The sequence below is a fragment of the Jiangella anatolica genome (assembly GCF_003236295.1).
In the GTDB taxonomy this organism is placed as follows: Bacteria; Actinomycetota; Actinomycetes; order Jiangellales; family Jiangellaceae; genus Jiangella; species Jiangella anatolica.
Map to the genome: position 1 here is coordinate 1 of NZ_POTW01000057.1, position 43,844 is coordinate 43,844.

The 43,844-nt window shown below is 73.1% G+C and carries 37 protein-coding genes and 1 pseudogene; 15 read left to right on the top strand and 23 right to left on the bottom strand.

Features of this window, described 5'->3' with window-relative positions; all coding sequences use genetic code 11:
* Positions 1–47: 47 nt before the first annotated feature.
* Complete coding sequence (locus C1I92_RS20860) at positions 48–740, bottom strand: biliverdin-producing heme oxygenase (protein ID WP_199521435.1); 693 nt, start codon at positions 738–740, stop codon at positions 48–50.
* A gap of 198 nt (positions 741–938) precedes the next feature.
* On the opposite strand from C1I92_RS20860, the gene C1I92_RS20865 reads away from it, so the two are divergent.
* Together C1I92_RS20865 and C1I92_RS20870 are read left to right on the top strand one after the other, a co-directional pair.
* Positions 939–1,616 carry an LPXTG cell wall anchor domain-containing protein gene (locus C1I92_RS20865; RefSeq protein ID WP_199521436.1) on the top strand — a complete coding sequence of 226 codons (678 nt, stop codon included), beginning with the start codon at positions 939–941 and terminating at the stop codon, positions 1,614–1,616.
* Complete coding sequence (locus C1I92_RS20870; RefSeq protein ID WP_111256581.1) at positions 1,613–8,815, top strand: HtaA domain-containing protein; 7,203 nt, start codon at positions 1,613–1,615, stop codon at positions 8,813–8,815. Before C1I92_RS20865 ends, C1I92_RS20870 begins: the two co-directional genes overlap by 4 nt.
* Positions 8,816–8,843: 28 nt before the next feature.
* On the opposite strand, the gene C1I92_RS20875 is transcribed toward C1I92_RS20870, so the two are convergent.
* Positions 8,844–10,274 (bottom strand): MFS transporter, encoded by a 1,431-nt coding sequence (locus C1I92_RS20875; RefSeq protein ID WP_111256614.1) that lies wholly within the window; start codon positions 10,272–10,274, stop codon positions 8,844–8,846.
* Between the two features lie 120 nt (positions 10,275–10,394).
* On the opposite strand from C1I92_RS20875, the gene C1I92_RS20880 reads away from it, so the two are divergent.
* The gene (locus C1I92_RS20880; RefSeq protein WP_111256582.1) at positions 10,395–11,045 is read left to right on the top strand and encodes a LysE family translocator; all 651 of its coding nucleotides are present in this window, start codon (positions 10,395–10,397) and stop codon (positions 11,043–11,045) included.
* A 15-nt stretch (positions 11,046–11,060) separates the two neighbouring features.
* Here the strand turns inward: C1I92_RS20880 and C1I92_RS20885 are convergent, their stop codons facing one another.
* Positions 11,061–11,927, bottom strand: a complete 867-nt coding sequence (locus C1I92_RS20885) for an aminoglycoside phosphotransferase family protein (protein WP_111256583.1) — start codon at positions 11,925–11,927, stop codon at positions 11,061–11,063.
* A gap of 65 nt (positions 11,928–11,992) precedes the next feature.
* Positions 11,993–12,250, bottom strand: coding sequence for a DUF2470 domain-containing protein (locus C1I92_RS20890; protein WP_438940534.1), 258 nt, complete (start codon positions 12,248–12,250; stop codon positions 11,993–11,995).
* 68 nt (positions 12,251–12,318) lie between these two features.
* Here C1I92_RS20890 and C1I92_RS20895 point away from each other — a divergent pair, with 68 nt between their 5' ends.
* Positions 12,319–13,812 (top strand): DUF7059 domain-containing protein, encoded by a 1,494-nt coding sequence (locus C1I92_RS20895; RefSeq protein ID WP_111256585.1) that lies wholly within the window; start codon positions 12,319–12,321, stop codon positions 13,810–13,812.
* Positions 13,813–13,816: 4 nt separating this feature from the next.
* Here the strand turns inward: C1I92_RS20895 and C1I92_RS20900 are convergent, their stop codons facing one another.
* The 9 genes from C1I92_RS20900 to C1I92_RS20940 form a co-directional block, all read right to left on the bottom strand.
* Positions 13,817–14,641, bottom strand: a complete 825-nt coding sequence (locus C1I92_RS20900) for a HoxN/HupN/NixA family nickel/cobalt transporter (protein WP_111256586.1) — start codon at positions 14,639–14,641, stop codon at positions 13,817–13,819.
* Complete coding sequence (locus tag C1I92_RS20905; RefSeq protein WP_111256587.1) at positions 14,638–15,324, bottom strand: hypothetical protein; 687 nt, start codon at positions 15,322–15,324, stop codon at positions 14,638–14,640. Before C1I92_RS20905 ends, C1I92_RS20900 begins: the two co-directional genes overlap by 4 nt.
* Positions 15,325–15,534: 210 nt before the next feature.
* Entirely contained in the window at positions 15,535–15,942 is a 408-nt protein-coding gene (locus tag C1I92_RS20910) for a VOC family protein (protein WP_111256588.1), read from the bottom strand.
* Between the two features lie 5 nt (positions 15,943–15,947).
* The gene (locus C1I92_RS20915) at positions 15,948–18,170 is read right to left on the bottom strand and encodes a glycoside hydrolase family 31 protein (protein ID WP_111256589.1); all 2,223 of its coding nucleotides are present in this window, start codon (positions 18,168–18,170) and stop codon (positions 15,948–15,950) included.
* Complete coding sequence (locus tag C1I92_RS20920) at positions 18,167–19,279, bottom strand: glycoside hydrolase family 15 protein (protein ID WP_111256590.1); 1,113 nt, start codon at positions 19,277–19,279, stop codon at positions 18,167–18,169. Before C1I92_RS20920 ends, C1I92_RS20915 begins: the two co-directional genes overlap by 4 nt.
* Positions 19,276–20,523 (bottom strand): ABC transporter substrate-binding protein, encoded by a 1,248-nt coding sequence (locus tag C1I92_RS20925; protein ID WP_111256591.1) that lies wholly within the window; start codon positions 20,521–20,523, stop codon positions 19,276–19,278. The genes C1I92_RS20920 and C1I92_RS20925 overlap by 4 nt, the downstream gene beginning before the upstream one ends.
* Positions 20,524–20,534: 11 nt before the next feature.
* Positions 20,535–21,335 (bottom strand): carbohydrate ABC transporter permease, encoded by an 801-nt coding sequence (locus C1I92_RS20930; RefSeq protein ID WP_111256592.1) that lies wholly within the window; start codon positions 21,333–21,335, stop codon positions 20,535–20,537.
* Positions 21,328–22,254 carry a carbohydrate ABC transporter permease gene (locus C1I92_RS20935; RefSeq protein ID WP_111256593.1) on the bottom strand — a complete coding sequence of 309 codons (927 nt, stop codon included), beginning with the start codon at positions 22,252–22,254 and terminating at the stop codon, positions 21,328–21,330. The genes C1I92_RS20930 and C1I92_RS20935 overlap by 8 nt, the downstream gene beginning before the upstream one ends.
* Complete coding sequence (locus C1I92_RS20940; protein WP_111256594.1) at positions 22,251–23,426, bottom strand: ROK family transcriptional regulator; 1,176 nt, start codon at positions 23,424–23,426, stop codon at positions 22,251–22,253. Before C1I92_RS20940 ends, C1I92_RS20935 begins: the two co-directional genes overlap by 4 nt.
* A gap of 133 nt (positions 23,427–23,559) precedes the next feature.
* Between C1I92_RS20940 and C1I92_RS20945 the strand changes: the two genes are divergently transcribed.
* Entirely contained in the window at positions 23,560–23,961 is a 402-nt protein-coding gene (locus C1I92_RS20945) for a hypothetical protein (protein WP_111256595.1), read from the top strand.
* A 13-nt stretch (positions 23,962–23,974) separates the two neighbouring features.
* Here C1I92_RS20945 and C1I92_RS20950 read toward each other — a convergent pair whose 3' ends face one another.
* On the bottom strand, positions 23,975–25,543 hold the full coding sequence (locus tag C1I92_RS20950; protein ID WP_199521440.1) for a DEAD/DEAH box helicase: 1,569 nt from the start codon (positions 25,541–25,543) through the stop codon (positions 23,975–23,977).
* Between the two features lie 303 nt (positions 25,544–25,846).
* On the opposite strand from C1I92_RS20950, the gene C1I92_RS20955 reads away from it, so the two are divergent.
* Positions 25,847–26,344, top strand: a complete 498-nt coding sequence (locus C1I92_RS20955; protein ID WP_111256597.1) for a cupin domain-containing protein — start codon at positions 25,847–25,849, stop codon at positions 26,342–26,344.
* Positions 26,345–26,632: 288 nt separating this feature from the next.
* Here C1I92_RS20955 and C1I92_RS20960 read toward each other — a convergent pair whose 3' ends face one another.
* From C1I92_RS20960 to C1I92_RS20970, 3 genes are all read right to left on the bottom strand, one after another.
* Positions 26,633–27,700 (bottom strand): fatty acid desaturase family protein, encoded by a 1,068-nt coding sequence (locus C1I92_RS20960; protein WP_111256598.1) that lies wholly within the window; start codon positions 27,698–27,700, stop codon positions 26,633–26,635.
* A 185-nt stretch (positions 27,701–27,885) separates the two neighbouring features.
* Complete coding sequence (locus C1I92_RS20965) at positions 27,886–29,091, bottom strand: sensor histidine kinase (RefSeq protein WP_111256599.1); 1,206 nt, start codon at positions 29,089–29,091, stop codon at positions 27,886–27,888.
* A complete protein-coding gene (locus C1I92_RS20970) occupies positions 29,088–29,759 on the bottom strand; it encodes a response regulator transcription factor (RefSeq protein ID WP_111256600.1) in 672 nt (223 codons plus the stop codon). The genes C1I92_RS20965 and C1I92_RS20970 overlap by 4 nt, the downstream gene beginning before the upstream one ends.
* 141 nt (positions 29,760–29,900) lie before the next feature.
* Between C1I92_RS20970 and C1I92_RS20975 the strand changes: the two genes are divergently transcribed.
* The 5 genes and pseudogenes from C1I92_RS20975 to C1I92_RS35895 form a co-directional block, all read left to right on the top strand.
* A complete protein-coding gene (locus C1I92_RS20975) occupies positions 29,901–30,590 on the top strand; it encodes a GNAT family N-acetyltransferase (protein WP_158564220.1) in 690 nt (229 codons plus the stop codon).
* Complete coding sequence (locus C1I92_RS20980; RefSeq protein ID WP_111256602.1) at positions 30,587–31,588, top strand: hypothetical protein; 1,002 nt, start codon at positions 30,587–30,589, stop codon at positions 31,586–31,588. Before C1I92_RS20975 ends, C1I92_RS20980 begins: the two co-directional genes overlap by 4 nt.
* A gap of 72 nt (positions 31,589–31,660) precedes the next feature.
* Entirely contained in the window at positions 31,661–32,056 is a 396-nt protein-coding gene (locus C1I92_RS20985; RefSeq protein ID WP_111256603.1) for a GntR family transcriptional regulator, read from the top strand.
* A complete protein-coding gene (locus C1I92_RS20990) occupies positions 32,053–32,940 on the top strand; it encodes an ABC transporter ATP-binding protein (RefSeq protein ID WP_111256604.1) in 888 nt (295 codons plus the stop codon). Before C1I92_RS20985 ends, C1I92_RS20990 begins: the two co-directional genes overlap by 4 nt.
* A gap of 41 nt (positions 32,941–32,981) precedes the next feature.
* Positions 32,982–33,542, top strand: a pseudogene (locus C1I92_RS35895) (ABC-2 membrane transporter-related protein); the annotation flags it as partial.
* Between the two features lie 244 nt (positions 33,543–33,786).
* Here the strand turns inward: C1I92_RS35895 and C1I92_RS20995 are convergent.
* The 3 genes from C1I92_RS20995 to C1I92_RS21005 are packed head-to-tail and all read right to left on the bottom strand — an operon-like array spanning position 33,787 to position 36,133.
* On the bottom strand, positions 33,787–34,623 hold the full coding sequence (locus C1I92_RS20995) for an SMP-30/gluconolactonase/LRE family protein (RefSeq protein WP_199521438.1): 837 nt from the start codon (positions 34,621–34,623) through the stop codon (positions 33,787–33,789).
* Between the two features lie 29 nt (positions 34,624–34,652).
* Positions 34,653–35,240 (bottom strand): YdcF family protein, encoded by a 588-nt coding sequence (locus tag C1I92_RS21000; RefSeq protein ID WP_111256606.1) that lies wholly within the window; start codon positions 35,238–35,240, stop codon positions 34,653–34,655.
* A 59-nt stretch (positions 35,241–35,299) separates the two neighbouring features.
* Positions 35,300–36,133, bottom strand: a complete 834-nt coding sequence (locus C1I92_RS21005; RefSeq protein ID WP_111256607.1) for an alpha/beta fold hydrolase — start codon at positions 36,131–36,133, stop codon at positions 35,300–35,302.
* A gap of 109 nt (positions 36,134–36,242) precedes the next feature.
* On the opposite strand from C1I92_RS21005, the gene C1I92_RS21010 reads away from it, so the two are divergent.
* Complete coding sequence (locus C1I92_RS21010; protein ID WP_111256608.1) at positions 36,243–36,749, top strand: CGNR zinc finger domain-containing protein; 507 nt, start codon at positions 36,243–36,245, stop codon at positions 36,747–36,749.
* 76 nt (positions 36,750–36,825) lie between these two features.
* Here C1I92_RS21010 and C1I92_RS21015 read toward each other — a convergent pair whose 3' ends face one another.
* A complete protein-coding gene (locus tag C1I92_RS21015; RefSeq protein ID WP_111256609.1) occupies positions 36,826–37,236 on the bottom strand; it encodes a VOC family protein in 411 nt (136 codons plus the stop codon).
* An 82-nt stretch (positions 37,237–37,318) separates the two neighbouring features.
* Here C1I92_RS21015 and C1I92_RS21020 point away from each other — a divergent pair, with 82 nt between their 5' ends.
* Both C1I92_RS21020 and C1I92_RS21025 read left to right on the top strand, forming a co-directional pair.
* The gene (locus C1I92_RS21020) at positions 37,319–37,819 is read left to right on the top strand and encodes a gluconokinase (RefSeq protein ID WP_369124124.1); all 501 of its coding nucleotides are present in this window, start codon (positions 37,319–37,321) and stop codon (positions 37,817–37,819) included.
* Between the two features lie 241 nt (positions 37,820–38,060).
* A complete protein-coding gene (locus C1I92_RS21025; protein ID WP_111256611.1) occupies positions 38,061–40,529 on the top strand; it encodes a transglycosylase domain-containing protein in 2,469 nt (822 codons plus the stop codon).
* Here C1I92_RS21025 and C1I92_RS21030 read toward each other — a convergent pair.
* Both C1I92_RS21030 and C1I92_RS21035 read right to left on the bottom strand, forming a co-directional pair.
* Positions 40,510–41,856: an FAD-dependent oxidoreductase gene (locus tag C1I92_RS21030; protein WP_111256612.1), complete on the bottom strand. Its 1,347-nt coding sequence runs from the start codon at positions 41,854–41,856 to the stop codon at positions 40,510–40,512. The two genes, C1I92_RS21025 and C1I92_RS21030, sit on opposite strands and share 20 nt — an antisense overlap.
* 60 nt (positions 41,857–41,916) lie before the next feature.
* Positions 41,917–42,702 (bottom strand): GNAT family N-acetyltransferase, encoded by a 786-nt coding sequence (locus tag C1I92_RS21035; protein ID WP_111256613.1) that lies wholly within the window; start codon positions 42,700–42,702, stop codon positions 41,917–41,919.
* A gap of 176 nt (positions 42,703–42,878) precedes the next feature.
* On the opposite strand from C1I92_RS21035, the gene C1I92_RS21040 reads away from it, so the two are divergent.
* On the top strand, positions 42,879–43,844 hold a 966-nt coding region (locus C1I92_RS21040; protein WP_146605221.1), incomplete at its 3' end, for an MFS transporter.

Here is a 43,844-nt window from a genome sequence, read left to right on the forward strand (position 1 = left end):
AGATGTGTATAAGAGCCAGGCGCCCCCGCCACCCCCACCGCACCACGTCAGCCGGCCGCGGGCGGCGTCGCCGGGTGCGCCGCGCCGAGGTCGAGGAAGATCGCCGTGTTCATCCCGTACGCCGCGACCACCTCGTCGATCACGCGCTCCCGCTCGTCGGGGTTCCACGGCGCCGCGTCGAGGCGGGCCCGGTAGGCGTCCTTGAACGGGCGTGGCTTGGGGATCGCGTCGAACCGGTAGAACCGCACGCCGTCGCCGCCGGCCGGGAAGCCGTACGTCCGCGCCACCAGCGTGCCGACGGCCAGTCCGCCGGAGAGGTCGCCCAGGTACCGGGTGTAGTGATGCGCCACGAAGCCGCCGGGCCACTGCGCCGTCTCGCGGATCCGGTCGGCGTAGCGGCGGGTCGCCGGCAGCGGCTCCAGGTCGTCGATAGCGTCGGCGTCGCCGAGCAGGAACGCGAGGTCGGCCCGCAGCGACGGCCCGCGGGTGAGGTCGTCGGTGACGAACGGCCCGGCGACCGGGTCGTCACGCATGCCGGCGGCGACGGACTCCAGCGCCTCGTAGACGAAGTGGTGCTGCGTGACGAGCGCGGTGTAGCCCTCGCGGCTGATCCGCCCCTCCATCAGCGCGTTGATGAACTCCGCGCCGTTGGCGACGTCGTGCAGGGGCCAGCTGCGCTCGCGCAGGGCCTGGGAGAACGTTCGGGGCTCGGCCTCGGCCGGCGTACGGGTGGTCGGCACGGATTCTCCTCCGGGTCGGCACTGCGGATGAGACAAGTATTGCATCTTAGGTTTGCCTACCCCAATGTAGGTATGCCTTACCTATACCGATATCGTGCCTCATTGATCCGCAGAACCTGACATCAGGTTGAAGGGTGGGACATGTCGAACGTTTCCCGACGGCGCTCGCATCGCCGTCGACTCGTCACGGCCGTAGGGGTGGTGATCCTGGCGACGGGGGGCTTTGCCGGCACCGCGGCAGCCGCGTCCGGAACCGGGCCGGAGGGCCAGACGATCACCGTCTCGAAGGTCGACGGACTCGACCCGGCCGGCGAGACGATCACCGTCCACGGCGAGGGCTACGACCTCACCAAGGGCATCTACGTCGTCGTCTGCGTCAACAACGGCGCAGGTCAGCAGCCCACGCCGTGCCTGGGTGGCGCGGACATGGAGGGCGGCGGCGGTGCGTCGGCGTGGATCTCGTCCAACCCGCCGTCCTACGGCGAGGGCCTGGCGACGCCGTTCGAGGAGGTCGGCGGCAAGGGCTCGTTCGACGTCCAGCTGAGCGTCGCCGCGAGCGACGAGTTCACCGACTGCCTCGACCCCGCGCAGGCGCCCAACGGCTGCGTCGTCGGCACCCGCGCCGACCACACCCGCACCGCCGACCGCAGCGCCGACGTGCTGATCCCGATCACGTTCGCGAGCACCGGGACCGGCGGCGAGGGCGGCTCGACGCCGGGCCCCTCCAGCACCACAGCGGCCGGCGGCGGGTCGAACCTCGCCCAGACCGGCGCCTCGATCATCCCGGCCGCGCTGGCCGGCCTGGCCCTGCTCGGCGGCGGAGTGGCGGCCGTCGCCGTCCGCCGTCGTCGTACCGAGGAGACGAACCGACCGTGAGGACCACATCGTTCAGACGGACCGTGGCGACGCTGCTCGCCGCGGCGCTCGGTGCCGGCACGCTGGTCGCGGGCGCCGCGCCCGTCGCGTCGGCCGAGCCCACGGACACGACCGGCGGCACGCTCGACTGGGGTGTCAAGGCGTCGTTCCGCAACTACATCACCGGCCCGATCGCGCACGGCTCGATCGAGGTCCGCGACCCGGCGACGCGCAACGCCGACGGCACGTTCCGCTTCGCCGGGGCGACGGAGGGGACCGGCACCGCTGACCCCGACGCCGGCACCGCCGAGCTGTCCTTCGCCGGCGAGGTCTACTTCGCCGGCCACGACATGGGCGCCGGCCCGCTGCTGGAGCTCACCGTCACCGACCCGCGCGTCACGGTCACGTCCGCGACCGATGGCGTGCTGGTCGCCGACGTGGTCAGCAAGTCGCTGGACTCCGGCCAGCTGGTCACCTACGACGACGTCGAGCTGGCCGACCTCGACCTCACCGACCACCCGCTGACGTTCGACGGTGACACGGTGTCTGCGACGGGAGTCCCGGCCACGCTGACCGCCGCGGGCGTGCCGGCGTTCGCGAACTTCTACGCCGCGGGCACCGCGCTGGACCCGCTCACGTTCACCGCGACGCTGGAGGAGCAGCAGCCGATCTTCGAGCCGTCGATCGAGGTGTTCGCCGCGGACGGCAGCACCCCGGCCGCCGAGGCCGAGCTGACCTACGGCGACACGATCGTCGTGCGTGGCAGCGGCTTCGACCCGAACGGCAACGTCGCCCCGGAGGGCAACCGTCCGCCGATCCCGGCCGGCGTCCCCGCGGGTGCGTACGTCGTCTTCGGCTCGTTCGCCGAGACCTGGCGACCGTCCGCCGGCGCCCCGTCGTCCGCCCGCACCGTCGGCGCCCAGAAGTGGGCGCTCGCGCAGTCGGCGCTGGACCAGGTCCCGGCGCAGTACCAGGACGCGATCCGCGCACAGTGGGCCGAGATCGGAGACGACGGCACGTTCACGGCTGAGCTGACGCTGGCCAAGCCGACGGACCGCACGACCGGTGAGCCGGTGGAGTGGCCGGCGAACACGACCCTCGGCGTCTACACCTACGCCGCCGGCGGCACGACCAACGCCGGCCAGGAGCTGTCCGTCCCGCTCACCGTCACCGAGGACAGCGACCCGGAGCCGATCGACGTCACCGCCGCCACGTTCGAGTGGGGCATCAACCTCGTCTCGCAGTACGGTTCGCCGGCCGGCGGCTGCAGCTTCTTCGTCGCCGGCGTCGCCGACGGCACCGAGGCCAGCTACCAGACCCAGGACGGTGACGTCTACCTGCTCAAGCGGCTGGCCGACGGCCGCGCCACCGCGGTGACGGCGGAGAACCGCTGCTACCCGGTCGCCGATGACAAGATCAACCAGCGCGCGCTGTTCACCGGCGGCACCGGGCGGATCGAGGCGGACGGCGCCGGCACGATCTCGTGGACGGGCGCGTTCACCATCTACTCCTACGGCGGCATGGTGCCGTGGTACGTCCGCGACCCGCGGCTGACCGTCGACGCCGACGGCCACGGCGTCATCACCGCGGAGGTCGGCGGCTTCGCGTCGTCGATGGAGGACCCGACGGTCAAGGAGCCGCTGGACCCGGAGCAGGACGTCACGATCCTGGAGCTGGACGGCGTCGAGGTCGTCGACGGCGCGCTCACCGGCACCCCGGTCTACCAGGGCGTCGACTACTTCCCGCTGAACGACCCGGCCGACCCGGCATCCGGCCGGCGCGAGACGTCGGCGATCCCGGACGAGGCCAAGGCGGCCAACCCGAACTGGGGCTCCTGGCCGACGCCGATCGTCGACTTCCACTACCGCACCGGGCTGTCGTCGTACTGGCACACCAGCGGCCTCAGCGCGGACCCGAACAAGCCGCCGCTGCCGGTGCTGCTCGACCTCGACGGCGGCGTGCCGGAGTTCGTCGACGTGTACCCGGTGACGATCACCGAGCAGCCGCAGTGGGCGCAGGCCGTCACCGGCGAGGACGCCACGTTCACCGTCACCGCCGAGAGCGACGACGCGCTGACCTACCAGTGGCAGCGGCGCGCGCCCGGCGCGGCCGACTGGCAGAACGTCGACGGCGCGACGAGCGCCACGCTGACGCTGCCGGGGGTGACGCCGGCCGACACCGGCACCTACGTGCGGGTGATCATCACGAACAGCACGACGTCGCTGACGTCGGAAGCCGCGGGTGTGCAGGTGCAGGACGCCGCGGCGCCGGAGCTGTGGTCGTCGCCGCTCGACGTGACCACGTTCGAGGGCTACAAGGCGCAGTTCGCCGCCGACATCGCCGGCTGGCCGCGGCCCACGTACCAGTGGCAGACGAGCACCGACGGCGGCGCGACGTGGACCGACCACGGTGAGGCCGGCATCGCCAGCAGCTACGTCGAGCTGACCGGCGTGACGGCGGACCAGGACGGCCTGCTGGTCCGCGCGGTCGGCGGCAACGGCCGCGGCGCTGACGTCGTCACGGAGCCGGCCGAGCTGACCGTGCTGCCGGCGCCGAGCGAGCCGACCCTCGCCTTCCCCGAGGGCGCCGAGTTCGATCCCGCCGCGGACTACATCGTCCTGTCGGCGGTGGGCGGCGGCTACCCGGTGCCGACCAGCACCGTGACGCTCGCCGTCGTCGAGGCCGACGTCTGGGCCGCGCGCGACGACACATTCGACCGCGAGACCGACACGGTCACGTGGAGCGAGATGCACTCGGTCAACTTCACCGACGGGTTCTTCGACGCCGCGCTGTACGTCGAGAAGGGGCAGCTCGACCCGGCGAAGGACTACGTGCTCGCCACGTTCAGCACGACGCCGGGCGACCGCAGCCACGATGCCGAGGTGGCGATCCCGCTCGCCGACGGTGAGCCGGTCTTCGAGCCGTCGATCGAGGTGTTCGCGGCCGACGGCACCACGCCGGTGGCCGAGGCCGAGCTGACCTACGGCGACACGATCGTCGTGCGTGGCAGCGGCTTCGACCCGAATGGCAACGTCGCCCCGGAGGGCAACCGTCCGCCGATCCCGGCCGGCGTCCCCGCGGGTGCGTACGTCGTGTTCGGCTCGTTCGCCGACACCTGGCAGCCCTCGGCCGGCGCCCCGTCGAGCAGCCGTACCGTCGGCGCGCAGAAGTGGGCGCTGGCGCAGGCCGCGCTGGATCAGGTCCCGGTGCAGTACCAGGACGCGATCCGGGCGCAGTGGGCCGAGATCGAGGCGGACGGCACCTTCACCGCCGAGTTGACGCTGGCCAAGCCGACGGACCGCACGACCGGCGAGCCGGTCGAGTGGCCGGCGGACACCACGCTCGGTGTCTACACGTACGCCGCGGGCGGCACCACGAACGCGGACCAGGAGCTGTCCGTCCCGCTCACCGTCACCGAGGAGCCGGCCGCCCCATCGCTGACGCTGTCGGCGTCGGCGGACCTGGACAACGCCGGCAGCAACACCATCGAGGTGACCGGCAGCGGCTTCGCGCCGCAGCGGGCGATCGAGGTCGTCCAAGCGGTCCGGGTCGAGGGCACGGACCCGTCGACCTGGCCCGCCGCGGCCGGCTCGGCCCGGGTCATGACGACGGCCGAGGGGGAGTTCCTCGTCCCGGCCACGCTGAACGCCGTGACCTCGCGGTTCGTGCCGGACGGCGGCGGCGACGTCTACGACTGCAAGGTCGTGGAGTGCGTGCTGCTGGCGACCGACTTCGGCACCGCGGGCGACCGGAGCCAGGACGCCTGGGCGCCGATCGCGTTCGACGACGCCGAGCGGCCCGAGCCGTCGGCGACGCTGGACGCGACCGAGTTCCCGGCGGAGGGCGGCGCCACGCACCTGCACGGCTCCGGCTTCATCGCCGGCGACCACCTGCTGGTCGTGCAGACCACGGCCCGCGGCGACGTGAGTGACCCGCGGGAGCTGCCGCGCAACCCGGCCGGCACCAGCCAGCTGGTTCCCGGCGAGGGCGACGGCGCGTGGGCGCTGCGGCTGGACGGCATCGCGCCGACCTTCACCGCGCAGGACGGCTCGACGGTGGACTGCCGCGAGGTCGAGTGCACGGTCGCCGTCTTCCCGAGCGGGCGCGCCGACCTGACGCAGAGCGTGTTCGTCCCGATCACGTTCGCCGACGACGAGCCGGCCGCAGAAGGCACGCTCGACTGGGGCGTGAAGGAGTCGTTCCGGAGCTACATCACCGGGCCGATCGCGCACGGCTCGATCGAGGTGCGTTCCCCGGCTGTCCGCAACGACGACGGCACGTTCCGGTTCGGCGAGGGTTCCGGTGACGAGACCGCGCTGGCGTTCGGTGGCGAGGTCTACTTCTCCGGTCACGACATGGGCGCAGGCCCGTTGCTGGAGTTGACGATCACCGACCCGCGGGTCTCGGTCGACGGTTCCGACGGGGTGCTGGTCGCCGACGTGGTCAGCAAGTCGCTGGACTCCGGCGAGCTGGTGACCTACGACGACGTGGAGTTCGCGACGCTGGACTTCACCGACCACCCGGTTATGGTCACTGACGGCGTCGTCGCGGCGTCCGGCGTGCCGGCGGCCCTGACGGCCGAGGGCGCCGGGGCGTTCGCCGGCTTCTACGCCGCCGGCACCGCGCTGGACGCCGTCACGTTCACCGTCCCGATCGACGACGACGCGGAGCCGCCGGCGCCGTCGGTCACCGTGTCGGAGGTCGCCGACCTCGACCCGTACGCCGACCAGATCACCGTCACCGGGTCCGGGTTCGCCCCCGGCGACCTGGCCGGCGGGCTGCGCGTCGGCATCGGCGTCGTCACCGGCGACGGCAGCGTGCCGGCGCTGGACCCGGTCGAGACCGTCACGTTCGAGCCGGTCGGCGGCCTGCTCTCGTTCGCCCGGGCGGCGCTCGGCACGTTCGAGGTCACGCTGACGACCGGGCAGGTCGAGCCGGGCACGACGCTGGCCGTGTACACGTCGCCGGTCGACGCCGCGGCGGACCCGGCGTACACGAAGCAGACGCCGATCGCGTTCGCCGACGTCCGCACGCCACAGCTCACCGTCACCCCGGCCGACGAGCTGGCGATCGGCACGGAGGTGCGGATCGACGGGACCGGCTTCGCGCCGAACCGCCGCATCTCGCTCGCGTTCACCGCGAACGCCGAGCAGGACCCCGAGTACGGCTGGCCGACCGGCTGGCTGCAGCACGAGGTCGTGCAGGCCGGCGCGGACGGCACGCTGTCGCGGACGCTGGTCGTGGCCGGCACCGTGACCGGCAGCGGCGTCGACTGCGTGACGACCGCCTGCTACCTGGCCGGTTTCAGCTCGGCGCAGGCGTCCGACGCGACGCCGGTGGACTACCGGGCCGACCGCAGCCAGGACGTGCTGGTTCCGGTGACGTTCGCGGACGACCCCGGTCCGCAGCCGGAGCCGGCCGTCACCGTCACGCCGGACCCCGTCGTGCAGGGCAAGCCGGTCACGTTCACCGGCACCGGGTTCGAGCCTGGCGCTACGGTGACGGCGGTCGTCGACCGGGACGAGGCGCCGGCCGGCGAGGGCAGCCTCGACTGGGGCGTGAAGGAGTCGTTCCGGAACTACATCACCGGGCCGATCGCGCACGGCTCCATCGAGGTGCGCGACCCGGCCGTCGGCAACGACGACGGGACGTTCCGGTTCGGCGAGGGATCCGGTGACGAGACCGAGCTGGCGTTCGGCGGCGAGGTCTACTTCTCCGGCCACGACATGGGCGCGGGCCCGCTGCTGGAGCTGACGATCGCCGACCCGCGGGTCTCGGTCGACGGTTCCGGCGGCGTGCTCGTCGCCGATGTGGTCAGCAAGTCGCTGGACTCGGGTGAGCTGGTGACCTACGACGACGTCGAGCTGGCGGCGCTGGACTTCACCGATCACCCGGTGACGGTGACCGACGGCGTCGTGGCGGCGTCGGACGTGCCGGCGGCGCTGACGGCGGACGGCGTGGCGGCGTTCGCGGACTTCTACCCCGCGGGCACCGAGCTGGACCCGGTCACGTTCAGCGTCCCGGTTGCGGCGGCCGACGCCGCCGACGTCCGGGCCACTGGTGTCGAGGCCGGCGCCGGCACCGCGGGCGACGACGGCACGGTCGAGATCGGCTGGACCGTCCCGGCGGACCTCGCGGCCGGCGGGCACACCGTCGACCTCGTCGTCGAGGCGTCGTCGCTGGCCAGCGCCGCGTTCACCGTCGAGGAGTCGGACGAGGAGCCGCAGCCGGACCCGGAGCCGGCGGTCACCGTCGACCCGGAGTCGGCCCGGCAGGGCGAGACGGTCACGTTCCACGGCACCGACTTCGGCGCCGAGGAGGACGTCGAGGCGACCATCGTCGTCGACGCCGCGTCCGAGGAGCTCACGTTCGAGAACGACCACGGCCAGGCCGTCACGGTCCGGCCGGCGGACGGTAACCCGCTGGTCCAGCGCGACGGCAAGCTCCTGGTCGTCGACGGCGGCGAGCTGGAGGTCACGCTGACCGGGCTGGCGCCGACCAGCGAGGAGAACACGCCGGACGCCCCGGCCGGGTTCTACCTGCTGACGGCGATCGACAACGGCCCCGGTGAGGTCGCGACGCCGGCGATCGGCGGCGCCGACACGACCGGCGAGTCCGGCACGTCGCGGTGGATCACGAACTTCCCGTACCCGGGGAGCGAGGACATCGTGGTGCCGATCGCCGACGGTGTCGCCGAGACGTCGATCGCGCTGGTCGCGGCCGACGAGTACGCCGACTGCGACGCCGGGTGCGTGCTCTACCTGCGCACCGACCACCGCTCGGCGGCCAACCGGGCGTTCGACCTGCGGGTGCCGCTGGAGTTCGTCAGCGCTTCGGAGCTGGCGGAGGCGGCGCAGGCCGAGCCGGTCACCGTCACCGGGACGACCGACGCCGACGGCGCGGTGACGCTGGAGTGGACCGTCCCGGCCGACTCGCCGGTCGGAGCGGCGACCGTCACGCTGACCGGTGCCGACTCCGAGCGGACCGCGTCGGCGCCGTTCAACGTCGTCGCCGCCGCACCCGGCGGCGACGACGGCGGCTCCGGCGAGGACGGCGGCGACGCCGGCGGTTCGGCGGACGGGACGGACGGCGGCGCCGAGGACGGTGACGGCGACCTGCCCGACACCGGCACGGACCCGCTGGTCATCCTCGTCGCCGGGCTGATGCTGCTCGCCGGTGGCATCGCGGTCGCGCTCTACGATCGCCGCCGTCGCGCCTGACGGCGTCACCTGACGGTCCCGGTCGCTCTCAGCGGAGCGGCCGGGACCGTCGGCGTCCCGGGACCAGGAGGAGCGCCGTCAGTGCGGCGGCCGCCAGCAGGATCGCGGCGCCGACGGCCAGCGCGGTCGTGTAGCCGTGCACGGCGGCCGCGGCCGGCGACGCCGCGACCACCGTGGCGGTGGCGGCAGCGGCGACGGTGTTCAGCAGCGCCGTCCCCAGTGCCGCGCCGACCTGCTGCGCGGCGTTGTAGGCGGCCGACGCGGCGCCGACGTCGTGACCGCGCATGCCCTCGGTGGCCAGGCTCGCCGTCGGGGACAGCACGCAGCCCAGGCCGAGCCCCGTCAGCACCAGGGCCGGCAGCAGGTACAGCACGAACACGTGCGAGGTGCCGGCGTCCAGCCGGGTCAGCAGCAGCATGCCGGCGGCGGCCGCGAGCAGGCCGGGCAGGATCAGCGCCGCCGGCCGGACCCGCCCGTGCGACCGCCCGGCGATCAGCATCGACCCGGCCAGCGCCGCGAGCGCGTTGACGATCAGCGTCAGGCCGGCCCGCACCGGGGAGTACCCGAGCACCGTCTGCGTGTAGAAGCTCATGAACAGGTAGAACCCGAAGATCGCCACGAACAGCAGCGTCACGGCGACGAACGCGGCGGACCGGCCGCGGTCGCGCAGCACCCGCAGCGGCAGCAGCGGCGCCGCGGTCCTGGCCTCGACCAGAACGAACGCGGCCAGCAGCGCCAGCCCGCCGGCCAGCAGTGTCCACACCTCCGCCGACTGCCAGCCCAGCGACTCGGCCCGGGCGAACCCGTACACCAGCGCGGCGAAGCCGGTCAGGCTGAGCAGCGCGCCGCCGACGTCGAGGCGGCCCCGTCCACCGACCGGCCGGTCGCCTGGCACCAGCCCGCCGCCCGCCGCCGCGAGCAGCGCCACCGGCACGTTCACGTAGAGGCACCAGCGCCAGCCGGCGTACTCCGTCAGCAGTCCGCCGGCGATCAGCCCCACCGCCGAGCCGGCCGCGCCGACCGCCGCGAACACCCCGAACGCGCGGCCGCGGTCCCGGCCGGTGAACGTCGTCGCCAGCAACGACAGCCCGGCCGGGGCGAGCAGCGCGGCGAACACGCCCTGCAGCGCGCGGGCGGCGAACAGCAGCCCCGGTGCTTCTGCGGCGCCGCCCAGCGCGGACGCGGCGGCGAAGCCGAGCAGCCCGATCAGGAACGCCCGCCGATGCCCGAGCACCCCGCTGACCCGCCCGCCGATCAGCAGCAGCCCGCCGAACGTCAGCGCATAGGCGGTGATCGCCCAGTGCCGGTCGCCGTCGCCCATCGCCAGCGCCTCCTGCGCCGAGGGCAGCGCGATGTTCACGATCGTGCTGTCCAGGACGACCAGGAGCTGCGCCGCACTGACCACCGCCAGCGTCCACCATCGTCGATCTACCAGCGTCTTCTCCGTGTCGAGAGTCATGACTTCCATCGTGTCGTTGAAGTCGTCCCGGAGACTTCGCGCCGCCGCGCCCCTGGTGGGCGGCGTCGAACCCTCAACCGCCGGTGGAATCGAACCGGACCGCGGCGGGTTGGATCGAGCATGGTGGACACCGCAGCCCTGCTCGGGATCACGGCCGTCGCGCTCGGCCTCGTGCTCACCCCGGGACCGAACATGATCTACCTGGTGTCGCGATCGGTGACCCAGGGCCGCCGGGCCGGGCTGATCTCGCTGACCGGCGTCGCGGCGGGCTTCTTCGTCTACCTGCTCGCCGCGGCGGCCGGAATCGCGGCGGTGTTCACGCTGGTGCCGGCGCTGTACACGGCGCTGAAGATCGCCGGCGCGGCGTACCTGCTGTGGCTGGCGTGGAAGGCGATCCGGCCTGGTGGTGAGTCGGTGTTCGCGCCGAAGCCGCTGCCGCCGGACCCGCCGCGCCGGCTGTTCACGATGGGCATGGTCACGAACCTGCTCAACCCGAAGATCGCGATCCTCTACGTGTCGCTGCTGCCGCAGTTCGTCGACCCGGCCCGCGGCAGCGTCGCGGCGCAGAGCGTCGTGCTCGGGCTGACCCAGATCGCCGTCGCGCTGACCGTGAACGGGCTGATCGTGCTGACCGCCGGCTCGCTGGCGTCGTTCCTCGGCTCGCGGCCGGTGTGGCTGCGGGCGCAGCGCTGGGTGATGGGCTCGGTCCTGGCCGGCCTCGCGGTGAAGCTGCTCGCCGACCGCTCCAAGCCGGTGGCCGTCGCGACCTGACGTGCGGCTACGGGGTCAGCGGCCGAGCCGCCGGTGGGCGCCGGCAAAGCCGCGGGCGGCCTCGGCGCGGCAGAACGCGGCCAGCGTCGGCAGCCCTGGTTGCTCCGGCTGCGCGCCGCGCCAGGCCTGAGCTCCGGCGAACGCCAGCAGCAGGTCCGTCACGACCTCTGGGTCCACGGGCAGTGCCGCGGTCAGCGAGTCGAACGCGGCCGTGTCCATCCAGGTCAGCGCCAGCACGAACGCGTCGCCCCAGGACGGGCCGAGGCAGGCCATGCCCCAGTCGACGATCGCCGCGGAGCCGTCGGGCCGGATCAGCAGGTTGTCCTCGCGCACGTCCCAGTGGCACAGCGACTCGGTGGTGAGCCGCTCCGGCAGCGTCGCGACCCGCCGGTACAGCTCGGCGACCCGGCCGGCCGTCCACGGCGGCAGGACGTGGTCCGGTGCGCCGGCGAGGTCGGCCCAGCGCTCCCGCCAGCGTTCGGCGACGTCCGGCAGCCGCCGGATCGCCGGAGTGCCGGCCGGCGCCGGGGTCAGCTCGCGGGCCTGCCGCTCGACGGTCGCCCGGACGGCGGCCTCGTCGACGCCGTGCGGGTCGGCGAGGTCAGGCGGCCGGCCGTCGACGTCCTCGAGCAGCAGCGCGACCCAGTCGCCGTCGTCGTAGGCGCCCAGCAGCGCCGGCCGGTACGGCGCCGGCGGCAGCGACCCGAGCACGTCGATCTCCCGGCGGAACAGCACGGGCGTGTCCGGCTGCAGCGACGCGCCGACCGCCTTGACGAACACCCGCCGGCCGCCGGCGGTGGTCAGCCGGGTCGCGCAGCCCGGCGACATGCCGCCGGTCTGCTCGTGCGTCGCCACGACGGGCGCGCCGAGCGACGCCGACACCCAGTCGCGGACCGCCGCCGGGACGTCGGCGTAGCGGATCCGGACGCCGACCGCGCGTGGCAGCGTCAGTCCTCGGTGCGCGGCTCGACGCCGAGGGCGGCCGCGGCCTCGGTGTAGAGGCGGACGATCTCCTGCCGGATCTCGGGCCGTTCGGTCAGTGGCCGCGAGAACGGCACCCGGACGGTGCGCTCGGCGCCGCCGACCGTGACGGCGAAGTCGGCGCCGGTGCCGTCGAGGTGCGTCATGCGGGCCGCGGTCGCCTCCGGCGTGTCGCCGAGGGCACGGACGATGACCAGCGAATCCGCGGCGTGATCGTCGTTCATGTGGCGGCTCACGGCCGCGATGACGTCGGGTCCGAACGGGTTCTGCGTCACCACGAAAGAATACCGGCGTGACGACACCACACCCCGGCCTGTCCGACGCCGACGTCGCCCGCGTGCGCGACGCGCTGGCGGAGGCCGGGTACACCGTCGACGGCGTGCGCGACCTGCTCGGACCGCGGGCGTCGGCGGCCCTGGACCGCAACGAGACCACTCCCGGCCGGCTCGCCGTCGCCGGGTCGGACGAGCCCTTGGCGCTGCTGGCCCGGCTCTGGTCGCTGCAGGCGCCGGTCGAGCGGCGGCTGCTGGAGCGGGTGCTCCCGGTCGAGCCGCTGCTGTCCGGCGGCATCCTGGAGGCCAGCGCCGACGGCGACACCGTCCGGGCCGCGGTCGACATCCGCCCGTACGCCGACGACGCCGGCGACTGGTGGGTCGTCGCCGACCTGACGCCGGGCATGGACGGCCAGCGGGCGCCGATCCCGGACGACCACGTCCTCGGTCTCAACGCCGCCTCCAGCACGCTCGCCCAGCTCACCGTCCGCCGTCCGGCCGGGCGGGCGCTCGACCTCGGCACCGGCTGCGGCGTGCAGTCCCTGCACCTCGCCCGGCACAGCGAGCGGGTCGTCGCGACCGACGTGAACCCGCGGGCGCTGGCGCTGGCCGCGCTCACCGTCCGGCTCAACGGCCTGGACGTCGACCTGCGCCACGGCAGCCTGTTCGAGCCGGTCGCCGGCGAGACGTTCGACCTGATCGCCACGAACCCTCCGTTCGTCGTCTCGCCCGGCGGCCATCACGTGTACCGCGACGGCGGCCTGCCCGGCGACGAGATCTCCCGCCGGGTCGTCGTCGACGGCGCCCGGCACCTGTCCGAGGGCGGGCTGCTGCAGTCGCTGGCGAACTGGACGCACGTGCGCGGCCTGGACTGGCGCGACCGGCTCGGCTCGTGGGTCGAGGGGACCGGGTGCGACGCCTGGGTGATCCAGCGCGAGGTCGAGGACCCGGCCGAGTACGTGGAGCTGTGGCTGCGCGACTCCGGTGAGGTCGGCGACGCGGGCTACGCGCAGCGTTACGCCGACTGGCTGCGCTGGTTCGACGAGCAGTCGGTCGAGGGGATCGGGTTCGGCTGGATCGCGTTGCGCCGCACCGGCGCCGCCGATCCGTCGGTCCGGATCGAGGAGTGGCCGCACGCCGTCGAGCAGCCGCTCGGTCCCGCCGTCGGCGCCTGGTTCGACCGGGTGACGGGTCTGCGGGTCTCCGACGCGGCGCTGTGGGACGCCCGGCTCGTGCAGGCCGACGACGTCGTGCAGGAGCAGGTCGGCCGGCCCGGCGAGGAGGATCCGGAGCACATCGTGCTGCGGCAGCGGCGTGGCCTGCTGCGCGCCGTCACTGCCGGGACCGCCGAGGCCGGGTTCGTCGGCGCCTGCGACGGGACGCTGCCGGCGGGCGTGATCGCCGACGCACTGGCGACGGTGCTGTCGGTGGACGCGGTGAAGCTGCGGGCCGAGCTGCTGCCCCAGATGCGCACGCTGGTCCAGGACGGCTTCCTGGAGCTCGCCGCGCGGTAGCGCCTCAGGACGCGCCGGCCACCGCGCCCAGGCCGACGACCAGGTAGGTCAGCCCGCCCAGCGTCACACCGACGGCGGCGAGCAGCGGCACCCCGCGGGCGATCCGGGCCAGCCGGTGCGACCGGTGCGCCGACTCGCCGAGCATCGTGCTGCCCTTGATCACCAGCAGGCCGACGGCGGTGAGCGTCCCGGCCAGCCCGATCGCGAAGCAGACCACCAGGATCAGCGCGTACGCCGTCCGGCCGGTGAGGATGCCGCTGACCAGGATCAGGAACGCCGACGGCGACGGCAGCAGGCCGCCGGACAGCCCGAGCGCGACCAGACCCCGTCGCGACCAGGGCGCCACCCCGGGCGGCGGCTCGTGCCCGTGACCATGGCCGTGACCGTGGCCATGTCCGTGACCATGGCCGTGCCCGTGACCACGTCCGGCGGCGGCCAGCTCGGGCGCCGACACCGACCGGACGCTGCGCACGTACCGTCGCAGCAGCCCCACCCCGACGGCGATGACGATCAGCGCGGAGATCACCTGCAGCCAGGACGTGAGCAGCTCGGTGTCGGTGCCGCCGGACGCCGTCAGCCCGACCCAGCCCAGCGCCAGCACGAGCACCGAGAACGTGTGCATGCCCGCGACGATCGCGCCCAGCACGAGCGCGTCGCGGTAGCGCGCGTGCGCGCCGATGAGGTAGGCGGCCGCGATGGTCTTGCCATGCCCGGGCGCGACGGCGTGCGCGCAGCCCACCACGACGGCCACGACCAGTCCGGCCCACCAGACGCCCGGGTTGTCGAAGAGCGCGATCAGCCGGTCGTCGAGTTCGTAGAGCCAGTTCACCGGGCGACCTCCGCGGTCTGCGGCGCGGCGGCGCGGCGCCACCAGAGCAGGGCGCCGGCGACGGCGGCGAGGACGAGGGCGCCGGCCGCGACCAGCGCCGTCCGTGCCGTTCCACTGCCGCCCGCCGCCTCGAACCGCCACTCCTGCGTCGCGGTGCTGCTGGTGAACAGCGCCGACGTGTCGCCGGACGTGACGACCGTGCGGTAGTTCTCGTTGATGTCGGTGAGCGTCGTGACCGTCAGCTCGACCGCGTCGACCGGCTGGGGGCAGCTGTAGACCATCTGGGCGCCGAGGGTCAGCAGGTCCTGCAGCTGAGTGACCTGCCCCTCGCACGGCCGCCCGTCCTGCTCGATGACGAAGTGCGACAGCAGGTAGCTGGGCAGGTTGTCCGAGCGGGCCAGCAGTTCGGCGCCGGTCAGCTGCTCGCCGGTGCCGCCGGTCTGGTCGGTCTGGCCGGTGAAGGCGCCGATGAACTCGCCCAGGTTGACCCAGTCGTCCTCCGCGGCGGTCCAGGTCACCGCCACCTCCGCCCCGTCGGCGTTCAGCCGCGCCGCCAGCGGCGGCCCGAACGGGTGCGCCCCCGCCGGCGGCGCCGCGACGACGGCGGCCCCCGCGGCGGCTCCGGCGGTGACGGCGGCGGTCGCGAGCGCGGCGACCAGCCGGCGGCGGTGGACGTGCGGCACCGGCCCTCCTCGTGGCATGACAGGACTCCGGACAGCCAACAGGTGCCGGGCGCGCAGCATCCGCCTCCGGGCCGTCGTCCACATGAACCCCGGATGAACTTCCCGTTCGCCCCGGCATGTCCGGTTCGCGGCCGGGCGAGCCTGGGCAGGAAGCCGGGCATCACCACTCGTTTCGTCGACAGAACTTCCGTCGATTCGTCGAACCGGGGCTCAGGGCTGGGCGGCCGCCGCGGCCAGCTGGGCGTCGCTGCGAAGGACGCAGAACTCGTTGCCCTCCGGGTCGGCCAGCGTGACCCAGCCGGTGCCTGGTCCGTACTTGCCGCGGTGGTCGGCGACCTCGGTGGCGCCGATGCCGCGCAGCCGCTCGATCTCCTCGTCCTGGGTGCGGTCGGTCGGCCGCAGGTCGAAGTGCAGCCGGTTCTTAGCAGTCTTGCCCTCCGGCACCTCGATGAACAGCACCCGGTGACTGCCGTCCGGCGCCTGGATCATGCACTCCTCGTGACCCGGCGCGTTCGGGTCGTCGGCGATGTCGACGTAGCCGAGGACCTGCTTCCACCACTCCGACAGCTCGTAGGCGTTGGCGCAGTCGATGCTCGTGTGCGAGATGCGGGAAGTCATGGTGGTCAGCCTGGCAGGTCGGCGAACACCTCGCTCAACGTCGGCCAGGCCGACGCGCGGCAGTAGACCGGGACCTCGTCGATCGGCGCCGGCCGCGTCACCGTCCGCCCGCCCTCGACGGGAGCGCCGGTCCAGACGTCCACCCACGAGCCGGCCGGCAGGTAGACATCCCAGGTCGACGCGCCGGGGGACAGCACGGGCGCGACCAGCAGGTCGTCGCCCAGCAGGAACTGCCGGTCGGCGACCGACCAGGCAGCCGGGTCACCCGGGTGGTCGAAGAACAGGCCGCGCATCAGCGGCGCCCCGCCCGCCACCGCCGCGGCGGCCGACGACGACAGGTACTCGACCAGCCGCTCCCGCAGGTGCGCGAACCGGCGGAACACCGGCAGCACCCGCTCGTCGCCGGTCTGGTCGGCGACATTCCAGGGGGTGCGGTCGCGGGCCGGGGTCCGGTGGTGGTTGAACTCCGAGTGGTACTGCATGATCGGCATGAACGCCGACGCCGCCGCGGCGCGCAGGTACAGCTCGGCGTCCGGCACCTCGCCGGAGAAGCCGGCCAGGTCCCAGCCCCAGTAGACGATCCCGCACGCGCCCGCCGTCACACCCGCGACCACCGCCGAGCGGAAGCCCGACCACGTCGAGTCCTCGTCGCCGGCCCAGAACGCGCCGTGCGCCTGCGAGCCGGTGAACCCGGCTCGGCTGAACGTCACCGGCGCCTTGCCGGCCGAGCGCAGCAGGTCACCGTAGGCCCGCGCGTACTCGACGGGGAACCGGTTGTTCCCGGCCAGCCCGCGCAGCACGCCACCACCGTGCACGAGGTCGCGTCCCCACGCGTGCTCGCCGCCGTCGGTCTTGAACCCGTCGATCCCCAGCTCCTCGACGAGGTAGCGCCGCTTCGACGTCCACCACTCACGCGCCTTCTCCGACGACAGGTCCGGCATCAGCGCGAGCGGGAACCACCAGCCGCGGTTGCGGTACGGACGCCCGTCGGCCTCCGTGACGACGTACCCGCCGGCCACCGCGGCGCGGACGTCGGCCGCCTGCTGGCCGCGCGGGTGCGGCCGCATCTTCAGCAGCGGGATCTGCCACAACAGGACGCGGACGTCCCGCGAGTGCAGCTCGTCCACCATCCCGCGCGGGTCGGGCCAGGCGCCGTCGGCGGGGAAGGCGAAGTCGGCCAGCCGGTGCGGCGCACCGTCCTCGTTGACCTCGTACCGAGCGTCGCGGAACGCCGTGAACGTCGACTCGTCGCTCCACGCCTCGATGACCAGCGCGCCGACGGGGATGTCGTGCTGACGGTGGGCGTCCAGCTCGGCCATCACCCGGGCCTGCGTGTTCCACTCGTTGCCGCTGGCCCAGAGCCGGAACACCCAGTCCGGCAGCGGCTCCGGCCGGCCCACCTCGGCGACGAACTGCTGAACCACCGACGCGGGCGTGCCGGTGTAGACGCCGACGGAGAGCGCGTCGTCGCTGTCCAGGTCGGCCTCGACGACCAGCCGGTCCGGCGTCGTCGCGCCGACGTCGTACCAGGTGCGCCGCGCGGTCCGGACGTGGAGTCCCCACGCACCGGAAGCGCCGATGACCAGCGCGAACGGCATCGGCAGATAGGTCCGCCCGTGCGCGCCCTGCGCCTTGTACTGCTCGAACACGACGGCGTCGAGGGTGCGGCCGCGCTGGTCGACGGCGTCGTACCGCTCGCCGAACCCGACCACGTGCTCGTCCGGCGCCAGCCGCAGCGCGAACCGGACCCGCCGCGGCCCCTCCGGGCCGGTGAGCCACTCGACGCTGCCCGGCACGAGCCGATCCCCGCCGACGTCCAGACGCCCGCCGGCGGACGACCACGCACCCGCGGTCACGGAGAACCAGCGCGTCCGCCGCACCGCGCCGGACGAGAGGGTCGCGACGAACCGGTACCGATACGTCGCCCCGGCGGCCAGCGGCGGCGTCGTGACCGACCAGAACGACCGGTCCGCCAGCGACCGCGCCTGAGCGGCGGCCAGATGCCCGCCGTCCCCGGCCACGTCGTCCGCCGACGAGGTCGACGGCGCCAGCAGCGGCCACGTCTCCACTCCGGCAGGCCCGGACCACTCGCACACGATCGACGTCACGGACGCCGACGCGCGCACCCGCAGCTCGCAGGTCTCGCCGTCGACCGGGAGTGGCGGCACCCGCTGGTCGCCGGTGACGGCGTACGGGTGCTCGGAGCCGAACGGACGGTGCCGGATCATCGCGCCACTCCCACCAGGCCGAGCTCGGCCGCCAACGTCAGGTACATGCCGTGCGACCACAGCAGCGGCGTCGCGACCGCGCCCCAGCGGTCGATCCACTCCTGCTCGCGCTCCGGCGCCAGCAGGTGGTGCCCGACCTGTTCGGGCAGCTCACCGTCCGGTGTGGCCTGCGCCGCGATCCACCGCAGCGAGGCCCAGGCGTCCTCGACCCGGCCGGCCGCCGCGTGGTTCCAGCCGAGGAACGCCGTCAGCAGCGGCCACTGACCGCCGCCGTAGAACGTGTCGGCCGCGTACCGGTGCACGCCGCCGCCGACGCTCAGCGCGTCCTCGACCGCGGCCACGGTCGCCCGGCCGAGGACACTGTCCACGGCGACCAGCCCGAACGGGACGACGCAGGCCAGCAGGCTCGCGTCGACGTCGGCCGCGCCGAGCCACTTGGTCAGGTGCCCGTCCGCGACGCCGGACGACAGCACCAGCGCGTCGATCTCCTCGGCCGACGCCGACGCCGCCTCGCGCTCGGCGGGCGAGAGGGCGCCCGCCAGCGCCGGATGCGACCCGGCCGCCGCCAGGCCGGCCCGGATCGCACCCAGAGTCGACACATGCCGGTGGTCAACGTGCTCCTCCCACCAGTCGTAGCAGGGCCGGGCCCAGAACGTCGTCAGGTACCGGACCGCCGTCGCCACCCCGGCGTCCACCCCGTCGACCGGGCCGTGCCGGTCGGCGTGCGCCGCCAGCGCCCACAGCCAGGTGCCGTAGCCGTCGAGCTGGAAGTCCCACCACGGATCGTTCCCGACGCCGCCGTCGATCGTGTACCGGGTCGGCAGCAGGTCCGCGACCGGGATGTGCTCCCCGGCGGCAGAACGCGCGACCAGCGCGTCGACCTGGTCGGTCCGCTTGGCCAGCACGTCGGCGCACCAGCGGTGGAACGCCGCCGGGCCGTCGGCGTCGCCGTAGCGGCTGGCGCCCTCGGCGATGAACGCGCCGTCGCGGAACCAGCTGTAGCCGCGGTACGCGCTGAACGTCGGGCTGGCCGGGTAGGCGCCGGAGGGCGCCTGATGGGTGGCGATGACGCGGTGGCTCGCCTCGGCGAGCGCGACCAGCTCGGTCACAGCAGCTCGTCCACCCTTGCGGCGGCGTCGGCGATGGCCTGCTCGACGGTCTTGCGGCCGGCGGCGGCGTTGCCCAGCTCCTCGGTGACGGCGTCCTGCATCTCCTGCTGGCGGACGATCACCGGCGGCAGCACGGTCTCCTCCAGCGCGTCGAACACCGCCTGCCGGTTCGCCGGCGGGGTCTGCTCCAGGTACGGCGCCAGCTTTGCCTCGTCGGCGATCGGCGGCAGCTCCCAGCCCGCACTCAGCCGGGTGTCGACCGTCGTGTCGGACGAGGTCAGGAACTCCAGCCAGGCCTGCGTCTCCTCGGGGTGCTCGCTGTTCGCGCTCACGACGACGCCGTTGGTGAACATCGCGCTGGCCCGGTTCGCGTCGCCCGGCTCGACGACGACGTCCCACTCGAACGGGACGTCGGCCAGCGGGCCGAACATCCAGATGCCGCTGTGCCACATGGCCAGCTTGCCCTCGCGGAACAGCGTCGAGTCGAAGTCCGGCGTGCCGGCGCCCTCGGCCTCGGTCGGCATGACGGTGCCGGACTTGCCGGCCAGCCACGTCGCAGCGGCGACGCCCTCGGGGCTGTTGAACGCCGTCGCGCTGCCGTCCTCGGTGAGGAACTCCCCGCCGGCCTGGGCCAGCGCCTTGTAGAACTCGTGGAACGTCGCCGGCTGGTAGTCGCCCCAGACACCGGCCGCGGTGTCGGTCAGCGCCTCGGCGGCGGCCCGCTCGTCCTCCCACGTCCAGTCCGCCGTCGGCTCCGGCACGCCGGCCGCCGCGAACAGGTCCTTGTTGTAGAAGAGGACGACGTCGCTGAACGACTCCGGCAGGCCGAGCTGCGCGCCGTCGTGCTGGAACGCCTCCAGCAGCGACGGCGTGTAGGCGCCGCCGTCGACGTCGAGCTCCGCGAGCGCGCCACTGTCGGCGTAGGTCACGAAGTTCTCGTAGTTCAGCTCGAACGCGTCGGCCTCGGTGCCGCCGGCGACCGCCGTCTGCAGCTTGGTGAAGTAGTCGGCGTACGGGGTCGTCTCGACCTGCACGTCGATGTCGGGGTTCTCCTCCTCGAACGCGGCGACGATGGCCTCGAGGTTCTGCTCGTTGCCGCCGTTGGACGAGAACTCCATGTAGCGGACGACGGTCTGGCCGTCCTCGCCGCCGTCCTCGCGGGTCGCGGACCCCTGCGAGCAGGCCGACAGGGCCAGGAGCGCGGCCGCGGCGGCGACGGCGCCGAGCCGGATCGGGTGAGTCATGGGAACTCCATTCACTTGAGCCCGGAGCGGGCCACGCCTTGGATGACGTACTTCTGCGCCGCCAGGTAGAGCACGGCGATCGGGACGATGCTGATCACGGAGCCGGCCATCACCACGTCCCACTCGGTGGTGAACTGGCCGTGGAGGGTGGACAGACCGAGCGGCAGCGTCATCAGCTCCGGCGAGCGGATGACGACCAGCGGCCAGAGGAAGCTGTTCCAGCTGGACATGAACGCCAGGACGGCGAACGTGGCCAGCGCCGGGCGGATCAGCGGCCAGACGACGGAGACGAAGATGCGCAGGTGCCCGGCGCCGTCGATCGTCGCCGCCTCGTCCAGCTCGATCGGCACCTGCGCGACCGCCTGCCGGAGCAGGAACACGCCGAACGCCGACGCGATCGACGGGGCCAGCAGCGCGGCGTACGTGTCGACGAGGTTCAGCTCGCGCATCTCGATGAACAGCGGGACGACGAGCACCTGCATCGGCACCATGAGGGTCGCGAGGTAGACGAGGAACAGCGCGTTGCGGCCGGGGAAGTTCAGCCGGGCGAACGCGTACGCGGCCATCGCGCTGGTGACGAGCTGCAGCAACGTCGAGGCGACGGCGATCCAGAGGCTGTTGGCCAGGATCCGCCAGAACGGCATCGCGTCGAGCAGCGTGCGGTACGCGTCCAGGCCGGGGTCGTCGGGGACCAGGTCCGGTGTGCCCAGCCCCGCGCCCGGCGTGATCGACGTGATCAGCGTCCAGGCGAACGGGAACAGCATGACCAGCGCGCCGGCCGTCACGCCCAGGTAGAGGAGTGCTCTACGCATAGGTCACCCACCTGCGCTGGCCGCGGACCTGCACGATCGTCACGATCAGGACGACGACGAACAGCAGCCACGACAACGCCGACGCGTCGCCGGCCCGGCCGTAGCGGAACGTCAGGTCGTAGATCTGCTGGACGACGACCTCGGTCGAGCCGGCCGGCCCGCCGCCGGTCATCACGTACACCTGGTCGAACACCTGGAAGCCGTTGATCAGCGAGATCACCACCACGAAGAACGTCGACGGCGACAGCAGCGGCAGCGTCACGTAGCGGAAGCGCTGCCACGCGCTGGTCCCGTCGACCCGCGCCGCGTCGTACAGCTCACCCGGGATCGCCTGCAGCCCGGCCAGCAGGATGATCATGACGAAGCCGAGGTCCTTCCAGGCCGACGCGAGGATCACCGACGGCATCGCCCACGTGGGGTCGGTCCACCAGCCCGGGCCGTCGATGCCGACCAGTCCGAGCAGGTGGTTGACCAGGCCGTTCGCCGGGCTCAGCAGCCAGCGCCACAGCAGCGCGACGACGACCCAGCTCGTCACGACCGGCAGGAAGTAGGCCGCGCGGAACACGTTGCGTCCCTTGAGCGCGGTGTTGAGGGCGAGCGCCGCGGCCAGCCCGAGCAGGTAGACCAGCGGCAGGTAGCCGGCGATGTAGCCGAGCGTGTGCCCGAACGCCGCCCACGTGCCGCCGTCGGTGAGCAGGTCGCGGAAGTTGTCCAGGCCGACGAACTCCATCGGCGTGATGAGGTTCCAGTCGTGCAGCGCGACCCACAGCGAGCTGACCATCGGGACCAGCGTGAACAGCGTCAGCGGGACCAGGCTCGGCGCCAGGAACAGCGCGACGATGCCCGCGTAGCGCAGCCGGTTGCCGCCGTAGCGCAGCGTGTTGCGGTTGCGCCGCCGGCTCGGCGTCCCACGGTTCATGGCAGCTCTCCCGCGAGCGCGCCGCCGAGCCGGGCTCGCACCAGTTCGCCCTGGCCGCCGGTCGCGCCGGCCGCGTCGTACGGCGTCGCGAGGACCAGCGCCGCGGCGCCCAGCGCCCACGACGTGTCGTCCCAGGACTCGACGACGACGGGGACGCCGCGGCGCGACGCCATCAGGTGCGAGCGCAGGCTCGGCTCGAACCCCGGCCGCCACTGCTCCCAGGCGCGGGTGCCCTCGCCGAGTACGATCACGACCTCCGGGTCCATGACGTTGATGAGCCCGGCGACGCCGCGGCCGAACAGCTCGCCGGCCGCCGCGTAGATCGTCGCGTCGGGTGCGTCGAGGCCGGCGTCGCGGGCGGCGCGGAGCAGCCCGTCCTGCCCGACCGACGCCTCCAGGCAGCCGGTGTTGCCGCAGGAGCACTGGGGGCCGTCGGGCCGGACGGGGAAGTGGCCGAACTCGCCGGCCCCGCCGCCCGCGCCGCGGTAGACGCTCCCGTCGACGACCAGCCCGGCGCCGACGCCGCGGCCGATCGTCACGACGAGGAAGTTCCGGTGCTCGCGGCCGCGCCCGTACAGCCGCTCGGCGACGGCGAGCGCGTTGACGTCGTTCTCGACGAGGACGGGTACCGGCAGCGCGGCCCGCAGCCGGGCCCCGAGCGCGAGGCTGCGCCATCCCAGCGTCGGCGCGTCGACCGCCCCCGTCTCCTGGTCGTCGACCGCGCCGGGAACGCCGATGCCGATGCCTAAAACCGGTGCAGCGGTCTCGTCGGCTGTGTCGTTGCTGGACTCGTCGACGAGCGGCCGCAACAGGTCGACCAGCCGGTCCGGCGCGTCGGCCGCCATGGCGTCGAACGGCCACTCCCAGGACTGCCGCACCTGCCCGTCCAGCCCCACGTCGACGACGGCGACGTGGTCGGCCGCGACCTTCGCGCCCAGCGCCCGCCCGGCCGACCCGACCAGCCCCAGCAGCACGGCCGGGCGCCCGCCGCGAGACGGCCGGTGCTCGACCTCGGCGACCAGCCCGCGCGCCACCAGGTCCTTCACGATCTGGGTGACGGTGGCCGGGCTCACCCCCAGCATCCGGGCGATGTCGGTCCTGCTCAGCGGGCCGGACGTGCCCAGCGCGGCCAGCACGGCCGAGCGGGTGAGGTCACCGCGGGGAACGGGCATCCGGCACTTCCTTCACGACTAAAGTTAGTCATAAAGAAACACCTGCGACATCGCCGTGTCAAGTGGTCGCGGTCACCGGCAGGATGTCCGGAGGAGCACCGAGCGCCGCTCGGCGGCAGAAGCGGAGTATCCGATGAGCACGAAGACTGTGGCCGAAAAGCTGCTGATCAAGCCCGGCGCGTCCGTTTGGCTGTCGCACCCGGACCGGCGCGGGCTGCTGGACCCGCTGCCCGCCGACGTCCGGATGGTCGCCACTCCGGCGGGCGCCGGAGTGGCGGTCGTCTTCGCCGACCATGCCGCCTCGGTTCGGGAGCTGCTGTCGCGGCATCGCGATGAGGTGACGGCGTCGCCCGTCGTGTGGATCGCCTACCCGAAGGGCGGGCGTACGGACATCAACCGCGACACGCTCTGGCCGATCGTCGCCGAGTTCGGCCTGCGTCCCAACGGTCAGGTCGCCGTCGACGAGGTGTGGTCGGCGCTGCGCTTCCGCGCGTCGAAGCCTGGCGAGCCGCCGTTCACCGGCGGCGCCACCTAGCCGGTCGGACCGGTCAGCGCCGCCGCAGCGACGCGGAGAAGGAGCCGGCGGTCGTGGAGCTCGACCGCTGGCCGCCGGACCCACCGGCCCGCCCCGTTCCGCCGTTCCGGCCGGAGCCGCCCGAACGCCCGGAGCCGCCCGAGCGCCCGGACCCGCCGGCCGTGCGGCCGTTCGCCCGGTCGGTCGCCCGGTCGGTCGAGCCGCCGTTCGCCCGGCCGCCGCGGCCCGAGCCGGCGGTCTTCGTGCCGGTCGTCTCGCCGGAACGGCCGGCCGAACCGCCGCGCCCGCGCCCGCGGCGGCGCCCGCCGGCCGGACGGTCGCCGTCATCGGCGCCGCTCCGACGCGACGGCGTCGTCGCCGACGTGGGCGGCGGCGGGGTGACGAAGGGCGCCTTCGGGCCGGTGAGCGCCTCGATGGCGGGATGACCGGCCGTCACCCGCGTGATGGTCGGCGTGATGCCGGCCTGCCGGGCCAGGGTCCGCACGTCGGCGGTCTGGTCCGGGGTCATGACGGTGACGACGACGCCCTCGGCGCCGGCCCGGGCCGTACGGCCGGAGCGGTGCAGGTACGCCTTGTGCTCGGCGGGCGGGTCCACGTGGACGACCAGGTTGATGTCGTCGACGTGGATGCCGCGCGCGGCGATGTCGGTGGCCACGAGGACGCGAGCCGTGCCGGCCGAGAAGGCGGTGAGGTTGCGCTCGCGGGCCCGCTGGCTGAGGTTGCCGTGCAGGTCGACGGCCGGGATACCGGCGGCCGTGAGCGTCTTCGCCAGCTTCTTCGCGCCGTGCTTGGTCCGGGCGAACAACAGTGTGCGGCCGAGACCGGCCGCCAGCTCGTGCACGACCTGGCCCTTGCCGGCCGCCTCGACCGCCATGACGTGGTGCGTCATGGCCGAGACCGGCGCCACGGCGGGCGCGGTCGAGTGCATGACCGGGTTGGTCAGGTACCGGCGGACCAGCAGGTCGATGCCGTTGTCGAGCGTGGCCGAGAACAGCAGCCGCTGGCCGCCGCGCGGCGTCGCGTCGAGCAGGCGACGTACCGCGGGCAGGAACCCGAGGTCGGCCATGTGGTCGGCCTCGTCGAGCACGGTGACCTCGACGGAGCCGAGGTCGCACTGGCCCTGCGCGATCAGGTCCTCGAGCCGGCCGGGGCAGGCGATGAGGACGTCGACGCCGGCGGACAGCGCCCGCACCTGCGGCCGCTGCCCCACGCCGCCGAACACGGTCGTGACGGTGAGCCCGACGGCGTCGGCGAGCGGCCGCACGGTGGCGGCGACCTGGTTGGCCAGCTCGCGGGTCGGTACGAGGATGAGTGCGCGCGGGCGACCGGACCGCCGCGGCGTCCGCGAGGCGAGCAGGCGGGCGACCGTCGGGATGGCGAACGCGATGGTCTTGCCGGAGCCGGTCTGCCCGCGGCCGAGCACGTCGCGCCCGGCAAGGGTGTCGGGGAGGGTTGCGGCCTGGATCGGGAACGGCGTCACGATGCCCTCGGCGGCCAGAGCGGCGACGATCGGGGCGGGGACGCCGAGCTCGGCGAGCGAGCGGTCGTCGGGGGCGGCGGTGGTGTGCACCGTCGCGAGCATGGTGTCCGGCGCGACGGCCGGATGGGTCGCCGTTGCCGGAACCGGCCGGCGGCGGTTGCGCGAGCGACGGCGCGCGCTGTCGGCGGGCGACCTGCGGGTGTCTGTGGGCACGAACGTCCTTCCGAGGACGTGGAGGGAGTGGCCGGTCACGATTGGACGCCCGCTCATCTGGAAGGGGAACCTGCGCCCGTAGCGGCGCCTCGCACTCGACCTCGGGGCGTGTGCGCACGCCCCAGCGGTGCCTAGTCTGCCTTATCGGGCGCGCGGTACCAACTGGATACTCACCGAGACCGGAGGAACGACATGAGCTTCCCGCCCTATCCGCCCACCCGCTACGACGGCGAGACCGGCGAGGTCGACGTCCAACTGCGGCGGGCCGACACGCCGCCGGAGGTGACCTACTCCTCCGGCGTGACCGTCGACTACCTGGCGACGGGCGCCTCCACCGGCGGCGACTTCGGGCTCTACCGCTGGACCTTCGGCCCGGGCGAGTCCGGCCCCGGCCCGCACTTCCATCGCACCATCACCGAGTCGTTCTACGTGCTCACCGGTGCGGTCAGCCTCTACAACGGGACGACCTGGATCGAAGCCGGAGTCGGCGACTTCCTGCACGTCCCACCGGGCGGCGTGCACGGGTTCAAAAACATCCTGGGCGAGCCCGCGTCGATGCTGCTGATGTTCACGCCGGGGGCGCCGCGGGAGGACTACTTCGAGACGCTGGCGGCGGTGTCGAAGGGGCTGGAACTGAGCGACGAGGAGCGCGCGGAGTTCTATCTCCGGCACGACAACCATTGGGTCTGAGTTCGCCGCTTGGCGACAGTGGCTGGGCCCCCTGCTGTTTCGATTGTCGGGGGCGCGGTGACGCGCCTCAAGTCCAAGCGCGGTGGGGTGCTGTGGGTGGGTGGTTGGGGCGCTTGGACTTGACCCGCGTCACCGCGTCCCCGCTTCAACAGCATCAGGGGGCCGCCCGGAAAATGGCCCCGGCTCAAAGGCCCGCTGGCTGTTTGCGGCCCGCTGGCCTCTCGCCGCTCGCTGTGGTGGGCCACGGGCTCCGCCGTGTTTCTGGCCCGCCGGCCTCCTCTGGTGCTGCTAGGTCCGGTACTGGGCGGTGAGCGGACACTGGAACGGATCCCGCGCCCGCAGCCCCACGTCGTTCAGGTACTGCACGACGATCCGGTAGGACCCCAGCAGTGACGTCTCGGTGTAGGCCACCCCATGGCGTTCGCAGAACTCGCGCACGATCGGCTGGGCGCGGCGCAGGCTGGGGCGCGGCATGCTCGGGAACAGGTGGTGCTCGACCTGGTAGTTGAGGCCGCCCATGGCGAGGTCGGTGACCGGGCCGCCCTTGATGTTGCGGGACATGAGCACCTGGCGACGCAGGAAGTCGATCTTCATCGACGCCGGGACGATCGGCATGCCCTTGTGGTTGGGGGCGAACGCGCCGCCGAGGAGCACGCCGAACAGGCCCATCTGGACGCAGAAGAACGCGATGGCCTTCCCCGGCGGCAGGACGATGAACAGCGCGGCCAGGTAGCCGCCGAGGCGGACGGTGACGAAGAGGATCTCGACCCAGCGGTGCTCCAGGCGCTCCCGCCGGGCGATGTTCTGGATGCTGTGCGCGTGCAGCGCGATGCCTTCCAGCAGGAGCAGCGGGAAGAAGAACCAGCCCTGCCGGGCCGCGAACCAGCGCCCGACCGGGCCGCGCTGGTGCAGCGCCGCCGGCGAGAACGCGAGGACGCCCGGCGCGATGTCGGGGTCGGAGCCCTCCTTGTTCGGGTTGAGGTGGTGGCGGGTGTGCTTGCGCATCCACCAGCTGTAGCTCAGCCCGGTGAACAAGCCCGAGATGACGCGTCCGGTCCACTCGTTCCAGCGGTGCGACGCGAAGATCTGGCGGTGCGAGCCCTCGTGGCCGATGAAGCCGAACTGGGCCAGGACGACGGCGAGCGCGGCGGCCAGCAGCAGCTGGTACCAGGAGTCGCCGAGCATGGCGAAGCCGATCCAGATGGCGGCGAACGCGGCGACTGTGCCGAGCATGAGCGTCCAGTAGTACGCGTACCGGCGCTTGAGCAGGCCAGCCGCCTGAATGATCTTCGAGAGCTCGGCATACGCGCTGACGTGCCGTTCTCGGGGCGACGCGAGCGCAGGCGAACTCTCCATGGCCGTGGTCATCAAAGGGGCACCCTTCTGGTGATCGCGGCCGCTCTCGGCCGAGGCGTCACAACTGTGACGTCGTTGCTGCGAGAACGGCTCCGTCGGGATGGAGGTTCCGGCCGCTGCTCCGAAATGTACCCGCTGCCATCAGCCGGAAACGACTCAAGGTGTGCCCATCGGGCACGACCGGCTCAGGGCGCCGCGGGGAACGACAGGGTGACGGTGGCGCCCTCACCTGGACGGCCGTCGATCGTCAGCGTGCCGTCGTGGGCATGCACGATCTCGTCGACGAGGGCCAGACCCAGGCCCAGCCGGGGATGGCCGTTGCCGTTGCCGCCGGGACCGCGGCGGAACCGCTGGGTCAGCTCGGCCGCCAGCTCGGGATCGAGGCCGTCACCGTTGTCGATGACGCTGATGCGGACGGTGCCGTCGGACCCGGACAACCCGAGGGTGATGGTGCCGCCGCGGGCGACGTGGTCCATCGCGTTGTCGACGAGGGCGGCGACGGCGCGGCGGAGAGCACTGGGGACGCCGGCGACGACGTGCGACTCGGTGGGGTCGCTGTCGACGACGAGGTCGACGCCGGCGTGACCGGCCGTCGCCGAGAACGAGTCCTTGACCTGGGTGGCGACCCGGGCGAGGTCGACCCGCTGCCGCGCCTCGGGCCGGAACTGCAGCTCCGCCGACAGCAGCATGTCGTTGACGATGTCGTTGAGCACGCGGGCGTCGTCGACCAGCTGGTCGATCTCCTGCCGCTGGTCGTCGTCGGCGGTGGGGCGACGTTGCAGCAGCTGGGCGCGGGTGTGGAGGATCGCCAGCGGGGTGCGCAGCTCGTGACTGGCGTCGGCGACGAACCGGCGCTGCGAGGTGAGCGCGTCGCCGAGCGGGCGGACGGCGCGCCGCGCCACCAGCCAGCCCAGCCCGGCCGCCGCCAGCACGCCGGCCACGCCGGTGAGGATCGACAGCCGGGCCAGCCGCTCGGTCTCCTCCTCCTGCTCGGTGAAGTTGGTGCCGGCCACGACGCGTCTGCCGTCGACCTGGGCGACGTACATGAGGAATGGGGCGTCGCACAGTTCGACCCGGCTGGCGCCGCTGGGCAGGCCGTCGGCGACGGCCTCGGCGTCGGCCAGCGAGCAGCCGGGCGGCCGTCCGTCGACGGCCATCAGTGTGCCGCCGGGCGCCCGCTCGCCGTAGGTGGCGGCGTCGGCGACCTTGCCCTCCAGCTTGTGCTCGGTCGCCTCCAGCCGTTCCTGCCGGCTGAGCGAGTAGACCAGCGCGATGACGACACCGATGACGATCGCGACGGCGACGGCGGTCTGCGCGGCGACGACGATCGACGCCCGGCGCAGCAGCCGGCGGTCGGCGGGCGCGGACGGTTCCGTTCGGCGGCGGCTCACGCGGACCCCATCCGATAGCCGAGGCCGTGGATGGTGCGGATCACGTCCCGGCCGAGTTTCCGCCGCAGATAGTAGACGTAGGTGTCGACGGCGCCGGGGCTGTCCGCGTCCTGGAAGACCTGCCGGCGCAGCTCGTCGCGGGTGAAGACCTGCGACGGGTGCGCGGCGAACAGCTGCAGCAGCTCGTTCTCGCGCCCGGACAGCTCGATCGGCGCGGCGCCGCCGCCGAGCACCCGCCGCGCGGCGACGTCGAGATACCGCTCGCCCAGGTCGAGCCGGGCCGACGTGTCGGTGTGCCGGCGCAGCAGCGCCCGCAGCCGGGCCAGCAGCTCGTCGATCTCGAACGGCTTGACGACGTAGTCCTCGGCGCCGGCGTCCAGGCCCTCGACGCGGTCCTCGGTGGTGCCGCGCGCGGTCAGCACCAGGATCGGCGTCGCGACGCCGCGGGCGCGCAACCGGCGGACCAGGTCGACGCCCTCGATGGCGGGCAGCCCGCGGTCGATGACCATGACGGCGTACGTGCGCGTCAGCGCGTGGTGCAGGCCGGACTGGCCGTCGCGGGCGACGTCGACCGCGTAGCCCTCGCCGGTGAACAGCCGGTCCAGCAGCGCCGCGAGCTTCGCGTCGTCCTCGACCAGCAACAGCGCCCGGTCCTGGTCGCCTGTCATGACCTCGATGGTCGCACGGGTGCTCTGAGGTTCCTCTGAGATCGGCGCCGAACGATGGAATCCGGAAAGACCCCACCTGGCGACAACTCAGCCGCCGGGTGGCGCGTCTATCACGACAAGGGGCCGGTCGCAGAGAGGCTGATGATGAGCACCGAGTGCGAGATCGAGGTCCGGACCGCCACCGTCGGCGACCTGCGCAGCACCGCGGCGCTGCATGTGGCGGAGTTGCCGCACGGCCTGTTCCCCCGGCTCGGCGACGGCTTCGTGCGCCGCTGGCACCGGGCCCACCTGACCTCCCCGTACGGCGTCGCGCTGGTCGCGACGTCCGGCGGCGACGTCGTCGGGTTCGCGCTGGGCAGCACCGACCGGCCGGCCAACGTCGGGTGGATCCTCGCCCACCACCGGCGCGAGCTGCTGCTGGCCGGGCTGCGCGCGCTGCTGGCCCGGCCGGTGCTGGCCGCCGGCTTCGTCCGCACGCGTGGGCCGCGCTACGCCCGGCGGCTGCTCGGACGGGGTGCGGCGCCGGCCCGGGTGGCCGGCAAGGGCGACGTGCCGGAGGCCGGCTTCGGCTCGATCGCGGTGCTCGAGGCGATCGTCGTCGCACCGGACCGGCAGGGCCGTTCGATCGGCGCTACGCTGGCCGAGGCGTTCCTGTTCGACGTCGCGGCGGCCGGCGTCGACCGCGTCGAACTGGTCACCAAGGCCGGCGCCGCCGGCGCTGCCGGCTTCTACGAGCGGGCCGGCTGGCATCGGGTCGGCGCACACGTCGACCGCGACGGAGACGAAGTGATCACCTACCGCATCGATCCCCGGTTCGTGCGAGCTCGATGACCGATCGCAGGGTCGGCCGCCGCGCCTTCCTGGCCGCGGCAGCGGCGGCCGTCGTGGCGGGGTGCGGTGCGGACGAGCCACCGCCGTCCGATCCGCCGTCCCCCAGTCCGACCCCCAAGCAGCCGGCGGGTCCGGCGTCAGATCCCCCGTTACTGACCCCGGACCTGCCGGCGTCGGCGCCGTGGCAGCCCGGGGCGAACGAGATCTCGCCGGAGGTCAAGGTGGCGGCGGTGCGAGTGCTGGAGGCGCTGGGCACCGTGCCCGACGGCGTCCCCGTCAGCCCCGCAGCCGATCGGCTGACCGCCGCCGGCGCCGCGCCGGCCCTGGAAGGCTTCGCCGGCCCGCTGCTGCCGCCCGTCGCGCCCGCCGTCGCGCAGCTCGTCTACGCGCAGTACGGCGGGCTGGAGCGCACGACCGCCAGCGTCATGGCGATCGTCAAGCAGACCTGGGCCGACGGCGACAATCTGGGCGAGCGGGTGGTGACGGTGGACGTGCGGCTGGCGAAGTCCGGCTCCGGCTGGGCCGTCACCGAGCTGCGGCCCGTGGCGCCGGTTCCGGACGCGGCCGCCGGCCTCACCGGGCCGGCCGCCGAGCTGGCCGGCAGCGACCGGGTCCAGCTGCCGAACGCCGCCGTCGCCGACCTCGCCGGCGGCATCGTCGACCCGCGTGTCGTCGCGGCGTTGCTGCAGCTCGCGCAGGCCTACCAGCTCTCGGTGTCGGTGTTCCGCAACGGCCATCCGGAGAACGTGTTCGGCACCGACCGGCAGAGCAACCACACCCGTGGCCGGGCCGTGGACATCTGGGCGGTCGACGGCCGGCCGATCGTGTCGATGGCCAAGGACGATCCGTTCCTGCTCGACTTCCTCGCGGCGGTGCGGGCGACCGGCAGCGACGAGATCGGCGCACCCGTCGACCCGGACGGCGGCCCCGGCGGCGACTACTTCGCCGACGACCTGCACCGCGACCACGTCCACCTCAGCTTCGAGCGCGCCGCCTGACGTAATCGACCGTTGACGCCGCTGCGGGACCCCTGCTTTACTAGTTTCATAGGAAAGCAGGGGAGGACTCTCGTGTTCGTATTCCAGCTCGACAGCACGTCCGGGGTTCCGCCGTATCTGCAGCTGGTCCATCAGGTGCGGCAGGCGATCACCGTCGGCTACCTCAGGGAGGGCGACCGGCTGCCGCTGATCAGGGAGGCGGTCGAGCAGCTCGCCATCAACCCCAACACCGTGTCCAAGGCCTATCGCCAGCTCGAGCACGAGGGTCTGGTCGATCCGAGGCCTGGCGTCGGGACGTTCGTCGCCCGCGCCCCTGACGTCACGGTGTCGCCGGCGCAGTACGCGAAGCTCCGGCGCGGCCTGGAGCGATGGCTGCGCGAGGCCGAGGCCGCCGGGCTCGACGACCATGCCATCGGCGCGCTGCTGGCCATCGTGCGGCGGGACGTGGCCGAGGAAGGTGCGGCATGAGCGCGGCCATCGTCACCCGGGAACTGGGCAAGCGATACCGATCGCGGTGGGCGCTGCGGGACTGTGACCTCGAGTTGCCGGCCGGCGCCGTCATCGCCCTGGTCGGGCCGAACGGCGCGGGGAAGACGACGCTGCTGCAACTGCTCGTCGGATTGCAGCAGCCGTCGGCCGGGTCGGTCTCGCTGTTCGGCCGGCCGGAGCCGGGCGGGTCGGCGCAGGCCTTGGCGCAGGTGGGCTACGTGGCCCAGGACCATCCGATCTACCGGCGGTTCCGGGTGTCGGAGCTGCTGCACCTGGGCCGTTCGCTCAACCCGGGCTGGGACCAGGACCTCGCCGAGCGACGCATCGAGGAGCTCGGCATCCCGCTGCGGCAGCGCACGGGCCGGCTCTCCGGCGGCCAGCAGGCCCAGGTCGCCCTGGCGCTCGCCCTCGCCAAGCGGCCCAAGCTGCTGATCCTCGACGAGCCGGTGGCCAGTCTCGATCCGCTGGCCCGGCGCGAGTTCCTGCAGGTCCTGATGGCCACGGTGGTCGACGAAGGCCTCACCGTCCTGCTCTCGTCGCACAACGTGGCCGAGCTGGAGCGCGTCTGCGATCACCTGGTCGTCGTTGCGGACGGTCGCGTCCAGCTCGCCGGCGACGTCGAGGCACTGCTCGGCGAGCACCGTGTGCTCACCGGCCCGAGCGGCGGACTGCCCGACGGTCCGGGGATGATCCACGTGGACCGGGCCGACCGGCATGCCCACATCGTCGCCCGGATCGGGGACGCCGAGCCGATGCCCGGCTGGGCGGCCCGGCCGATCGGCCTCGAAGAGCTCGTCCTCGCCTATCTGCGGCAGGCCCGGGATCCCCGGCCCGTCCCGAGCGAACTGGAGCTGAGCAAATGATCTGGGTGGCCTGGCGCCAGCATCGCGGCGAGTTCCTCGGTATGGCGATCCTGCTGGCGGGTCTCGGTGTCCTGCTGCTCACGCACGGCGTCGCGATGCACGATGCGTTCGATCGCCTGGGGCTGCGCGAGTGTCAGCTGGTCTTCCTCGCCGACACCGATCAGGCCTGCATCGATGCGGTGATGGCCTTCGAGGCCGACTACGCGGGCCTGCCGCAACAGTTCGCCTCCTGGCTGCCGTTCCTGCCGATGGTCGCCGGCATGCTCATCGGGGCGCCGTTGCTGGCCCGCGAGTTCGAGCAGGGCACCTGGCAGCTGGCCTGGACCCAGGGCGTGACCCGGACCCGCTGGCTGGCCACGAAGCTCGGCGTGGTGTTCGGCGTCGTCCTGGTCGCCTCGGTGGTGTTCGCCGCCGGCCTGAGCTGGTGGTTCGAGCCGGTGGACATCCAGCGGTTCTCGCCGGCGACGTTCAACCACGCGGTGCTGGTGTTCCCCGCCTATGTGCTGCTCGGGGTGGCGATCGGCGTCCTGGCCGGCGTGCTCTTCCGCCGTGTCCTCGTGGCGGCTGCCGTCACCATCCCTGTCTATCTCGCGCTGCGGCTGCCGATCGAGTTCGGGCTCCGTCCGCGGTATCGCGAGCCGCTGACGTCGGATGACCCGGCGGTCATCTCCCATGGCTGGCCCATCGAGGACCTCACCATAGGCCCCGGCGACGGGTTCCCGTCGGTGCGGTACCAGCCGGACGACCGGTTCTGGCAGTTCCAGCTGATCGAGACCGCGATCCTGCTCGGCATCACCGTGCTGCTGCTGGCGATCGCCTGGCGACTCGTGCTCGGTCGCGGCGCGGTCAGGGCCGGCCGGCTCCAGGCGCGGGCGCCGGGTAGGAGACCAGGCGCCCGGTCGGCTCCGGCGGCGGCGGTCCGTCCCCGTGCTGCCCGACCACGTACAGCCGCGGGTCGTCGCCGCGACTGAGCGTGCAGGCGAACGCGCCGCGGTCGGACTCGACGGTCGCCAGCACCTCGCCGCCCTCGCGCACCCGGACGCAGCGACGATTGCCGACGTCGGCGTACCAGACCGCTCCCTCGGCGTCGAGGCAGATGCCGTCCGGGTGGTCGCCGGGGGTCTGCGCCCACACCCGCCGGTCGGTGAGGCCGCCGTCGGCGCCGATGGCGAACGCGGTGAGCCGGTTGGCGTAGGACTCGGCGACGATGAGCGTGCCGCCGTCGGCGGTGATCGCCATCCCGTTCGGGAACGCGAGGTCGCCGGCGACCCGGTCCACCCGGCCGTCCGGCGTGACGCGGACGACCAGGCCCGGCGCGAACTCGCCGCCGGGGAAGTCGAAGCCGATGCCGTTGACATAGGCGTCGCCCCGCTCGCTCACCACGATGTCGTTCCACGGGTGCTCGGAGAAGCCGGCGAGGTCGGCGTGCGGGACCAGCGATCGGTCCGGCTCGCGGCGGAGCACCCGGCGATGCGCGGAGTCGACCACCAGCAGCCGCCCGTCGGGCAGGAAGTCGATGCACATCGGGAACGACTCGACCTTGGCCATCACCTCGTGCCGGCCGTCGTCGTCCACCGCGACGACCCGCTGGGCGCCCCAGTCGGAGAACCACACCCGTCCGTCATGCCAGCGCGGCGACTCGCCGAACACGATCCCGTCCATCAGCACCTGCGGTTCGCTCATGCCAGACAGACCGGCGGGTGCGGCCGAACTCATCGCCGGCGGTCGAGGCGGCGCAGCCGGCGCCGTCCGTGCACGGCGAGGGCCGGCTTCAGCAGGATCCACTCCCCGAACCGGTAGTCCGCGCCGCGAACCAGCCGCCGGGCCAGCTCGGGCGCGATGCGGTGCAGGTAGGCGCGGCCCTTCTCGGCGTGCAGGGGGTGCGAGACGATCGCGATCCGGTCGGCGTCGGCGATGAGCGGCACGGCGTTGCGGATGTTCTCCCAGGTGGTGCGGCTGGCCGGCTCGAGCAGTAGCTCGCCGTCGTAGCCGCGCTCGCGCGCGTACCGGGCCATCAGCTCGGCCTCGCTGTCCGCGCCGGCGGTGCTGCCACCACACATGACCAGCACGGACGGGCCCAGCTCGGGCCGCCGCGAGCGCAGCCCGGCGCGGACCCGCCACCGGTTCATGACGTTGGCCCGCGGACCCGCGTCGCGGTAGCCGAGGACGACGACGGCCTCGCGTCCCGGCCGGGTGGCGGGAGCGGCGCCGAGGCGGCGGCGGGATGCCCGCCAGTGCTCGTACTCGCCCCAGAGCAGCACGGCGGCCGCTCCCCAGGCGAGCGTCCGTGCCAGCGTCATCCCCCGACCCTATGGAGGGGCGGCCGCACGCTGCGCGCGGCCGCCCCTCGCTGGTGACGTCACTTGCGCAGGAACGCGAGCAGCGCCTCGTTGACCTCGTCGGCGTGGGTCCAGAGCAGGCCGTGCGGCGCGCCCTCGATCTCGACGTAGTCCGCCTCCGGGAGGCGCTTGGCGAACTCGCGGGCGGTCGCGTCGATCGGGAGGATCCGGTCGGCGGTGCCGTGGAGGATCAGCGCCGGCACGTCGACCTTCTCGATGTCGGCGCGGAAGTCGGTCAGCCAGCTCTGCACGACGGCGGACGAGGCGTACCAGGAGGCGCCGGCGGCCACGGTCCAGCTGGCCCGCACCGCGGCCTCGCCGATGCGGCTGCCGAGGTTCTCGTCGAGGTTGTAGAAGTCGCTGTAGAACTGGTCGAACCACGCGTAGCGGTCGGTCTTCGCGGCCTGCTCGATGCCGGCGAACACGTCGGCCGGCACGCCGGTCGGGTTGTCGTCGGTCTGCAGCAGGAACGGCTCCAGCGACGCGAGGAAGGCGGCCTTGGCGACCCGCTCGCTGCCGTACGTGCCGAGGTAGCGGCCCACCTCGCCGGTGCCCATCGAGAACCCGGCCAGCACGACGTCGCGCAGGTCGAGCGTGTCGAGGACGGTCTTGAGGTCGGCGGCGAACGTGTCGTAGTCGTACCCGGTCGTGGGCTGGCTGGACCGGCCGAAGCCGCGGCGGTCGTAGGTGATGACGCGGTAGCCGGCCTCCAGCAGCGCGGCCGACTGCTTCTCCCACGAGTGGCCGTCGAGCGGGTAGCCGTGGATCAGCAGGACGGGCTGCCCGGTGCCGTGGTCCTCGTAGTACAGGTCGATGTCGGTGGAGTTCTCGGTCCCGACGGTGATGTACGGCATGGCGCTTGCTCTCCTTCTAACCGGTTCGATCGGACGTGGCGGTTATAAGAGCGATCGAAGCACGGATATTCCAACCCGTCAAGAGCCGGGAGGAGGTTAGAATGTCGGCATGGAGCCGATGCTGCTCGACCTGGTGAACTCGCGGATCGTCTACCCCGACGGTCCGCGCGACGAGCTGGGCACGGACGCGGCCGCCCGCGACTGGCTTCGCTCGCGCGGATACGAGGGCACCCGGACGGAGATCGCCGACGCGCGTGAGGTGCGGGCGGTGCTGGCCGCGGTGATCCGTGGCGAGACGTCGACGGCCGCCCTGGCGCCGTGGGTCCAGGTGATGCGCCGGTCCGCCCGGCTCACCGGCGACGGGCTGAGCTGGGAGGACGACGTGCCGCCCGGGCGCCGCGTGGGCGCGCGCGCGGTCGAGGAGTGGGCGTCGCTGCAGGGGCCGGACGGGTCCCGGATCCGCCCGTGCGCCGCCGCGGACTGCCAGCACTTCCTGGTCGACCACAGCCGGGCCAACGCGCGGAAGTGGCACTCGATGGAGATCTGCGGCAACCGCGCCAAGGCCCGCCGGCACTACGCCCGCTCGAAGGAGACGGCCGCCGCCGAGGGGAGTTGATCACGTTAAGTGGGCTGCCTCCCACTTCCCCGGGGATGCATGCCTGGTGAAGCGGGAGCACTCCCACTTAACGTGATCAACTCCCGTCGCCGAGTTCGGTGAAGAGGGTGAGCTGGAGGCCGCCGGGGGCGTCGAGGCGGGAGTTGAGCGAGTCCCACGGAGTGCGGGTCGGCTCGGCCAGGACCGTCGCGCCGCCGTCGGCCAGTCGCCGGGTGGTGGCGGCGGAGTCGTCGACCTCGAGGGCGACCCGGATCTGGCCGGCCACCCGGCGGCCGACCTCGACGCGGTCGATGAACTCGGCCTGGTCCTGGTCGACGATCTCGATGGTCGCGCGGCCGGCGCCGAGCAGGATCACGCGGCCGTCGGGCGAGGAGAAGTCGGCCAGTTCGGGCAGGCCCAGGACGTCGCGGTAGAAGCGGACCGCCTCGTCGTGGTCGGGGACGGTCACGACGAGGCGCAGCTCGCGCACGGGCGGGGTGTCGGTCATGGTCCCAGTCTGGACAGGCCCGGCGCCGGCGGCCAGGGCGTGTGATGCTGGGCGCGTGACCCTCCAGCCCCACCTCGTCGTCATGGGCGTGTCCGGCTCGGGCAAGACCACCGTCGCCACCCGGCTCGCCGACCGGCTCGGCCGGCCGTTCGCCGAGGCCGACGACATGCACCCGGCGGCCAACGTCGCGAAGATGGCGGCGGGCACGCCGCTCACCGACGAGGACCGCGCGCCGTGGCTGGCCACCGTGCGTGACTGGCTCACCGCTGAGGCTGAGCGCGGCCGCAGCGCCGTCGTGACCTGCTCGGCGCTGCGCCGGCGCTACCGCGACGTGCTGCGCGGGGCGGCCGGCGGCGTCACGTTCGTCTTCCTCGATGGCGACCCGGAGCTGCTGGCCGAGCGCATGCGGCGCCGGAAGGGCCACTTCATGCCGCCCAGCCTGCTGGAGTCGCAGCTGGACACGCTGGAGCCGCTGGAACCGGACGAGGACGGCGTGCGGGTGCTCGTCGACGGCACGCCGGACGACGTCGTCGCCGAGGCGCTGCGCCGGCTGGGCGAGCGGGCGCCTCGTCACGCGCAGTGATGTAGCCCGCACTTCGGTTTCGACCCTGGTACGAACCGGGTATACCGGGTCGGCGGGCAGGGCGCGGCGAATCGTGGTCTCCGCTCGCGGGGGTGGCGGAGAACGTCGCTGCGCCGTGCCCGTCCCCGGGCGGGCAGCGGCGGCGGGCAGGTGACCGGCGGCACGGAACTCCGCGCCCCTCCCCGGCCGTCTTCTCAATGGCACGAGCGACCCAACCGCGCAACGTACCATCGAAGACGTCATGAGCACGGAACCCGAACCCGAGAACTCAGAGACCACCGACAGCACGGACCGCTCGGACAAGAGCGCCCGTTACCGAGCCGGCCGCAAGAAGCGGACCGGCTGGCGCCGCGTCTTCAACTGGAAGGTGTTCGGCTTCACCGTGCTCGGCATGTTCCTGCTGTTCGCGGGGGCCATCGGGCTCGCGTTCGCGATGATCGACGTGCCGGAGCCCAACGACTTCTCCACGTCCGAGGCGACCATCGTCTACTGGGACGACGGGCAGACCGAGCTGGGCCGGTTCAGCGCCGAGAACCGCGAGATCGTCGGCATCGAGGAGATGCCCGAGACGCTCCAGCAGGCGGTCGTCGCGGCCGAGGACCGCAGCTTCTACGAGAACTCCGGCTTCTCCCTCACCGGCATGGCCCGGGCCGGCTGGGACGCGCTGCGCGGCTCGTCCAGCGCCGGCGGCGGCTCGACCATCACCCAGCAGTACGTCAAGAACTACTACCTCACCCAGGACCGCTCCTACACGCGGAAGCTGCGCGAGCTGGTCATCTCGGTGAAGATCGACGCCGACGTCGACAAGGACCAGATCCTCGCCGACTACCTCAACACCATCTGGTTCGGCCGCGCCACGTACGGGGTGCAGACGGCGTCGCGGTCGTACTTCGGCGTCGACGTCGCCGACCTCGACCTCGCACAGAGCGCTGCGCTGGCCGCGATCCTGCGCTCGCCGACGCTGTACGACCCGACGCTCGGCCCGGAGAACGCGGAGCGGTTCGCGCAGCGCTTCCAGTACGTCATCGACGGCATGGTCACCACCGGCGCGATCGACCAGGCCACCGCCGACGCGACCGTGCCGCCGGAGGTCCTGCCCGAACAGCAGGTCAACCGGTACGGCGGCCCCAACGGCTACCTGCTGATGATGGTCCGCAAGGAGCTCATCGCGATGGGCTACGACGAGCAGGAGATCGAGACCGGCGGCCTGCGCATCACGACGTCGTTCAACGCCCAGGCACAGGCCGCCGCGGTCCAGGCGATCGAGCAGGAGCGGCCGACCGAGGACGCCGACGGCGTGCACATCGGCCTCGCCGCGGTGCGGCCCGGCGACGGCGGCGTCGTCGCGGTCTACGGCGGGCCGGACGCCGTCGAGCAGAGCTACAACGACGCCGTCGACGCGATCCCGCAGGCCGGCTCCACCGTGAAGCCGTTCGTGCTGGCGGCGGGGCTGGAGGACGGCTACTCGCTGCGCAGCAGGTTCTGGGGCAACTCGCCGTTCGACCCGCCCGAGCTCGGCCCGCCGGTGAACAACCAGGGCAACGAGGACTACGGCCGCAGCGTCACGCTCGAGCGGGCGATGGAGCGCTCCATCAACACCGCGTTCGTCGACCTGGCCATGGAGATGGGCCCGGACAAGGTCGTCAACGCGCTGGTCCGGGCCGGTTTCCCCGACGACGAGCAGCTCCAGGCGAACCTCAACCCGCGCGTCGCGATCGGCATCGGCGGCGTCTCGGCGCTGAACATGGCCAACTCGTACGCGACGCTGGCCTCCCAGGGCCTGCACGCCGACACCTACACCGTCCGGCAGATCGTCGACCGCGACGGCGCCGTCGCCTACGAGCACCAGCCGGCCGCGGAGCGGGTGTTCGAGGAGGACGTCACGGCCGACGTCACCTACGCGCTCACCGAGACCGTCGACAACGGCACCGCCGAGGCCGCGCAGGACCTCGACCGCCCGGTCGCGGCCAAGACCGGCACGCACGACGACCTCACCGCCTGGTTCAGCGGCTACACCCCGCAGCTGGCCGCGTCCGTCGTCTACTTCCGCGGCGACGGCACCGACTCGCTGGACGGCGTCGGCGGCATGGACCACTTCAGCGGCGGCGCCTACCCGGGCCGCACCTGGACGACGTTCATGCAGGCCGCGATGGAGGGGCTGCCCGAGGAGGACTTCCCGGAGGCCGCCAACATCCGCGAGGAGAACGACACCGGCGGTAACGGCAACGGCAACGGCAACGGCAACGACCGTCCGGAGCAGAACGACGACGACAACGGCGACGAGGGCGGCAACGAGGCCACCCGGCCGCCGAGCGACGAGGACGGCGAGACGCCGCCGCCCACCGACGAGACCGGCGGCGACGAGACCGGTGGCACCGAGGCCGGGACCGAGACGGGCGGCGACGAAACCGGCGGAACCGAGACCGGCGGCACGGAGACGGGCGGCACGGAGACCGGCGAGACCGAGACCGGCGGCGTCGAGACCGGCGAGACGGAGACAGGCGGGACGGACACCGGCACCGACACGGGCACCGAGATCGGGACGGAGATCGGCACGGAGACCGGGACGGAGATCGGCACGGAGACCGGGACGGAGACCGGCGCCGAGACCGGCACGCCGAACCCTGACGCGCGGGCCGGCCAGGCCGTGGTCGTGCTACTCGGCGCCGGCGCCCTGGCCGCCGGCGGGCTCAGCCGGCGGCGTCGATGACCTCGAGGGCGGCGACCAGGTCGTGCACCACGATCGGGTCGCCGCCGGCCGCGTCGCCGGCCGCCTTCTCGTGCGCCTCCAGCCGTAGCCAGTCCGCCCACGTCACGACCCGCACGTCGCGCTCGGCCAGCAGCTTGTCGACGGTGTCCGGCTCGCCCGCCCGGCCCGGCAGCGCGTCGAGGTCGGCCAGCACCGACTCGGCGACCTCGTTGGCGTCGCCCCGGTTCGTCGCGATGACGCCGGTCGGGCCGCGGCGCAGCCAGCCGGTGACGTAGACCCCGGCGGTCACCTCGCCGCCGGTGAGCACCCGTCCGTCCCGCGACGGCACCGTGCCGCTTCGGTCGTCGAACGGCAGCCCGGGGATGGGCGTGCCGTGGTAGCCGATGGCGCGCACGACCAGTTGCGTCGGCAGCGTCAGCGCCGGCGCGTCGCCCCGGTTCGAGGCCAGCTCGATGCCGGTGACGGCGGTCTCGCCGAGGATGCGGACCGGCTTGCGCCAGTAGTGCAGGTGGATCCGGCGGGCCGCGCCGGTGGCCGGCCGCTCGGACCACTCGCGGCACACGTCGACGGTGACCTTGGCGTGCCGGTCCTGCGCGACGGCCTCCTCGTCGGCCGGCCCGAGCACGAGGTCGGCGGGGTCGACGACGAGGTCGACACCCTCCAGCGCGCCCAGCTCGTGCAGCTCCGGCGACGTGAACTTGGCCTGCGCCGGCCCCCGTCGCGCGACCAGGTGGACGTCGGTGACGGTGCTCGCGGCCAGCGCGTCGACGACGTGGCGCGGCATCGATGTGGTGCGAAGCGTGGCGGCGTCCTTGGCGAGGATGCGGGCGATGTCCAGGGCGACGTTGCCGGCGCCGATGACCGTCGCGCTGGTGAGGCCGGCCGGCAGCTCGACGGGGCGCGCCTGCGGGTGGCCGGTGTACCAGGCGACCAGCTCTGACGCGCCGTACGAGCCGGGCAGCTCCTCGCCGGGGATGCCCAGCCGCCGGTCGCCGAGCATGCCGGTGGACACGACGACGACGTCGTAGCCGGCCCGCAGCTCGTCGACGGTGACGTCGCGGCCGACGCTGACGTTGCCGAGGAACCGCACCCGCGTGTGCTCGAACCCGCGCGCCAGCACCCGGGAGATGTTGCGGGTCTTCGGATGGTCAGGCGCGACACCGTAGCGGACCAGTCCGTACGGCGCGGGCGCGGCCTCGAACACGTCGATGCGGTCGAACCGCTCGCTCTTGACCAGCGCCGCCAGGGCGTACAACCCGGCCGGCCCGGCCCCGACGATGGCGGCAGCGCGGCCGGCCGCCCCGGATCGACTCCCGTCGTCCTCCATCTCACCAACGTATGCCGTCGGCGCCCGCCCGCACCAGAGCCCCGCCGCCGCTCGGAACGATCACTGATCAGGTTCGTGTGCCGACTCGTACAGATCGATCGTGCAGTACTCCCGGAACCCGAGCCGGGCGTAGACGGACCGCCCGGCTGCCGAGGAACCCAGGACGGCGTACTCGATGCCCGTGACCTCCCGAAGAGCGGCGTACGTCATCGAAGCTCCGATCCCCCGACGCCGCTTCTCCGGCACGGTCATCACGAAGTACACGCCCGCGACCCCTGCGGCCAGGTACACGGTCGCGGTCGCGACCGGCTCCCCGTCGAGCCGGCCCAGATAGTGCCGCCACGGATCGGTGAGCCCCAGACGGCGGTAGACGTCCGCAACCCAGCGCGCCTCCTTCTCGCCCTCGCCGAACCCCCGTCCCAGCGTCGCCTCCCACACCGCCAGGTGTTCCGCGCGTTCAACGCGGCTCACCTCGAGCCCGGTTCCGGGCGGCTCCACCAGCTCGGACAGGTGGACGGCCATCCCCGGTTCGCTGCCGCCGCGCACGAACCCGGCGTCGAGAAGACGCCGGCCAAGATCGATCGGGCGCATCGACGGACCGACATGCCAGCTGCCCGGCACGCCCCGTTCCGTCAACAGACGCTGGAACTCGGAGATCGCGTGGTCCGCATCCGCCGCCGCGAGATCGGCCGCGACCACCGCGTTGTGGTAGTCGAGCGGCGATCCGCCGACGGTCCAGCGCACGCGATCATCGTCTCGTTGCTGACCACCGCCGGCCGCGCCCATGGCCAGCAACAGCTCGGCGGCGTTGTTCTCGATCGCCCGCACCGGTGCGACTTCGTCCATCACGTCAGTCTCGTACCTCGCCTGCGTCGTGCGACACACCATTTCCCGGGATCTCACCGGCGTGGCGGCGGCGGGGTGAGGAGACGTTGACACGGGCGGGCTGGTTAAGGCACCTCGACTTAATACCGCGTTCCTAGCGTCGGCGTCGGAGTCAGGACCCCGACCCGGAGGACGTCATGACAAACACGCCCACGATCGTCCGGCCAGCGCCGTCCCCGCCCGCACGGCGGGGTGGACGGTGGATCGACCACTGGGAGCCGGAGGACGAGACGTTCTGGCAGCGCACCGGCCGCTTCGTCGCCCGCCGGAACCTCGTCTTCTCGATCTTCGCCGAGAACGTGGCGTTCTCGGTGTGGACGCTGTGGAGCATCTCGTCGGCGCTGCTGGTCGCGCACTACGGCTTCGGCTTCTCCGCCGCGCAGATGTTCTTCCTCGTCGCGGTGCCGAACCTCGTCGGCGCCGTGCTGCGGATCCCCTACACGTTCGCCGTCCCTCGCTTCGGCGGCCGGAACTGGACGGTGGTGAGCGGCCTGCTGCTGCTCGTGCCGACGATCCTGCTGGCGGTGGCCGTCGGCAACCCGGGCACGCCGTACTGGGCGTTCCTGCTCATCGCGGCCACCGCCGGGTTCGGCGGCGGGAACTTCGCGTCCAGCATGACGAACATCAGCTTCTTCTACCCGGACCGGTCGAAGGGGCTGGCGCTCGGGCTGAACGCGGCCGGCGGGAACATCGGCGTCGCGATGATCCAGCTCGGGCTGCCACTGATCGTCGGCGCCGGCGGCCTGTTCGGGCTGGTGGGAGCGAGCGCCGCCGGCGTGGACCTGGCGCGGGCCGGGTGGGTGTGGGCGGCGCTCGGCGTGGTCGCGGCGGCCTGTGCGTGGTTCTTCATGGACAACCTGTCGGTGTCGCTCGCGACGTTCCGCGAGCAGATCAGCGTCGTGCGGCACCGCCACACCTGGATCGTGTCGTGGCTCTACATCGGCACGTTCGGCTCGTTCATCGGCTACTCGTCGGCGTTCCCGCTGCTCATCCAGCTGCAGTTCCCGGAGGTTCCGGCGGCGAACTACGCGTTCCTCGGCGCTCTGATCGGGTCGGTGGCGCGGCCGTTCGGCGGCTGGCTGGCCGATCGGGTGGGCGGGGCG

Coding starts and splice junctions, on each gene's coding strand:
- C1I92_RS20875 (WP_111256614.1), bottom strand. CDS start 10,274: ATGACTCTCGACACGGAGAAGACGCTGGTAGATCGACGATGGTGGACG.
- C1I92_RS20880 (WP_111256582.1), top strand. CDS start 10,395: ATGGTGGACACCGCAGCCCTGCTCGGGATCACGGCCGTCGCGCTCGGC.
- C1I92_RS20890 (WP_438940534.1), bottom strand. CDS start 12,250: ATGAACGACGATCACGCCGCGGATTCGCTGGTCATCGTCCGTGCCCTC.
- C1I92_RS20910 (WP_111256588.1), bottom strand. CDS start 15,942: ATGACTTCCCGCATCTCGCACACGAGCATCGACTGCGCCAACGCCTAC.
- C1I92_RS20915 (WP_111256589.1), bottom strand. CDS start 18,170: ATGATCCGGCACCGTCCGTTCGGCTCCGAGCACCCGTACGCCGTCACC.
- C1I92_RS20925 (WP_111256591.1), bottom strand. CDS start 20,523: ATGACTCACCCGATCCGGCTCGGCGCCGTCGCCGCCGCGGCCGCGCTC.
- C1I92_RS20930 (WP_111256592.1), bottom strand. CDS start 21,335: ATGCGTAGAGCACTCCTCTACCTGGGCGTGACGGCCGGCGCGCTGGTC.
- C1I92_RS20935 (WP_111256593.1), bottom strand. CDS start 22,254: ATGAACCGTGGGACGCCGAGCCGGCGGCGCAACCGCAACACGCTGCGC.
- C1I92_RS20940 (WP_111256594.1), bottom strand. CDS start 23,426: ATGCCCGTTCCCCGCGGTGACCTCACCCGCTCGGCCGTGCTGGCCGCG.
- C1I92_RS20945 (WP_111256595.1), top strand. CDS start 23,560: ATGAGCACGAAGACTGTGGCCGAAAAGCTGCTGATCAAGCCCGGCGCG.
- C1I92_RS20950 (WP_199521440.1), bottom strand. CDS start 25,543: ATGCTCGCGACGGTGCACACCACCGCCGCCCCCGACGACCGCTCGCTC.
- C1I92_RS20955 (WP_111256597.1), top strand. CDS start 25,847: ATGAGCTTCCCGCCCTATCCGCCCACCCGCTACGACGGCGAGACCGGC.
- C1I92_RS20960 (WP_111256598.1), bottom strand. CDS start 27,700: ATGGAGAGTTCGCCTGCGCTCGCGTCGCCCCGAGAACGGCACGTCAGC.
- C1I92_RS20970 (WP_111256600.1), bottom strand. CDS start 29,759: ATGACAGGCGACCAGGACCGGGCGCTGTTGCTGGTCGAGGACGACGCG.
- C1I92_RS20975 (WP_158564220.1), top strand. CDS start 29,901: ATGATGAGCACCGAGTGCGAGATCGAGGTCCGGACCGCCACCGTCGGC.
- C1I92_RS20980 (WP_111256602.1), top strand. CDS start 30,587: ATGACCGATCGCAGGGTCGGCCGCCGCGCCTTCCTGGCCGCGGCAGCG.
- C1I92_RS20990 (WP_111256604.1), top strand. CDS start 32,053: ATGAGCGCGGCCATCGTCACCCGGGAACTGGGCAAGCGATACCGATCG.
- C1I92_RS20995 (WP_199521438.1), bottom strand. CDS start 34,623: ATGAGCGAACCGCAGGTGCTGATGGACGGGATCGTGTTCGGCGAGTCG.
- C1I92_RS21000 (WP_111256606.1), bottom strand. CDS start 35,240: ATGACGCTGGCACGGACGCTCGCCTGGGGAGCGGCCGCCGTGCTGCTC.
- C1I92_RS21005 (WP_111256607.1), bottom strand. CDS start 36,133: ATGCCGTACATCACCGTCGGGACCGAGAACTCCACCGACATCGACCTG.
- C1I92_RS21010 (WP_111256608.1), top strand. CDS start 36,243: ATGGAGCCGATGCTGCTCGACCTGGTGAACTCGCGGATCGTCTACCCC.
- C1I92_RS21015 (WP_111256609.1), bottom strand. CDS start 37,236: ATGACCGACACCCCGCCCGTGCGCGAGCTGCGCCTCGTCGTGACCGTC.
- C1I92_RS21020 (WP_369124124.1), top strand. CDS start 37,319: ATGGGCGTGTCCGGCTCGGGCAAGACCACCGTCGCCACCCGGCTCGCC.
- C1I92_RS21025 (WP_111256611.1), top strand. CDS start 38,061: ATGAGCACGGAACCCGAACCCGAGAACTCAGAGACCACCGACAGCACG.
- C1I92_RS21030 (WP_111256612.1), bottom strand. CDS start 41,856: ATGGAGGACGACGGGAGTCGATCCGGGGCGGCCGGCCGCGCTGCCGCC.
- C1I92_RS21035 (WP_111256613.1), bottom strand. CDS start 42,702: ATGGACGAAGTCGCACCGGTGCGGGCGATCGAGAACAACGCCGCCGAG.